This is a genomic window from Rhodoferax sp. U11-2br (assembly GCF_018619435.1).
Lineage (GTDB): Bacteria > Pseudomonadota > Gammaproteobacteria > Burkholderiales > Burkholderiaceae_C > Rhodoferax.
The window spans coordinates 1-57,671 of record NZ_JAHFZF010000006.1 but is presented as its reverse complement, the minus strand read 5'-3'; the positions used below and the strand labels follow the sequence as shown (position 1 = coordinate 57,671).

The 57,671-nt window shown below is 56.0% G+C and carries 48 protein-coding genes (1 of these 48 running past the window's edge); 25 read left to right on the top strand and 23 right to left on the bottom strand.

All coding sequences use genetic code 11. From position 1 onward, the window contains the following. From KKO72_RS05710 to KKO72_RS05700, 3 genes are all read right to left on the bottom strand, one after another. On the bottom strand, positions 1-44 hold the beginning of the coding sequence (locus KKO72_RS05710) for a TAXI family TRAP transporter solute-binding subunit (RefSeq protein ID WP_214936338.1). It extends 910 nt beyond the left edge of the window; 44 of the gene's 954 nt are visible here — the first part of the coding sequence; its start codon is at positions 42-44; the stop codon falls past the left edge of the window. A gap of 133 nt (positions 45-177) precedes the next feature. Continuing rightward, positions 178-1,077 (bottom strand): D-amino acid aminotransferase, encoded by a 900-nt coding sequence (locus KKO72_RS05705; RefSeq protein ID WP_214936336.1) that lies wholly within the window; start codon positions 1,075-1,077, stop codon positions 178-180. Between the two features lie 35 nt (positions 1,078-1,112). Then, positions 1,113-2,048 carry a DMT family transporter gene (locus tag KKO72_RS05700; protein ID WP_214936334.1) on the bottom strand — a complete coding sequence of 312 codons (936 nt, stop codon included), beginning with the start codon at positions 2,046-2,048 and terminating at the stop codon, positions 1,113-1,115. Positions 2,049-2,165: 117 nt separating this feature from the next. On the opposite strand from KKO72_RS05700, the gene KKO72_RS05695 reads away from it, so the two are divergent. From KKO72_RS05695 to KKO72_RS05685, 3 genes are all read left to right on the top strand, one after another. Further along, the gene (locus KKO72_RS05695) at positions 2,166-2,999 is read left to right on the top strand and encodes a helix-turn-helix domain-containing protein (protein WP_214936332.1); all 834 of its coding nucleotides are present in this window, start codon (positions 2,166-2,168) and stop codon (positions 2,997-2,999) included. A gap of 94 nt (positions 3,000-3,093) precedes the next feature. Then, positions 3,094-3,312 carry a glycine zipper 2TM domain-containing protein gene (locus tag KKO72_RS05690; protein ID WP_078365210.1) on the top strand — a complete coding sequence of 73 codons (219 nt, stop codon included), beginning with the start codon at positions 3,094-3,096 and terminating at the stop codon, positions 3,310-3,312. 87 nt (positions 3,313-3,399) lie between these two features. After that, on the top strand, positions 3,400-3,873 hold the full coding sequence (locus tag KKO72_RS05685) for a hypothetical protein (protein WP_371736828.1): 474 nt from the start codon (positions 3,400-3,402) through the stop codon (positions 3,871-3,873). A gap of 57 nt (positions 3,874-3,930) precedes the next feature. On the opposite strand, the gene soxR is transcribed toward KKO72_RS05685, so the two are convergent. After that, positions 3,931-4,386 (bottom strand): redox-sensitive transcriptional activator SoxR, encoded by a 456-nt coding sequence (soxR, locus tag KKO72_RS05680; protein WP_214936330.1) that lies wholly within the window; start codon positions 4,384-4,386, stop codon positions 3,931-3,933. Between the two features lie 164 nt (positions 4,387-4,550). On the opposite strand from soxR, the gene KKO72_RS05675 reads away from it, so the two are divergent. Together KKO72_RS05675 and KKO72_RS05670 are read left to right on the top strand one after the other, a co-directional pair. Further along, complete coding sequence (locus KKO72_RS05675) at positions 4,551-5,144, top strand: NapC/NirT family cytochrome c (protein ID WP_214936328.1); 594 nt, start codon at positions 4,551-4,553, stop codon at positions 5,142-5,144. Between the two features lie 84 nt (positions 5,145-5,228). Next, positions 5,229-6,014: an ethylbenzene dehydrogenase-related protein gene (locus KKO72_RS05670; protein WP_214936326.1), complete on the top strand. Its 786-nt coding sequence runs from the start codon at positions 5,229-5,231 to the stop codon at positions 6,012-6,014. 166 nt (positions 6,015-6,180) lie between these two features. Here the strand turns inward: KKO72_RS05670 and KKO72_RS05665 are convergent, their stop codons facing one another. From KKO72_RS05665 to KKO72_RS05655, 3 genes are all read right to left on the bottom strand, one after another. Next, entirely contained in the window at positions 6,181-7,227 is a 1,047-nt protein-coding gene (locus KKO72_RS05665) for an amino acid ABC transporter substrate-binding protein (RefSeq protein WP_214936324.1), read from the bottom strand. A gap of 715 nt (positions 7,228-7,942) precedes the next feature. Further along, positions 7,943-8,836 (bottom strand): hypothetical protein, encoded by an 894-nt coding sequence (locus tag KKO72_RS05660; protein WP_214936322.1) that lies wholly within the window; start codon positions 8,834-8,836, stop codon positions 7,943-7,945. 315 nt (positions 8,837-9,151) lie between these two features. Next, positions 9,152-12,625, bottom strand: coding sequence for a DEAD/DEAH box helicase (locus KKO72_RS05655; RefSeq protein WP_214936320.1), 3,474 nt, complete (start codon positions 12,623-12,625; stop codon positions 9,152-9,154). A 181-nt stretch (positions 12,626-12,806) separates the two neighbouring features. On the opposite strand from KKO72_RS05655, the gene KKO72_RS05650 reads away from it, so the two are divergent. From KKO72_RS05650 to KKO72_RS05610, 9 genes are all read left to right on the top strand, one after another. Then, on the top strand, positions 12,807-13,469 hold the full coding sequence (locus tag KKO72_RS05650) for a TnsA endonuclease N-terminal domain-containing protein (RefSeq protein ID WP_214936318.1): 663 nt from the start codon (positions 12,807-12,809) through the stop codon (positions 13,467-13,469). Continuing rightward, positions 13,466-15,376, top strand: a complete 1,911-nt coding sequence (locus KKO72_RS05645) for a helix-turn-helix domain-containing protein (protein ID WP_214936316.1) — start codon at positions 13,466-13,468, stop codon at positions 15,374-15,376. Before KKO72_RS05650 ends, KKO72_RS05645 begins: the two co-directional genes overlap by 4 nt. Then, positions 15,376-16,275: a TniB family NTP-binding protein gene (locus KKO72_RS05640; RefSeq protein WP_251140475.1), complete on the top strand. Its 900-nt coding sequence runs from the start codon at positions 15,376-15,378 to the stop codon at positions 16,273-16,275. The genes KKO72_RS05645 and KKO72_RS05640 overlap by 1 nt, the downstream gene beginning before the upstream one ends. After that, positions 16,275-17,297, top strand: a complete 1,023-nt coding sequence (locus KKO72_RS05635) for a TniQ family protein (protein WP_371736827.1) — start codon at positions 16,275-16,277, stop codon at positions 17,295-17,297. The genes KKO72_RS05640 and KKO72_RS05635 overlap by 1 nt, the downstream gene beginning before the upstream one ends. Before the next feature lie 172 nt (positions 17,298-17,469). Beyond that, positions 17,470-18,954 (top strand): TM0106 family RecB-like putative nuclease, encoded by a 1,485-nt coding sequence (locus KKO72_RS05630; protein ID WP_214936310.1) that lies wholly within the window; start codon positions 17,470-17,472, stop codon positions 18,952-18,954. A 74-nt stretch (positions 18,955-19,028) separates the two neighbouring features. Next, positions 19,029-20,321, top strand: a complete 1,293-nt coding sequence (locus tag KKO72_RS05625) for a hypothetical protein (RefSeq protein WP_214936308.1) — start codon at positions 19,029-19,031, stop codon at positions 20,319-20,321. Beyond that, positions 20,318-23,779 carry a hypothetical protein gene (locus KKO72_RS05620; RefSeq protein WP_256445069.1) on the top strand — a complete coding sequence of 1,154 codons (3,462 nt, stop codon included), beginning with the start codon at positions 20,318-20,320 and terminating at the stop codon, positions 23,777-23,779. Before KKO72_RS05625 ends, KKO72_RS05620 begins: the two co-directional genes overlap by 4 nt. A 4-nt stretch (positions 23,780-23,783) precedes the next feature. Further along, a complete protein-coding gene (locus KKO72_RS05615; RefSeq protein WP_214936304.1) occupies positions 23,784-26,468 on the top strand; it encodes an RNaseH domain-containing protein in 2,685 nt (894 codons plus the stop codon). A gap of 245 nt (positions 26,469-26,713) precedes the next feature. Next, positions 26,714-27,844, top strand: a complete 1,131-nt coding sequence (locus KKO72_RS05610; RefSeq protein ID WP_214936303.1) for a hypothetical protein — start codon at positions 26,714-26,716, stop codon at positions 27,842-27,844. A 595-nt stretch (positions 27,845-28,439) separates the two neighbouring features. Here the strand turns inward: KKO72_RS05610 and KKO72_RS05605 are convergent. The 7 genes from KKO72_RS05605 to KKO72_RS05575 all read right to left on the bottom strand — a co-directional run bounded on the left by KKO72_RS05605 (position 28,440) and on the right by KKO72_RS05575 (position 41,747). Further along, positions 28,440-29,834, bottom strand: a complete 1,395-nt coding sequence (locus KKO72_RS05605) for a hypothetical protein (protein WP_214936301.1) — start codon at positions 29,832-29,834, stop codon at positions 28,440-28,442. Positions 29,835-31,535: 1,701 nt separating this feature from the next. After that, positions 31,536-34,553: an ATP-binding cassette domain-containing protein gene (locus KKO72_RS05600; RefSeq protein WP_214936299.1), complete on the bottom strand. Its 3,018-nt coding sequence runs from the start codon at positions 34,551-34,553 to the stop codon at positions 31,536-31,538. After that, the gene (locus tag KKO72_RS05595; RefSeq protein ID WP_214936297.1) at positions 34,534-35,178 is read right to left on the bottom strand and encodes a chromosome partition protein MukE; all 645 of its coding nucleotides are present in this window, start codon (positions 35,176-35,178) and stop codon (positions 34,534-34,536) included. The genes KKO72_RS05600 and KKO72_RS05595 overlap by 20 nt, the downstream gene beginning before the upstream one ends. Continuing rightward, positions 35,175-36,482, bottom strand: a complete 1,308-nt coding sequence (locus KKO72_RS05590; RefSeq protein ID WP_214936295.1) for a hypothetical protein — start codon at positions 36,480-36,482, stop codon at positions 35,175-35,177. The genes KKO72_RS05595 and KKO72_RS05590 overlap by 4 nt, the downstream gene beginning before the upstream one ends. Before the next feature lie 785 nt (positions 36,483-37,267). Continuing rightward, the gene (locus KKO72_RS05585) at positions 37,268-40,378 is read right to left on the bottom strand and encodes an N-6 DNA methylase (RefSeq protein ID WP_214936293.1); all 3,111 of its coding nucleotides are present in this window, start codon (positions 40,376-40,378) and stop codon (positions 37,268-37,270) included. A 44-nt stretch (positions 40,379-40,422) separates the two neighbouring features. Further along, positions 40,423-41,517 carry a DNA cytosine methyltransferase gene (locus KKO72_RS05580; protein ID WP_214936291.1) on the bottom strand — a complete coding sequence of 365 codons (1,095 nt, stop codon included), beginning with the start codon at positions 41,515-41,517 and terminating at the stop codon, positions 40,423-40,425. Positions 41,518-41,531: 14 nt separating this feature from the next. Then, positions 41,532-41,747: a ribbon-helix-helix protein, CopG family gene (locus KKO72_RS05575; protein WP_214936289.1), complete on the bottom strand. Its 216-nt coding sequence runs from the start codon at positions 41,745-41,747 to the stop codon at positions 41,532-41,534. A gap of 462 nt (positions 41,748-42,209) precedes the next feature. Here KKO72_RS05575 and KKO72_RS05570 point away from each other — a divergent pair, with 462 nt between their 5' ends. Both KKO72_RS05570 and KKO72_RS05565 read left to right on the top strand, forming a co-directional pair. Next, positions 42,210-43,229: a metallophosphoesterase gene (locus KKO72_RS05570; protein WP_214936287.1), complete on the top strand. Its 1,020-nt coding sequence runs from the start codon at positions 42,210-42,212 to the stop codon at positions 43,227-43,229. Positions 43,230-43,690: 461 nt separating this feature from the next. Next, a complete protein-coding gene (locus KKO72_RS05565) occupies positions 43,691-44,233 on the top strand; it encodes an RNA 2'-phosphotransferase (RefSeq protein ID WP_214936285.1) in 543 nt (180 codons plus the stop codon). A gap of 39 nt (positions 44,234-44,272) precedes the next feature. Here KKO72_RS05565 and KKO72_RS05560 read toward each other — a convergent pair whose 3' ends face one another. The 8 genes from KKO72_RS05560 to KKO72_RS05525 form a co-directional block, all read right to left on the bottom strand. Then, complete coding sequence (locus KKO72_RS05560) at positions 44,273-44,560, bottom strand: HAD domain-containing protein (protein WP_214936283.1); 288 nt, start codon at positions 44,558-44,560, stop codon at positions 44,273-44,275. Beyond that, on the bottom strand, positions 44,557-45,069 hold the full coding sequence (locus tag KKO72_RS05555; protein ID WP_214936282.1) for a 3'-5' exoribonuclease: 513 nt from the start codon (positions 45,067-45,069) through the stop codon (positions 44,557-44,559). The genes KKO72_RS05560 and KKO72_RS05555 overlap by 4 nt, the downstream gene beginning before the upstream one ends. 27 nt (positions 45,070-45,096) lie before the next feature. After that, positions 45,097-45,264, bottom strand: coding sequence for a hypothetical protein (locus KKO72_RS05550; protein WP_214936280.1), 168 nt, complete (start codon positions 45,262-45,264; stop codon positions 45,097-45,099). 5 nt (positions 45,265-45,269) lie between these two features. Then, positions 45,270-45,659 (bottom strand): hypothetical protein, encoded by a 390-nt coding sequence (locus tag KKO72_RS05545; protein WP_214936278.1) that lies wholly within the window; start codon positions 45,657-45,659, stop codon positions 45,270-45,272. A gap of 187 nt (positions 45,660-45,846) precedes the next feature. Further along, a complete protein-coding gene (locus KKO72_RS05540; RefSeq protein WP_214936276.1) occupies positions 45,847-47,574 on the bottom strand; it encodes a hypothetical protein in 1,728 nt (575 codons plus the stop codon). A 91-nt stretch (positions 47,575-47,665) separates the two neighbouring features. Next, complete coding sequence (gene lipA / locus KKO72_RS05535; RefSeq protein ID WP_214936274.1) at positions 47,666-48,661, bottom strand: lipoyl synthase; 996 nt, start codon at positions 48,659-48,661, stop codon at positions 47,666-47,668. 57 nt (positions 48,662-48,718) lie between these two features. After that, on the bottom strand, positions 48,719-49,405 hold the full coding sequence (lipB, locus tag KKO72_RS05530) for a lipoyl(octanoyl) transferase LipB (protein WP_371736830.1): 687 nt from the start codon (positions 49,403-49,405) through the stop codon (positions 48,719-48,721). 2 nt (positions 49,406-49,407) lie between these two features. Continuing rightward, on the bottom strand, positions 49,408-49,704 hold the full coding sequence (locus KKO72_RS05525) for a YbeD family protein (protein ID WP_214936273.1): 297 nt from the start codon (positions 49,702-49,704) through the stop codon (positions 49,408-49,410). A gap of 107 nt (positions 49,705-49,811) precedes the next feature. On the opposite strand from KKO72_RS05525, the gene KKO72_RS05520 reads away from it, so the two are divergent. The 9 genes from KKO72_RS05520 (at position 49,812) to KKO72_RS05480 (ending at position 57,010) form a co-directional block, all read left to right on the top strand. Beyond that, complete coding sequence (locus tag KKO72_RS05520; protein WP_214936271.1) at positions 49,812-50,321, top strand: ATP synthase subunit I; 510 nt, start codon at positions 49,812-49,814, stop codon at positions 50,319-50,321. Positions 50,322-50,335: 14 nt separating this feature from the next. Further along, entirely contained in the window at positions 50,336-51,223 is an 888-nt protein-coding gene (atpB, locus tag KKO72_RS05515) for a F0F1 ATP synthase subunit A (protein ID WP_214936269.1), read from the top strand. 61 nt (positions 51,224-51,284) lie between these two features. Then, a complete protein-coding gene (atpE, locus tag KKO72_RS05510; RefSeq protein WP_078365220.1) occupies positions 51,285-51,533 on the top strand; it encodes a F0F1 ATP synthase subunit C in 249 nt (82 codons plus the stop codon). A gap of 37 nt (positions 51,534-51,570) precedes the next feature. After that, on the top strand, positions 51,571-52,041 hold the full coding sequence (locus KKO72_RS05505; RefSeq protein ID WP_078365221.1) for a F0F1 ATP synthase subunit B: 471 nt from the start codon (positions 51,571-51,573) through the stop codon (positions 52,039-52,041). 9 nt (positions 52,042-52,050) lie between these two features. Continuing rightward, a complete protein-coding gene (locus KKO72_RS05500; RefSeq protein ID WP_214936267.1) occupies positions 52,051-52,581 on the top strand; it encodes a F0F1 ATP synthase subunit delta in 531 nt (176 codons plus the stop codon). A gap of 47 nt (positions 52,582-52,628) precedes the next feature. Next, positions 52,629-54,182: a F0F1 ATP synthase subunit alpha gene (gene atpA, locus KKO72_RS05495; protein WP_078365223.1), complete on the top strand. Its 1,554-nt coding sequence runs from the start codon at positions 52,629-52,631 to the stop codon at positions 54,180-54,182. Positions 54,183-54,213: 31 nt separating this feature from the next. Then, the gene (atpG, locus tag KKO72_RS05490) at positions 54,214-55,110 is read left to right on the top strand and encodes a F0F1 ATP synthase subunit gamma (protein ID WP_078365224.1); all 897 of its coding nucleotides are present in this window, start codon (positions 54,214-54,216) and stop codon (positions 55,108-55,110) included. 43 nt (positions 55,111-55,153) lie between these two features. Beyond that, positions 55,154-56,581 carry a F0F1 ATP synthase subunit beta gene (gene atpD / locus KKO72_RS05485; RefSeq protein ID WP_214936265.1) on the top strand — a complete coding sequence of 476 codons (1,428 nt, stop codon included), beginning with the start codon at positions 55,154-55,156 and terminating at the stop codon, positions 56,579-56,581. Positions 56,582-56,593: 12 nt separating this feature from the next. Further along, entirely contained in the window at positions 56,594-57,010 is a 417-nt protein-coding gene (locus tag KKO72_RS05480; protein WP_180128578.1) for a F0F1 ATP synthase subunit epsilon, read from the top strand. Between the two features lie 56 nt (positions 57,011-57,066). Here KKO72_RS05480 and KKO72_RS05475 read toward each other — a convergent pair whose 3' ends face one another. After that, positions 57,067-57,588, bottom strand: a complete 522-nt coding sequence (locus KKO72_RS05475; RefSeq protein ID WP_214936262.1) for a TPM domain-containing protein — start codon at positions 57,586-57,588, stop codon at positions 57,067-57,069. Positions 57,589-57,671 lie beyond the last annotated feature (83 nt).

Sequence of the window (57,671 nt, the reverse complement as noted above, 5' to 3'; positions counted from 1 at the left end):
GCGGCAGAAGCCAGGACGGCGGCGGCAAGGAATTTCAGTTTCATGCGTGTGAGCTCCTAAAGATTAGAAAACCGCGTCAGGCCGAAAATTCCGCTGGCCCAACGACGTAACAAGTTTACGCTGTGCACAACCGTTGAAACGGCGTCCACTGCTATAGAACTTGTACTGAAGCAGTTTTTATGCCAGAGACGTCGCCAGCGCGGCTGCCTTGGCCTGCTGGTAGCCTGCAAACAGCTGTGCATAGACCGGCCCGGGCTGGCCATTGCCCACCGGTTGACCGTCGAGTAGGGTCACCGGCAGCACCTCTTTGGTGGCAGACGACAGCAACACTTCGTCGGCAGCCAGCACCTCGGCGCGGGTGATGCGACGCAGCTCAAACGGGATACCCTGCTGTGCACAGAGCTCTTCAATCAGCCCGTAGCGGATGCCTTCGAGCACCAGGTTGTCCTTGGGGGTGCCCAGCAGCTGGCCGTTTTTCACCACCCAGACGTTGCAGGCGGCGGCTTCGCTCAGATAACCGTCGCGGAACATCACGGTCTCAATCGCGCCCACGTCGTAACTGATCTGGCGCGCAAACACCGCACCGAGCAGGCTGGTGGCCTTGATGTGGGCCTTTTCCCAGCGGAAGTCGTCGGCAGTGACACAGGCCACGCCCTGGCTGCGCTGCTCCTCTGTGGCGGGTTTCATCACATTGGTCATCACAAACACCGTGGGCGTGATGTTGTTTGGCATCACATGGTCACGCATGGCCACGCCCCGGGTGATCTGGATGTAGATCAGTTGATCGACTTTTTCGGTGCTAGCCCCGATGGAATGCGCGTAGTCAGCTATCAATTTATGGGCAATCTCGGCCCACTGTGCCCGTGTGGACGGGTTCGGGATGCGCAACTCCTTGAGGCTGCGCTCCAGCCGCGCCATGTGTTGCTCAAAGCGGAACAGGTTACCGCTGTAGACCGGAACCACCTCGTAGACACCGTCGCCAAAAATGAAGCCTCGGTCCATCACACTGATCTTGGCGTGGGGCAGGGTGGTGAATTCACCGTTGAGGTAACAGGGCAGCGCGGGCAAACTTGTCATGGCAGTGGTGTGGGTTGGAGGAAGGAGTCAGCAGTTTAAGCCCTGCTTTGCAGCCGACTTGGCCAGCGGATGGCACCACGCAGGCTCACCAGCATCACCCCGGCCATCACCAGCGCCGCACCGGCCACAAAACTGGCTTCCAGCGGCTCGTTCAACAGCCAAACACCAAAGGCCATGCCAAACAGCGGCGTCATGAACGAGAACACCCCCAGCCGCGTCGCCAGGTAATGCCGCAGCAACCAGAACCAGGCCAGATAACTGGCAAACGACACAATGACTGAGTGGAACACCAGGCTGGCCCAGACCACCGGTGTGAAGTGGATGCCGGTTTGCCCTGTCGCCAGCGCCGCCAGCATCAGCAACACAAACGCCCCCACCAGCTGGTACAGCAGGGTTTGGGAAGCGGATGCCGAGGCCAGGCGCGAGCAGCGCACCACCACGGTGGTCGCCGCCCAGGACATACCGGCCAGCAGCGAGAGGGCATCCCCCAGCAGTATGTTGCTGCTCAGGGCCGCGCTGCTGCCTGGCTGGCTGCGGCCAAAAAAGGTCAGCACAATGCCAGCAAACGCCAGGCTGATGCCCAACCATTGCAGCGCACTCAGGCGCTCGGCGGGTAACCTCAGGTGCAGGCCCAGCGCCGCAAAAATCGGCGCGGTGTACAAAAACACCACCGCGTGGGAGGCCGAGGTGTAGCGCAGGCCCTCACCCACCAGCAAAAACTCCAGCGCAAACAAGGCCCCCACCACCAGACCGGCGGGCAGGGTGCCGTTGGTGAGCGACATGGGTTCCTTGCGCCACCACATCAGCCCCGCCACCAGCAGCGCCGCCACGCCCGAGCGCAGGGCAATCTGCATGATCGGCGCAATCTCGTGGGCGGTGGCTTTGAGCACCACCTGCTGCAGGCCCCACAACAGGCACAACAGCAGCATCAGGGACGAGGCGCGCGTATCAAGCGCATGGCGGGTGGTCATCAATCGGTCCAGACAAAAACGAGGAACTGCATGATAGGTGCGACGGATTTGATGGATATAGTGCCAATCAGACAAGTCATAGCACCCAGCAGCCAATCCACCAACCTCACGTCTGCCATGCCACCACCCACCCAGCGCCTGCATCTGCCACCGTTTGCCTACGCCTTGCCCGCGCCGATTTACTTTCGCAGCGCGGTGATGCCAGCGCAAGCCATCTATCCCAAACACCGCCATGCCTGGGGCGAGTTTGTGTATGCGTACAGCGGTGTGATGGAGGTCAAGCTGGCCGATCACCACTACCTGGCGCCGCCGCAGTACGGCATCTGGCTGCCGCCTGATGTGGAACACGTCGGCCTGAACCGCTGCGAGGCCTGCCATTGCTCCCTTTATGTGGCCAGGGAGCTGACCACGGCGCTGCCTGCCACCACCTGCGCCCTCACGGTCAGCCCGTTGGTGCGTGCACTGCTGGACGAACTGCGCCAGAACCCACCTGCGTTACCACGCACCCCCGCGCAAGAGCGGCTGCTGCAGGTGCTGGTGGACCAGCTCGCGCAGGCACCGGTGGCGGGCAGTTATTTGCCCACCTCGGACGACCCGGTGCTGGCGCCGGTGTTACGCGCGCTGATGGCGCAACCGGGTGACAACCGCAGCCTGCCTGAGCTGGCCAGTGCTTTTTTCACCACCGAACGCACGCTGCTGCGACGTTTTCAGCGTGAGCTGGGTTTGAGTTTTGCCGAGTGGCGCCAGCGCTTGCGGGTGGTCAGCGCCATGCCGTTGTTACAAGCCGGTCACACCGTGGAGTCCATCGCACTGGACCTGGGTTATGGCAGTGCGTCGGCGTTCATTGGCATGTTTCGCAGGCTGATGGGCATGACGCCTGACGAATACCGCAAGGTTGGCCCCCACACCCCAGCGCGTGGGCGCGCTGCTGCGGGTAAGCCAGGTGTGTAACTTGTGTCCAAATGCAAATGCACGCCCAGGCGCAGATACGCGTTGATACATATCGGGCGCGGAGCCGGTGTCGTTTGCATGAACATCGGCCCCTATGAAAAACCAACTCAAACTCTTCTCTCTAAGCTTGGTTCTGGCCTCAACCCTGGCCCTGGGTGGCTGTGCCAACCTCTCACACCGTGACCGCAACGTGATCACTGGCGCGGGCATCGGCGCGGTGGCCGGTGCGGTGCTCACCGGCGGCAGCTCGGTCGGCACCGTGGGGGGCGCGGCAGTCGGTGGGGTCATCGGCAATACCATCCGACACAAGTAACCCAGGCGGGCATCACCCGCAACCCGGTTAGCATCCTGGCATCAACGCTGGCTGTGGCCAGCGTTTTCATTTGACAACGGCCTGCCAGTGACTGACTTACCCCTCAAAACCCAAGAACCCCGTCTGTGGCGCAGCGATGGCTGGACCGCCCAGGTCATCAAAAACGAAGACGACGACGGCTGGGCCGTGGCCATGACCCAAGACGGCCAGTCCGAACCGGCCCTGGTTGGCCCCTGGACCATGGGGCGCGACAAAAAGAATCCCAAACCGCTGGACGGCAGCGCCTTCATCACCCTGGTCAAAACCGCCCGCGAATTTGTGCGCCGCAGCGAACAGCAGCTGCACGCCACACTGCACCAGAGCATCACCGTGGCGCATGACGCCGGGCGCATCACCGTGTGCCTGGACATCACGCCCGATGACGACAACCCCTCGGCACTGTTGAGTGCCAAAGACGAGTTGGATGAACTGCTGGCTGAGGTGCGGGTGCCACCCGCGTTCAAGCTCAACCGGGCCAGTGCGCTGCGCTGGGTGGAAGGTGGATTCGCCAAGCCGGTGTAGCGGCTGCTTGGTCCAGGCCACTTTCCAGATGGTTTGGCCACATGCCATCACCCATGGTTAGGGACGTTCAAGAATCCGCGCCCCCGGCCCTTTTGCACCGAGCATGTCGCCCGGGTTGCGCATGGGACAGTCTTTGAGTGACAAGCAGCCGCAGCCAATGCACTGATTGAGTTCGTCGCGCAGGCGCACCAGCTTCTTGATCCGATCATCCAGGTCGTCTCGCCATCCAGATGCCAGTGTTTTCCATTGGGTCGCACTCAGTCTGCTGCCGGGTGGGTAGCGGCTCAACGCGTCGCGGATGACTTCGAGCGGAATGCCGGTGCGCTGTGCCACCTTGATGACGGCGATGTGGCGCAGCACGACCGGCGCATAACGCCGCTGGTTGCCCTCGTTTCGCACGCTGGTGATCAGCCCCTTGGCCTCGTAGAAGTGGATGGTGGAGATCGCCACGCCGCTGCGTTTTGCCACGATTCCGACTGATAGCAGGGGCGTGCTGGAAGTTTCTTTTGTCACACCTATTGACCTCAAGTTAAGTTGAGGTTTTACAGTCTATCTCGTCATCATCAGACGACACAGAAGCAGCCAGTATCTTGAGCCATATCAAAGTGCATAACTGCTAAATTAACACGTTGATAAACACCCATCCAATCGGCCTTTGAAGGCCCTGAAAGCACGCCATGTCGTCCCGCTTTTTGCATTCCCTGAAGACCTTTGTGACCACCTTGACGCGCCTATCTGCGCGTTATTCATTGCTGGCGCTGCTCGGTGTGGGTTGCCTCGCTGGCATTGTTCTTTTAGGTGGCACTTACTATGCCTTTGAGGTGACCAGCTCGCCGCAATTTTGCGCCAACGCCTGCCACGAAATGCACACGGCTACGGCCGAATACCAGCAGAGTCCACACTACAACAACCGCAGCGGCGTGCGTGCGCAGTGCGCCGATTGCCACATCCCCAAACCCCTCTTGCCAAAGCTTGAAAAGAAGCTGCTCTCTGTTGGGGAGCTGTGGGGCAAAGTCAGCGGCTCGATTGCCACTCCCGAGAAGTTTGCCGCCAAGCGCCTGGAACTCGCGCAGCTTGAATGGGCACGCATGAAGGCAACCGACTCGCGCGAGTGCCGCAGTTGCCACCAGGTGGCTGGCATGGCGACTGCCAAGCAGACGCCGCGCGCCGTCGCCATGCATACCTTGATCGGCGAGAACGGCCGCACTTGCATCGATTGCCACAAAGGCATCGCCCACCAGTTGCCAGCGGACATGCCGGAAGAGGAATGAGTCTGCTGAGGCAGATCACGCCAGATGGCTGGCAGACCTGCTCACCCCATTGCGCATCACACACATCTCATGAAAGGAGTTCATATGCTGCCATCGACTCGCCTCGCCATCTGTCTGCCCCTTGTGCTCATCGGCAGCGCCGCATGTGCTGAACCCGACTGGAGCAAGGTTGCGGTGCGCGACATCACGGTTTTCCATGCAGGCGCCACACCCATCGAATGGATCAGCAGCCAGCATCCTGGCGCCAGCATCGTCAAGGCCGGACAGCCGTGCATCATCTGCCATGAAACGAAGAAGGGGCTCGACTACACCGCCAAACGCTTGGCGCCGCGCGAACCTGAAGCGCAGGCCATGCCAACGACCGTGAGTTTCCCGGTCAGTGTGCAGGCCGCTGTTGACAAAGGGACGCTCAACGTGCGCCTGTCCTTCAAACCGCCCGCCGACACCAAACCCGGCAGCGATGCCGAAAACGACCTGAAGGCCGCGATCATGTTGCTGGATGACAAGGTGCCCCAGGCCGCGCTGGTTGGCTGCTGGGCGAGCTGCCACCAAGACATGCGTGGCATGCCCGGTGGCGACGCAAAAAAGGGCAAATACGTGAACGCGGGCAGTTTTGAACTGCTGCAATGGAAAAGCGGCAAATCACCCGCCACATTGCCTGCTGGTGTTCAGGTGAAGAGTGGCAAGGAGGGCGACAAAACCACCGTCACCTTCTCACGCAAGCTGGGTGGCAATGTGGTCGAGGGGCGCAGCGTGCCCTTTGGCATCGCCATCCACGTCAACCGCGCTGCGGGTCGCATGCACTACATCTCGCTGGGCTACCGGCTTGGCATCGGCGGTGCGGCGGGCGAAGTGCAGGCCGCCAAATAAGGCAGCCAGCGCCCATGGCAGCATGTCATGTATTTCGCCTGCAGCCCTCAAAAATAAAGGGCTGAATGCTATTTTATAAGTAGCATTCAGTCCAGTGTCTCACCAGCCTGATGGCATCAGGCCGGGGGTGCGTTTTCAGACGCCCGCTGTGCAAGCGTCTGGCGTTTTAGCGCACCGGGTAGCCGTAGATCAGGCCACCCTGGTTCCACTGCTTGTTGAGCCCACGCGGCAGGTTCACTGCCGACTTGCTGCCCAGGTTGCGCTCAAAACTCTCGCCGTAGTTGCCGGTGGCCTTGATCGCGCGGGCCAGCCAGTCCTTGTCCAGGCCCAGCACCTTGCCCGAATCTTCCTTGCCACCGCCGAGCAGGCGCTGCACCTGCGGGTCGGTGCTGCTGGTCTTGAGTTCGTCCACATTGGCCTGGGTGATGCCAAACTCCTCGGCCTCAAAGCTGCCGTAGATCACCCATTTGACGATGGTGAACCACTCGGCATCGTCGCGTCGCACCAGCGGGCCCAGGGGTTCCTTGGAGATCAGGTCCGCCAGGATCACATGGTCTTTGGGGTCCTTGGCTTCCTTGCTGCGGATCGAGGCCAGGCCCGAGGCATCGGTGGTGTAGCCCAGGCAACGGCCTGAGAAATAGGCGGCGTTGGCGGCGTCAAATTGCTCAAACACGATCGGTTTGATGTTCAGGCCATTGGCCTTGGAGTAGCTTGCCAGATTTTTCTCGGAGGTGGTGCCGGACTGCACACACACGGTTTGGCCCTTGAGCTGTTTGGCGCTTTTGATCTTGCTCTTGACCGGCACCATGAAACCCTGTCCGTCGTAGTAGTTGGTCACGGTGGCAAAAAAGCCGAGTGAGGCGTCGCGTGTCTGCGTCAGTGTGGTGTTGCGTGCCAGGATGTCGACCTCACCCGACTGCAGGGCGGTAAAACGTTGCTGCGAGTTCAGCGGCACAAACTTGACCTTGTCGGCGTCTCCCAGCACCGCTGCCGCCAGGCCGCGGCACACATCCACATCCAGGCCGGTCCATTTGCCGGTGGAGTCCGCCGCCGAGAAACCATTGACCCCGCTGCTCACCCCGCAGACCACTTGGCCGCGCGACTTGATCGTGTCCAGGGTTTTGCCGGCATACGCGGGGGTTGCCAAAACGGCGCCCAACAGGGCCATCGTGGCCACGGCAGTCAGCTGGGGCGTGAAGCGATTTTTCTTCATAAGTGCGTTCCGAGAGTTAAAAATTGAGAGTAAGTGTTGTTGTTATCGCGCCCTGGCAGGGCCGGGCGTTTGGCTTAACCACTGACTGTAAGCGGGCCAGTTGGAAACACCAAATACGGATTGATTGCTTGGTTATGCCAAAAAGATCTGAGGGCCTGCTGTGCCAACACGCGGCCAGCGGTTTTGGCGCGCAGGTGGTAGCCGAGTGTCTTGTGATTGCCCAACTGACTCAAAAGGTGATTCTTTGAGAATTGGGTATGAAATTGGCCTCTAGCCCTTTTGTAATTTGGGCTGGTAGCTATGAATGGGAGAGTGTGGTTCAGGTTCTCTGAGCAGGTGGCGCCAGGCGGGCGGCGGGGTTGCCGTTCTCCGGCCCCCTCGCGGGACACGGCTTGGGTGGGCTGCTTGTTCGGGTGTTGCCACCGGGACAGTTTGCTGACGGTTTCATCACGCGAATGGGTTCTGCGCCCGGCAACCCCACCACCCGCCTTCAGTAGGTTGGGATGCAACGCAGGGCAGCTTCAGGTTGGGTGCAGCCACTCAACTTTCGCAGCTGAATGACTGCAGTTGCCCACAAAGCGTTCGCTAGTCAGCGCAGCAACGACCAGGACGGCTAGAGCTGTGGAGGCGATCAACATGGCCAAATTGCAAAAACTACCGAGCACTCTCACCTCTGCGACGATCTTGAATCACAGGCCGACAAGCGTCTGGTGATTCAGGTCCCTCGCAGCACCATCGCTATCGGCAGGCTAATTCGAGAAACTGGGGCTGGCCCTAAGTCCTGGCCTTCAATTTGTTTGACGAGGGACTCGCTTAGCCCGTTAAGCACAACCGAGGCACCTTCCAGTTGTCCGACCAACGGAACGTGCAGCCTTATACGGGTCGGACTCTCGAATCGGAAGAACTCGTGCAGTGGTAGCCGGCGGAGGCAGTCCATCAATTCATCACCCGTTTCGACAATCTCTGTGACTAATGCCGGCTCCAGAGCGTCCCAGAGCCCCTCGATTGCATCCCACCCGAGCGATTCCCCGCGCGACGGTGCAGCGGCGCCGACCAGAAGCGGCTGGCTCATGTGTGCGCCGACGTTGTTGCGGAGTCTATTGAGTTGCCCAAAGATAGCCTCTCGCGCGACGTTGAATGCTTTGGTGGCCGAGCGGAACTCCGCCTGTTCATCATCGAGCAGGCACATGTATGCGCGGGGCATGCTTCCGTCGTGCTGAGGCAACTGGGAAACCAGTCGAACGTAACGAGGCAAGGTGTCCATGAAGGAGCGCAGCTCAACGGCTGCGCCCTTCATCATCACTTTGCTCACCAGCGCGTCAGACTCGGATTTGGCTCGATTGAGCAGCAGTCCGAATGTCTCCCACTGAGCCTTCAACGCGGCATACTCGCTTGCGAATTCGTTGCCGGGACGGTAGGCCGACTCGTCTTTTCGACCAGGGTGTAGTACAGGGCCAACGACGTCTCGCTCATCGATATCCGGTCGATAGTTTGGCCCTCTAGCTGGAGCACATTGCGGTGGCCCAAGTACGAATGTCAGGTATTTCACCTGAACCAGCTTCCTGCGAATCGCTTGACGCTCAATCTCGTCGGTGGAATCCTCGTCCATTCTTTGCCCTTTATCTCGATCCGCTATTCTCAGCGTTGCCGGTTGCACTTCGGCGGCTTCTATCGGATTTGGATTACTCAGTGACGTTGCGCAACGAGTTCCGCAACGTCGACAGCCTACGGTAGACGACTGCTTTGCAGTGGAAGCCGGCGACAGACGCGACAAGCTTGGTGACCGCTCCCGCTGCAATCCCGCCGTCCACAACCGCTGCCAGCGCGGCGTTTCAAGTCGCTGCATGTCAATAACAGCTGCTACACACCAAATAAGCTCCTAGCCCTTATCTAAAAACGGCAGATAGCTATCAAAATAGAAGAATCACCCCGCCAACGGCTTGAGCAACTCCGCCAGATCACTCTCGCTGAACAGCGGTTCCTTGCGCCCAACCGAGCCGCTGTACATGCTGTCGGCCAGTGAGGCTTTGCGTTCCTGCAGTGCCAGGATGCGTTCCTCGATGGTGCCTTGGGCCACCAGTTTGACCACCCACACACTTTGCGTCTGGCCGATGCGGTGGGCGCGGTCGGTGGCTTGGGCTTCCACCGCCGGGTTCCACCAGGGGTCAAAATGGATCACGGTGTCGGCTTGCGGCAGGTTCAGGCCGGTGCCACCGGCTTTCAGGCTGATTAAAAACAGCGGCACCGCGCCGCTGGTGAACTGGTGGATGATCTCGTCGCGCTTCTGGCTTTGGCCGGTGAGTTTGACCCACTTCAGGCCGCGTTGTTTGAGTTCGGCTTCGATCAGGGTCAGCATGCTGGTGAACTGCGAAAACAGCAAAATGCGCCGCCCCTCGGCCAGCATCTCGGGCAGCAGCTCCATCAGTTGGTCGAGCTTGGCCGAGGTTTTGACTTTTTTGGCAGCGTCGAGCTTGAGCAAATGCGGGTCGCAGCAGACCTGGCGCAATTTCAGCAACGCGTCCAGGATGGTGATTTGTGACTTGGCCAAACCTTTTGTGCTCAGCGCCTCTCGCACGGTTTTTTCCATCCCTAAGCGGATGGTTTCGTACAGGTCGGCTTGTTTGCCTGAGAGCTCGACCCGCATCACGGTTTCCACCTTGGGCGGCAACTCATGTGCCACCAGCGCCTTGGTGCGGCGCAGCATGAACGGGGTGACACGGGCGCGTAACTGTTGCAGTGCTTCGGGGTCACCCTGTTTTTCGATCGGGTTGCGAAACAGTTCGGTAAAACGTTTCTGGCTGCCCAGAAACCCCGGCATCAAGAAGTGGAACAGGCTCCATAACTCACCCAGGTTGTTTTCCATCGGCGTGCCAGAGAGGCACAGCCGGTGCCGGGTGTTGAGTTCGGCCACCACCTGGGCAGCCTGGGTGGCGGCGTTTTTGATGTTTTGCGCCTCGTCCAGTACCACCAGATGCCACTGGCCCTGCAACCAGCCTTCGCGGTCACGCGGCAGCAGCGAATAGGGTGCGATGACGATGTCGTGGTCATGGGTGCTGCCACTGACCTCGTGGCGGTCCGCGCCGTGGATCACCAGGCAGCGCAGGCCGGGGCAAAAACGCTCGGCTTCGCGGCGCCAGTTGCCCATCAGGCTCACCGGCGCAATGATGAGGGCGGGTGAGGTCAAGCGACCAGCGTCTTTTTCGATCTGGATGTGGGCCAGGGTTTGCAATGTTTTGCCAAGGCCCATGTCGTCGGCCAGGATGCCAGCCAGGCCGTATTCGCGCAAAAACTGCAACCAGTTCACGCCCTGTTGCTGGTAGGGGCGCAGCGTGGCCTGCACGCTGGCTGGTATGGCCACCTGCGGCAACTCGGTGCGGCCACTCAAGCGTTGTACCAGCTCGCGCAGCTGTTGGGCGCCGTCCCACACCGCGCCTTCGCCGAGTGCGGCGGTGGTGCGCATGGCGTCCAGGCGCGAGAGTTTGAGGCTCTCGCCCGTGAAGTCGTGCTCGTGGTCACCTACCAACTCCAGCAGCGCACCGAGCCAGGGTTTGAGGTTGTCGGTCGGCAGGCGGATGAAGCCGCCTTCGGGCTTGGGCAGGTAGACAAAGGGTGGTAGATCGGGCAGGTCGGTGAGCGCATCACGTGGACTCATCGCGGCGGTGCTGATCAGTGTGGGCAGCAGCGGCAGGATGTTGTGGCGCTGGCCGTTGATCTCCATGCCCAAACTCAGGTTAAACCAGGGTGAGGTGGCCTCATCGTCACCCTGCGCTTGTATGTTCACGTCCAACGCGTTGGCGTGGCTGATCCAGTGAGTCAGGCTGTCGTCGAGTTTGAGTTCAAACCCGGCCTCGCGCAGCGGGGCGTAGTCGCTGTCGACCAATTGCAGCCAGCGCTGTTGTGATGTGTTGCCGGGGATGCCAAACCCACCGTGGCCCTGGCTGGCAAAACCCCAGTCGCGCAGGCGCACGATGGCTTCGAGCTCAGTTTGGGGGTCGCGCTGCAGCATGACGCGGCCTTGCGGGCCGTCCACCAGCACGGTGTTGCCCTGGCCCACCCACCAGCCACGGTAACCGGCGTAGTCAAAACTCAGGTGCATCAGCATCAGGCCCTCAATACGCACCAGGTCTGGCGGCACCGCGTGCAGGTACAGGCAGGCTTTTGGGGTGATGTTTTTCAGCGTAGGCAGTTGCTCCAGCACCGGCGGCGGTGGCACCGGGCCCAGCTGGGCCATCAACTCAGGCTGGTACTTTTTGAGTGACTCGGCTTTGAGTGGCGGGGTTTTGAGCAGCACCGCAATCTGGCCCAGGCTCATGCCCTGCAGGTCCACCAGACCGCAGCGGCCGTTGACGCTGTCGAGGTAGAGCGGCGGGTTGTTCAGGCACAGCTTGGCCTGGCCGTCGCCGAGTTTGGCGCGCAAGGCCCAACCGGCGCGGTGGTTGATGCTTTGGCCCACCTCATACCACTCCCAGCTCAGGGTGAGAGGTTCACCCCAAACCACGGGCGCGCCGGGTTGGCTCGGTGGCACCAGCACATACAGGCGGCCGGTGCTGGCGGCTTTTTCCAGGATCTGCACACCGTATTTGCCCTCGGGCGTGATTTTGTTGCGGGCGCTGTAGCTGTAGTAGTACTGGACCGAGCTGCCCGGCATGGCACGCATGAGCTGCAGCACGTCGTGGTCGGTGTCGCTGGCCTGGTCGTAGATCGGCTGGCCGCGCTCGGGCTGGAACTTCATTGCCTTGGCGCGTGACCAGCCGCCCACCACCTTGGGGTAGGCGGTGACCACTTCCAGGCTCAGTTGTGGGCTGGGGCCTTGCGGGTTGAGGACGGACAGCAGGTACAAAAACTGCTCGGGCCGGTCTGCCGGGGCGCCGGAGCGGCTGGGTTTGGGCGGTGTGGGCAGCGCACTGGTGGTATGGCTGGCGGTGCGGGCCAGTTCACCCAGCCAGCGGATCAACTGGTTGTCGGACTCCAGTTGTTCGGCCGCCTGTTGGCGCGCCACCTCAGCCTGGCGTTGGGCTTCGCGTTGTTCCGGGGTGCTGGCGGCATCGGCGCTGTTGCTGTTCTCCAGCAGCAGTTTGCCCCGGTAGGCGGCCTTGATCATCAGCGCCACCGCGTGTTTGCACTGGTAACCCACCGGGCAGGTGCAGTCGCTGTCCCAGGTGCGCAGCTGGCCACCTGTGCCCAGGCTGAGTTCGACCTCCACCTGGTAGGGCTCGTGCTGCGTGCCCTGCACCTCACCTTCCAGCAGCCAATGTTTCTGGACGGGGGTGATGCTCAGGCTTTGCACCTTCTGGTTGCGGTACAGGTCCAGCGCCCGGCCATACACCGCGGCACCCGCACGCTGCGCCAGCGAGGCGAGGTCGAGCCAGAGTCCCTGCGGTGCGCCGGTGTGAGGCATAAAATTGGCCTCTAGCCCTTGTTTATAAAGGGTGGTTAGCTATAAAAATTGGTGTGAACAGTCAGCATGAAATGAGAAAATTAGGCATTTTGGCGGTCTTTCATTTAGAAGTTGTTGAGACAAAATGCAGAAGTTAGTGAGACTACGTTCTTAAACGACTATTCTACGAATGGGGTTCTGCATGCCAGTCCGAAAAATCCCAAAAAACTACCTGTTCGTCACAGGCGGCTACTCCAGCCGAAAGAACGAAGAGATGGATGCTTTCGAGTCGTTGCTTGAGAAAGATTATCTGTTGCTTCTGGACTTTGATGACGGCGTAGAGGCGTTTGAAGTTCAGCCGGTTCGTATTCCGGTTGCTGGTGTCCCCAAAGGCTATGTGCCTGACGTCCTCGTCAAATATCTGCCAGACGCCGAAACCGGCGCGGTTCGCAAGCCCAGTTTGGTGGAGGTCAAAACCTCTGAAGACCTGGAGCGCCATGCCGAAAAATATGCGCCCAAGTTCGCTGCCGCACGCCAATACGCAGAAGAAAGGGGTTGGGAATTCATAACGGTGGACCAGCATGCCATTCGAACACCAAGGCTGGCCAACCTCAAGTTTCTGCGCGAATATCGAAATGTCACGCCGTCCGCTGCCGATGTCCAGGCGGTGCTGGATGCAATGGCGGACGCTGGCGGCGAAACCTCATCGCAATCACTTTTGCTCGCCCTGTCCTCAACGGACGAAGATATGTTGTATTGGCTGCCCATCATCTGGTCCATGGTGCTGACCCGGCATCTGGCGACGAATCTGGATCTGCCGTTCACAAACGATGTTCCGTTAACCTCAATTGGAGCCCAATCATGAAGAGGCAGGCCCCACCCCAACTCTGGATCAACAAAGGTGCCACGGTCACGAACGAGGGCAGAGACTATGTCATCCTCAGTCTGGCAGACATCAACTTGGTGTTGGCCAGGGACACTGAATCTGGAGAGCGGGTACTGCTAAAGATCGGTGACATTGGTCCGCCTCGGGTGATCGGTGAATCGGAACCCGCACCCAGGACTGAGTCCGAGCTGTTGGATGTGCCTGATGACCTATGGGAGATTGCGAAAACCCGACGTCAATGGATCGATCCACTGCTTGGCAGCCACTACCGGCATGCTCAAGCACTGGCTGATCAGATTGCGGTCAAGGCCGGTGTGAGCCGGGCGACGGTTTATCGTTGGGTGGCGGCTTTTCGGCAAACCGGGCTGTTGTCTTCCCTGTTGCCCAACACGCGACAACGCGGCGGCAAGGCGGGCAGCAGGATTTCTCCAGAGGTGGAAGCACTCATACAGGATGCGCTGGAGAACTTTCACGACACGCAGCAGAAGCAATCTCTCACTGAGACGGTGACCGAAATTCGAAGACGCTGTTCCAACGCCGGTTTGCCATTGCCGGCTGTCAACACTATCCGGGCGCGGCTAGATCGAACTGACGGACGGGAGCGAACCCATCGGCGCGAGGGTGCCGCTGTGGCGCATGACCGGCATGATCCGATCAAGGGTGTGATCCCCGATGCTGATTGGCCGCTGTCGATTGTGCAAATCGATCACACCCTGTTGCCCGTCATCATCGTGGACGATGTGCATCGCAAGTCCATCAACCGGGCCTGGGTGACTTTGGCCATCGACGTGAATAGTCGGGTGTGCCTGGGAATGTTCTTGACGCTTGAGGCCCCTTCGGCCATGTCTGCAGGCATGTGCATTGCGCATTCCATCCTGCCAAAGGAGGCTTGGATCCGTCGGCACGATCTAGCCAATGTCGAATGGCCCTTTTGGGGCGTCATGGGTGCGCTGCACATGGACAACGCCCGCGAGTTTCGCGGCGACATGCTCAAAGCCGCTTGCAATGAATACGACATCGACATACATCTGCGACCGGTCAAGACGCCTCGTTATGGCGCCCATATTGAGCGTCTGATGGGCACGGTCACCCAAGGACTCAAAACCGTCAAGGGCGCAACGTTTTCCGGGCCCGATGAAAAGGGGCAATACGACGCTGAAGGCAATGCGTGCATGACCTTCAGCGAGATCGAGAAGTGGCTCATTCTTTTCTTTGCCAGGTACCACATCAGCAAACATGATGGGATTGGCACCTCACCGCTGAAAAAGTGGCGTGAAGGCTTGCTCGGAACCAAAAGCAAGCCGGGGCGCGGTCTTCCTGCACGCCGTCTGGATGAGGAAGTGTTGCGTATCAACTTCACGCCCTACATCGAGCGCACGATCCAAGCTTACGGCGTGGTGATCGATGACGTGCACTATTACCATGATGTGTTGCGGCCCTGGATCAATGCACCGCACCCGGAGTTTCCCAAGCACAAGCGGAAATTCCGGTTCCACCGGGATCCACGTGATATCAGTCAACTGTACTTTTTCGATGAACTTTCTCGGCGCTACGTTCACATTCCTTATCGGGACACCAGCTTGCCTCCAGTGAGCATTTGGGAACTCCGTGAGGCACATCGCCGGGGGGCCGAGCGCGGCATACCACCAGAAAACGAAAAAGCCATCTTTGCCATCATCAACGAACAGCGTGCCATTGAGGCCGATGCCGCTGCCAAAACGAAGACCGCCCGGCGCGAGCAGCAACGACGCACCGAACATGACAAGCAGCGTGGCGACAAGATGAAAACAATGCCGACCGTTTCACGTGCACCTGGTCCCGGCACGCCGCCTCCTGCGGTGCGGGGCTACGATCCAGACATCGTCCAACCCCTGGATGATGAATGATGGACACACCAGTTGACTATCCGCATCTCAATGAAGCGGCCGCGGCACTGGTCAATGCGCCTGATGCAGCGCGCATTCATTCGATTCGTTCCGGAACTTGGCTCGGTTATCCCCGCGCCAAAGAAATCCTGAGCCGCATGGAAGACTTGCTGGACTACCCGCGTATTACGCGCATGCCCAATATGTTGCTGGTGGCGCCATCATTCAACGGCAAGACGTCCATCCTGGAGCGATTTTTGGCACAGCATCCGCCCGATCTGGATCCGGAAGGTGAAACCACGATTTGTCCTGTCTTGATGGTGGAGTCGCCGCCAACACCCGATGTGTCGGCTTTCTATTCACGGATCCTTGACGCTTTGATGTCACCCTACAAACCGGCAGCGGCTGTGCAAGATAAGAACTCCCAGGTCAAGCTGCTGTTTAAGCAACTGGGTGTCAAGATGTTGATCGTCGACGAGATCCACCATCTCATTGCCGGTAGCCTGAATCGTCAGAAGGATTTCAGGAATGCGCTCAAGAGCCTGGGCAATGAAACCAAGGTGGTGATCGTGGCCGCCGGTATCGAAGACGCCTTCAACGCCTTCAATACCGATCCACAAATGTCCAGCCGGTTTTCGCCGGAAGTACTGCCACTTTGGCGGGCCGACAACCAGTTCGGCGCGTTGCTGGCGACCCTTGAGTTGCGCACGCCTCTCAAGAAGCCTTCAAAGCTGAAAGACCCAGCCATGATGCTGGAAATGCACACGCGTAGCGAGGGTACGCTGGGTGACATGTGCGACCTGTTCAAGGAACTGGCCGTGGATGCCATCCGCAGTAAGACGGAACAAATTACTTTTGAGAAAATCCGATCTCTGCGCTGGGTGCCGCCGTCCAAACGGAAACAATACCAACGGCTTTGATGCCAATGAAAGGGTTCACGTCACCGTTGTGGCCCATTCGGTACAAACCCCTCCCCGATGAGCTACTGACTTCCTGGCTGGTGCGTTTGGCCTACGGCCATGGGTTGAAGGTTCAGACCTTTTGCAACCTGGCATTTGGCAATCGGCACCAGGTGTGGAACCGGGATGTGGATCGCTTGGCGCCGGAATGGTTGTTGGATGAATTGAGTAGACGTACCGGTACGCCCTTGGAAGTCGCATATGGCACGACTTTGCGGTCCTATGAAGGTCGTGTTTTCCCCAAGTTCAAGTCATCTGGGGCTTTGTTTTGGCTGCAGACCTTGAAGATGTACCACCGCAAGCGTGAAGGATATGGCGTGCAGTTCTGTGGCGCATGTTTGGCGGATGACCCTCTGCCGTATTTCCGAAAGGCGTGGAGGGTATCGTTCAACACCATTTGCATTAAGCACAACCGCATGCTTCATGATCGCTGCCCCCAATGTGGTTCGGCGGTGGTGTTCCACCGAATGGAAATGGGGCGTGGCAGTGCCTTCGAGATAGGTTCCATGGCGACATGTCATGCATGTGGCTGTGACCTGAGGGAGTCGCCGCTTTCACCGATCATGTCCTATGACGAAGGAGCCACGGCCTGGCATGTGCGTTTGTGCCGCTCTATAGTGGATGGGTTTGATCTGCGCGATACAGACGTCAACGTGGGGGTGATGCGTGTTATGCATCAACTGTCAACGCTGCTGACCACGAGATTTCAGAACCGAGGGCTGTGCCAGTACATCTGCCATCAGTTGGGGGTGGAGGATATTGAGCTGCTCCCCGGTCGTATGCCGATTGAGACTCGGCCGCTTTTGGAGCGTCACCACATGATGCAGTTGGTGGCGTGGTTGATGGACGATCTGGAGCCTAGGCTGAGGGGGGCTTGGCGCGCCAAGGCGGTTCGCTATAACCGCATGATCAAGGATTTTGATGATGTGCCACAGTTCTATGCGGAGATTGTGGAGGGGTTTTCTGACTGGAGACGCCAATGAAGCTGTTGACATCTCATGTTGGGATGAGAGGCATCAGGAATAGTTTGGTTTCGACAAGCTTCGCGCTGCCGTCACGTCGCAGTTATGAATTGCGTATGTGTTCATATCCCCCAAACGGGGGATAGGGTTTTTCCCTTCAAAAGCTTACTATATTCCCGTCAGGGAGATGCTTATGAAGTTGATTTCCGGAAGTATGCTGTATGACGCGGTCCATTGTCCGCATCGTGTTTCCATGGACGTTTTTGAAGATCCTGGTCTTCGCGATGACCCTTCGCCATTTCTTGAGATGTTATGGGAGCAGGGTTGGAATCACGAGTTCAAGGTTATCGAGAGAATGGGCGAAGGTGTACTGAATCTCTTTGCGCTGGAGACTGCCGAAAAAGAGACCCGCACTCTGGAAGCCATCAGAAACCGAGTGCCGCTGATATATGCGGGCAGGATTCAGCATGGTGACTTGGTCGGCGAGCCAGACCTCTTGTTCCTGCGTGGCGATGCATATGTCGCTGGTGACATCAAATCGGGTTCGGGCTTTGACGGAGAGGAATCTTCCGGAAAACTAAAAAAGCACTACGCAGTTCAGGTCGCGCATTACACGAACATTCTGGAGCTGCTCAGTTTTTCTGACGGTACCAAGAGCGCTGTAATCTTGGATGGTGGGTACAAGCAAGTTCCCTATGCTCTTGCCGCCCCCCAGGGGATGCGTAATAAGACAACCTGGTGGGAGCTGTATCTTGAGACGCTTCAATACATACGACAACTGCTGGACCGAAGCGAAACGTCCCGTGCTGCCTTGTCTGCGCAATGCGGCCACTGCCATTGGCGTCGACGATGTGACGAGGTTTTGCGCGAGGTCGACGATCTCACCTTAATTGCTGAATTGGGACGTGCAAAACGTGATGCGATGTTCGCCACTTTCCCGAACGTTGCTTCTCTTGCCGCTTGCGACCCTGCGAGTTACATCAGCGGCGCCAAAACGTCATTTGCTGGAATTGGCCCGGACACGCTGCAAAAGTACCGGGCTAGGGCGATTTTGTTGACGCAACCCGACGCCAAGCCCTATTTTCGTGAACCGGTTGAGCTCCCTTTGTCCGAGATAGAGGTCTTCTTTGATATTGAGGATGATCCCATGCGAGGGATTTGCTACCTGCACGGATTTGTGGAGCGCAGGGGCGGCGCGAATGGAACGGAGCGCTACATAGCATGCATTGCCTCAGAACCCACTCCTGCTGCGGAGGCGGTCGCCTTTCGGAGCGCTTGGGAATATCTAATGGGGTTTGGTGGCGCGGCGCGAGTCTATTACTACTCTAAGTACGAACGTACGGCTTGGAAAAAATTGGCTGAGCGGTACCCAGAAGTCTGCAGCATAGACGACGTGGATGCGCTATTTCTAAAAGAGTGGATGGTCGATCTGCTCTACGACGTGGTTTCAAAGACAGAGTGGCCGGTCAATAACCGCTCCATAAAAACACTGGCCAAATACTTGGGATTCCGGTGGCGCGATTCCAATCCGTCTGGTGCGGCCTCTATCGAGTGGTATGACCAGTGGGTGCAGACTGGAAGCGCAGAGGTGCGCCAGCGCATCCTTGATTACAACGAAGACGATTGCCGAGCAACGCGAGTTCTGCTGGATGGTTTGCGCAAAATAGCAGGCTATTGAATATTTATCGAAAACGCTTTACACTTTACAAATAATGCATTTATTGCGAATTTGTAAAGACTGTAAAGGCGCCTATGACGGAGTTTGAAGCTCAGCTTGTCGAAAAGTCAGGAGCACCCGCTGTACGCTGGAAATCACATGCCGCAGCGTGGATGGGGGTATCGCGCCCGACGCTAGATGCGTACTTGGCACATGCATCAGTTGGAAACTTGGAGCAAATCCCGAAAGCCGTCCTGGAAATGCTGGGCCTCCTTCCTGAGCAAACAGCATCACAGCCCAAGCCCCCCTCAGTTGAAGAGATGGTTTTGAGTTTTGCCGTGGGATTGGTGGCGTTGCAGGATGAAATTGATACCCACGGGTATCCGCGAGTACCCTATCCAACTCACTTGCAGCGAGGCTTGGATGTCGCCTCAATTCTGAAATGTTTGGATGGGAGCGAATATCCGGTCACGTTAGCTGATCTTTTGGGGGTTGCAGGGAAACCGCTGTACGAGTGGTGCCCAAAACTAGATGGACCGGTGTCGGACGAGTTCTATGCGGCAAGGTTGTTGGAGAACTTCGAAATCACTCGTGACTGTCTGGCTCTTGCAGAGCGTGGGCAGCAGGATAGTGAGCACGTCTTCTACCAAGCCGTAATGGATTGCTGCGAAGAGCTTGGCTCGGCGGGTCAAGAACTCTATGAGGCTTGGCGGCGTACCGTGGTGGAGGTCCCGGTTGCGTCTGGCTATACGCAACTATTGGGTCGCCACCCGATATTCATGCGTCAAATAGGAGTCGCTCAAAGGCTGATTGACACTTTTTACGTACGTATGCCACCAGTGCATGCCGAAGCAGGGAAAGTCTTGCTTTGCCCATCCACGGGGACGCGGTTGCGCAGAGTGGGTGGGAAGCTGATTACAGAGCTCCGTGACGATTCCGCACAGCGCGCGCTTGATATGCAAGGGCCAAAAGCCATCGACTACACGCCGGACGTATTAGAACTGCGGAGACCGGCAAGACTCTTCTGGTCCTTGCCGGGCTGGCACGAAATCAAACTCATGGAAAGTGCACAGCAACTCGGTTGGGAAGTTGATCTCTGGCCAAAGCTTGATACGGTCGATCTCGTTATTCGGAAAAAAGGCAATGCCAAGCGGTTTGCTGTTGATGTCAAAGACCACATCTCCGCACAAGGCCTGGCGCGATCATTCAAGCGCTTTAGGGACTACAAGACACACGTCCGATTCGTTGTCATTCCCGACTACTTGAAGGTTCTAAATCCAGACTACATAAAGGTATTTACGAGGGCGCGCGCATCGCTAGGCAAGGAAAAAGTGGATTTGCTCACGGTGAGTGAGTTGCTGAAGCTATTGAAAAAGGCAGAAAAATGAGGCAGTCCAAGTCATTCGTTGCGCTCTACGCCGACTCAGTACTTTTGCTCGAAAGCAAGCGTGGACCCACTCAGGAATCTAGAGATACTGCGCTGGCAGACTTGTGCCTCCACTTCTTGGGAAGGTATTTGCCTGGTGAGACCACCGACATCATCCCATCTCTACTGCAAGGGCATCTTTCGGGGCTCACACCAGATGATGCAAGTGCGCCGCTCGCCACGCTGCGGCATATGGCGAGTTCCTATTGCAGCCGCTTGGCATGGCGCAATGCACTAAGCAACCACAAGACCAATGCAGGCCGCACTCTGTACGCGGTTTCCGCGCAGGTTCCTGAAAGACAAAGATCGGCGGACGATGCTGGATATACGCTCTTATCAGATGCACTAAGTAACGTTGCTCCCTACGAACTAAGGACGATTCACTATGCGACGGCAGGGCACTGGATGTCCACCGTGCGATGGGACAAAGCAACCATCGGTTATGAGGTTCCAGCAATTTGCCCACCTGATGCGCCGATGATTGCGCTCAAACGACGGGCAATCAATCCAGCAATCGCAATCAAGTGGTCTGACTTGCTGTCTACCGCGGCCGAAGTAGATGAACGCGAGGCATTGGCGACATTCCCCAAATGGCTGCCCACGCTTCATTTGCGCAAGCGTCTTGAACGAGTATCTATTGAGGCAGTGGGCTCCGAAATGTGGCGAGATGGCGTGCTGACCTTATCGGAGACACAGCATTTGGTTGGCATGTTGTCCAGCGGGAAAAGTACGCTGCTGCTTGCGCTGCTGTTTCTGCTGATTCGTCCGGGATATGACAAAAGGGTCGTCGTCATTGCGAGTGACACAGCCGCCGCATCACTATTGGTGGCGCGTCTCCGAGCGCACGGTGTGCTTAAGGCTACCGTGATCAGCTCAATCCCCAATCGTGCTGAACACCTAAGTGCCGCCCATTGGGCGGCCGGAGGAATGGAGTCAGATAGCAAGTTGCTTGCAGCTGCCGCGATGACCGAGTCACTTGGAATTGCATGCCCGCTGGAAGGATACCAATCGGCAGAACGTGAACTGATCAGTCGGGGTGAAATGGATGGAGAGACAACATTCGTGCCAACCCTGCGCGAGAAGCCTTGTCACAGATTGGTTGCACCACAGAAATCAAAGCGTTCGAAAACAGAAACGTTGGACACGAGAGATCTCCGGTCGTGTCCATTGATTTCCATGTGCCCTGTGCACGCTCAACAAATGTCTCTTTCTGATGCGAGCGTCATAGTGATGACTTCACAAGCTTTGCTATCCATGTCACCAGACAAGAGCGTGGTGGCAGAACACATGTCCTTTCCGGAGCTATTTCAGTACACGGCCGACGTTGTATTGATTGACGAAGCGGATAGCGTTCAACAAACATTTGATGATCACTGCTTGCAGGACGCAAGTTTGCTAGCCGCTGACAGTGGTGCTTTCTTGCCCGAGCATCAGAGGCTAATGGCAAATTCGTTGCAAGATCGATTGGGGGGGCAGTACGCCAAGGCGGTTACTGTGCGCTGGCAAGCTGCCTTCTCACGGCTGCAGGGAGCGGTGGCCTTGGCTTACCACTTCATTCTTCGTTTTGAGAAGGACCTTCTATGGACTACACGCGGGCAGCCTTTTACGGCGGCAAGCATTCTGTGCGACCTGTGGTCCACGGCAAACCCCGGGGAAAACGAGGAACGCAGAGCCTATTTCGAACAGGTTGCCATTCTTGCGAGTTCTTTGTACAGCGAGGTAGCTGATGAGCAAGACACTCAAGATACTCCTCAGGGACTTACCGACGATAGGTTGCTAGCGGCGCATGCATTTCTCAAACCTATACAGCGAGAGTTGTTGGAGCGAGGAACTGATTCTGGGGAAGGAAGCCCTCTGGACAAAATTGCGAAAGCAATGAATGGAGGGCCACTTTCAATGTTCTCAACGAGCGCGCAGACGGGGCAAAGTAAGCTGCGTCGCAAGTCTATTCCTAATGACGACACAGCGCGGTCAAGAGCGCTCGGACTGGCGTTGCTAACCAATGTTGTGTTGTCTACTTTCGGCTACCTGGTGAGAAATCAGCCAGCTGTTGAAGATGACTTCAAGCTAGCGCCAGATAGTATCTTCAACACAGCACGACGCTTCATGATGCACTACGGTGCGATCATTCCTCGGCCTCTTTATGGCACGGTATTCGGGCTGCTGTTTGAACAAGGGGCAGACGAAAATGCGGGTGGGGCGCTGAAACTAGTAAACCACCTAGGCGTTGGTCGATACCTACTCACGAACTTTCACAGACTTATCCAAAAGGAAGGACAAGCTGGGCCGCATGTATTGCTCATGTCTGGTACAAGTTGGGCGGGCGGAGAGGCTGCTGATGCCTCGCCTAGATACGACGTCCAATCCCCTGTTGTAGGTATCTTGCGCCAGCCTACCGCTGAACTTCAAGCTCTAGAAAATAGTATTTACGAATTCGTCTCCCTAAGTGATACACCAATCTCTGTTTCCGGCTGCCCTTCCGATGTGCGGCGTGACAACCTTCGGCGAATAGCCCGCTTGCTAGGGCAAAGCAATCCAGCGGGAACGAGGCTGGAGCAAAAGTGGAAGGTCTTAGAGCAATCGTGGGGCGCCGGCTCTCTCACCAATAGGCGCAAAGCGTTGTTGGTTGTCAGCAACTACCGAGATGCGCGGGTTGTGGCCAATGCACTGATGACGGCTGCGGGTGTAAAGCACACGGTCTACTGCCTCGTTGCCGATTCAGTCGCCAAGGCAGACGGCTTTGCCCATGAACAGGCGAAAGAAGCTGAGGCGTACGGCCAGAATCTCGTTTTGCTCCCGCGTTCACGGGTTGAGACTTTCGGGGATGCTCCAGACGGAGCAATCTTGATTGCGCCCATCGGGCCAATTTCACGAGGTCACAACATTGTGCGAAGTGACGGGTGTGCCGCTATCAGCACCATCTATTTTTTGCATAGGCCACATCCTCGTCCCGACGATATCCAAAGCATTGTTGGTTGTGTGAACCGCTTCACCATGGAATGGATCAATAAATCGCGCCCAGGACAGGACTCGATTTCAACGGCGGGGAAGACCTTTGAACGAAAGGCCAGGTTCGCCCTGGATGATGGGTTTGCGCTGCGGCGTTCATTCAGCATCATGCCGGCTCGTGCCCGCACCCAATACAGTTGGGACCTTGTTACGCAACTCTGGCAAACCATTGGGCGGGGTATTCGCGGGGGAGTGCCCGTGTATGTCGGTTTTGTCGATGAGCGGTTTGCTCCACAAACCTTTGCCGGCAATCCGAACGCAGAAACTCAAGCTTCCAGTTGTCTGATGGCATGCATGAGAACCCTTGATACGGCAATGCACTCGCAAGAAGTACGCGATCTGGCATCTCGGCTCTATCAGCCGTTTTTACAAGGACTTCAGCAACTCTTTCCGTTGGCAAAACGAGGGTAACTTCATGGCAGACATCATCACCCCATACTTATTCGAACTGAACATGGAACAGCTGCGCGAAAAGCAGCTAGTCTCATACGTCATGCCCGTAAGGGCGTACGAGGCAATTAAATCTGCTCAAAGCAAACTGGCACATCAGAATATTGACCTCCGTGGTTTAGAAGCCGTGCTGGCGTGGGTCGCTCCATGTGTCGATATGTTTGAAATTCGCAGGATTGACATCAGCAATCCTGGTCGTTCATTGCACCTGTGGATTTACGCTCCTGAGTCTCCTCTGGATGAGGTCAAAGTGGAAGTTTTGAATGCCTTGAGCATTTGGTTAGGACTTACGCTTAGCGTGGAGCGCTCGGAAGAGGTTCTTGAAATTCTGAAGGATGAGCGATCGACCAAATCTGCCTGGCACGATCTGTCAATCGATCTAAGCTTGGTGCAAGGGGCGGCGTGCCCAGTGCCCAAAGACCGCCGTCTCTACGACTTGATTGCGGTATTGGCAAGTCGTGGACTGGAGGGAAAGGTGCTTGACGATAGTCGGGACTCGTCACGGATCCTATTGCCAGCTGGTCCGGGAGAGTCTCTGTACGGAGGGAAAACACTTTTAGGCTACAGGCCGCATCCTGTCGAGTCACGCAAGACAGGTGATGTCCGTGGGTACTGGACGGAAGCGCTCAAAGTTTCGGCGCTTTCCACGCCGGAGCAGCAACGGCTCCGCGTGGCGGTCAGCGTATCCATTCGCAATTACCTTCCAATTCACCCCGCATCATTTAAGCGAGATGGGTCAAGGTATCTCGATGTGTTCCTAACCCCAGACGCTTTTTTTACGAGAGGCTCTGAACGAGTGCGCGCATTACAAGTGTCGCTTAAGCAGAGCGAAGTTAATGTGCTGTTGGGGGAAAGCGATGCACAAGGGGGGCGATCGCTACCTGTACTGCGCAAAATCCTGTCACTAACCGGTGTAAATGAGGCATCTCTCGCCACGGAAAAAGGTCTTTTGGGCGCAGTGATTGACCGGAAGGTCTCCATTTATCCACGAGCAGGTGCGTACCATGGTGATAAGAATCTGCCCGGAGAAACAGGAATAGGAATACCTGAGCGAAAAACGTACTTTAAGTTTCTTGAGGAGCATCTCAGTGGCATTGGATTTTCCCCCGTTTCGTTAGAGCGAAAGACTCCTCCACGCGCGTCACACTACGCAAATATCAGCAAATCCGAAAATCTAACAGAGTCGCTGTCCCGACAAATTCTTAAAGAAGTTGTGGCCTTGAATAGCGAAGAGACGCTTCATGTAGCACTCTTTTCTACTCGGCCCTCGGCCTTGTCAGAAACGAATGCTGCTCTGGACTTGCTTTTGGGGAAAGCCTCGTCAATTGTGGAGAATGAGCGCACTTATGCATGTGGTTTGAAAGTGGCAATTCACCCCATGCCTGCCGGCCCGCTTATATCGTGGCTAGATGATCCTAAAGAGGCATCCGCGAAATTTGCGGCTGGGCTGCCCAAGGCCAAGCGCGTGCAGATTGAGCGAGATGCCATTCGCAAGGCAACGCTAAAGCGCCAGTCGGAATTGGACGGGCACTTAAGTGCACATATGGCCAACAAACAAGGCGTTTGGTTGGCGCTTGTGGAGATGGATGAAAAGCTCCGTGACGAGCCGGAACGGGATCCATATGTTTTGGTGTACCAAGCGTTGGCGCGGCGTGATGTGCTGGCTCAAGTTGTTCTTTTCGACCCAGAAGAGCGGGAAAAGTTTAGGCTGGCGCCCTCAGAAGAAGATGACCCGCATCCTTACAAGTTACGTAGCGCTTTACGTGATTTGCTTCGCGCATTGGGTGTTGTATATGTGGACAGTGAGTCGGTGCCGGCAAATACATCCCTGCAGGCATGGTGGATAGTCAATCTCAATTCCAAAAGATTCGAGCGTCAACCGGGGGCTCGGAAAGATGGAGCAGTGCTGCCGGTAGTGGTTAAATTCGTTAATGGCCGCCTGATGGCGCTGTTTCCTGACCGTATGGGCGCTCAGAATTGGAAGCCCTATGCCCGCGCGATGCTGGCGTTGTATTCGGAGGACTATGAGAACACGAGTGATATGCGCGATGACCAGTTAAAGGCGTATATCGGTCAGTTCTTCGGTTCGTTAGCTGCTCAGACAGCCAAAACTCTAAGCTTCTGCGACGCTTCCAATATTCGCAGGTATGTACCTCAGCTTGGGAATGGCGCTATGCAGTTTGGCGAACTAAAAATGGGCGGTGTAGGTGCCGCAGCCTCCACTGCGGTTCTGCGCGATGGTGGGTCTGGTACTGTTGTTAGGCTGCTCACGGATACCGATAAATCGCCGACTTACCTTGTCGCTGACAATAAAACCGGCATTGCTACTGGAATTTTTGCGGAGCCCAATTCCAATCGCACGTTCTGGCTGAGTCGGGGACTTCCGATACCTTTGCAAAAAAGCGGCGCTATTCGAATAGCCAATCAACAATCTCGTTTTGCAGAAGAGGACGTACCTGCAAACTTGAAGGCACGTCGTTTTCCTTCACTCAGTGAAATTTGCGTCGTAGTAATTGGCAGGGATGAAGATGCCCGCAATGTCGCTGGTCTTACAAGAAAGGCCATGGAGCTTCATGCCTCTACTGATGAGGCGACTATCTTGCCATTCCCATTGCATGAGGCGAGTTTGCTTGGCGAAACATTACGATAAATTGGCTTGTTGGCGGCAGCTAGTCGTTGCACTGCAGGAAAACGCCACGCGGCAGCGAAGTTTTTCCGGCCTCACAGATTAACTGGGATGCGGCACCGCTCGTCACAGTACTTTCGACCTCTGACATGACAGTAATAAAGCCACTCACGGCCCCGCGGCTCCCGACGATCAAGCGCCTGTTCACGTTCTGCAGGAACCAGTGTGCATACCCTGGTTGTACCGACGAAATCGTTAGGGATGGAACGGTGGTCGGAGACATCTGCCACATCGAAGGCTCCAAGGAGGGCTCAGCGCGCTACCGAAGTGAGCAAGATCCAGAGGAGCGCCACGGGTACGATAACTTAGTGCTTCTGTGCAAACTGCACCATTCCAAGATCGACGGCGACGAACAAACATACACGGCCGCTCGCCTCAAGGAAATCAAGCAGGCACACGAGGATGAGGCAACACCGCTCCCCGTGGCCCTGGTCAACGCCGCGGTGGGCCTCTTCGTGGCACTCATCGATACGAACTCGGTTACCGCCCAAACGATTCATGTCGGGACGATGAATGTCGCGGCTCCCCCGAGGACCAGCTCCGATGCCTTTGAGCCAGGTCGGGGGCCACTGGGTTTGCTTGCGCAAGAGCTCGGGCGAGTTCTCGCCCATCAAATCTATATGCTGGATCGCGCGGTCGTGAATTTCTCTTCAGCGTCTGCCTCCAATGCTCCGCCACGGGATCCTTGGACGACCTTTCGACCGTTCAAGCCTTCGCTCTATCCGAGCGCTCCCGCGTGCCTGGATCTCTCCCACAGCGACGCTACGCTGCTCGCTGAGTTCTACGGCGGCACGCAAGAAATAGACGACCACGTTTGCCTTTGGCGCGAGCAGAAGCCAGACTGGGACATGAACACCTGGAACGTCCTGATGCAGACAATCGGTCACAACGTAGAGGCCGGTCTTCAGGCCGCCGCTCGGTTCTGCCCCACTCGTCTGTATGACAACAAGGTTCCGATGCTAGGTACATTCAGTGACCGCGGCAGCAAGGCCCTGGAGAGCATGCGCGGCATCATGGCGGTGCATTTGGAACGATTCGCGCGGACACACGCTGCCATCAAGGTGGTAAGAGCGCGCTACAAGGGTGGCTGCCTGGCCGGCGACTTCGCGTCGGAACTGACTCAACTCGCAGGCGGCAGCCGTTCGGACTGGACGGCCGCAGTAGAGGCCGGAGTCCGATGTGCTGCGTTGCCCTTAGATGTGACCGACGTGTTCTACAACCATCGATTGCATACCCTCTCTCGCGACGAGATAGCGATGCTATGGATCGAACTCGCACGACAGAAGAAGCTCAGTCTAGACCAACGGTCACGTCCGTGCCCTGTGGCCATCTCACACTAGGTAGCAGGTGCTCATTCGATGCACGCGATGCATCGGCACAGGTCATTCTCGCCGTCGCTTCGATGGTCGGCAATCGCTGCGAAGCGGCAGTCAGCGTCAGGCTGTGAGCAGCCAGTCGCGCATGCAATGGCGAACGACTGCTCTCGACGCGAGCGGCCGCTCGACCAGCTTGCCAGCATTTGATGCGTTCGTGACAGGGCGTGCAGCCGAATCGTGCCCAAAGCGGAACGCGCCTCCGCTCTAGCGCTGACCTTCCGGAATGAACTACGCGATCGCTGTACGATCAACCAATCGCTCTTCCTTGCTCGGTAGATTCACGAATGCGGCAGCGAGAGCCAGAGCGGTGTCAGCCCGCCGCATCCATTCATAGCTACCGGTGTTCACGACGGTGAAGCCACTCAGCCATCCTCAACAGATTCACCGGCTTGGGTACGCCCGAAACGGTGCGCGTGGGTTAGCTGCGTCCGGGGTAAGGGGAAGCTCGTCCTCAGGACGGGTTACGCAACAGCGCCGTTCGAGGACATCCGAAGTAGCGCGAGCACCTATCAGGCACGCATCGATCAACGAACCGGCAAAAGTCGGACCTGGGCGAACATCACTCGCCAGGTCTCGACTTGAGCTCGCCAGGCTGGAAGTGCAGCACGCCTCGGGCATAGTTGCAGGGGTTTGTAGGCCCAGTATGGACGGACTTCCAAGGCTGGGTTGCGCAGTCCGTTGCATGGTCGCGTCGGGTTGACTCCCCACATGAACTGAAGAACGGGCACTCGCGATTCTGTAGGTCGGCCGTCGCCCTAAAGCTGCCGTCAGCCTGCAGGTGACGAACTAGGAAGTCCACAGATGCGAGCATGGCCAGCCGCGCTTCGGTCAACCTGTCGTCACTGGCGGCGACGGCGAAGTTGAAAAGATCATCCCTTTCGATCTCATCGTCGAATCCGGCCCGCACTTGGCGGCAACTGCAAATGCCGTGGGTTTGCATCAGGTGGTTCATGACCTGATCGAAGTTGCTGGGCCCGGCCTCACAGAACTGGTCGACGAAGTCGAGCTCAAAGAACGGGTTGTCCAACCGCAAGTCGAGGTTTTTCTCCATGAAGGCGATGGTCTCCTTCACGGCCCTCTCCACGCCGCCTGGAACGGGAAACATGTCGTGAATTTCCTTCAAGCCAGCGCGCAATCCCGGTTCGTTATGGCTCAACTGGTTGACGGTCTCGGCAGTCAGCCATGCGATGGCGTCCTTTTGTTTCTTACCGCACTCGTGGCATACCTTGAGGAATTGGATCACTGCGTCGGTCGGGAACGTGCTCTGGAGGCTGGCCAAGCCGCACAACAAGACAGTCTTGTCGTCTAGGTCCGGCGCGATGTATCGCGCCAACAAGGTTAGCGTGTGGTAGGGGAAGACGGGTGCAGATGTCGGCGGATGGTTAAATCCGCAAACCAGAAAACGACTTTCGAGCAGATAGGCGACAGACTCGATGATCTCGGTGGGGCCAATCACCTTCGGGTGGATCACCACATCACCCAGCTCGTTGGTTACCTCGACGAGCACGTCGAGGTGGTCCGGGGTACCGTTGAAACTCCCTGCCGGCTTGCACGAGACTATGCGGCACATGTCCACCGACAACGTTCCGAGCAGCGGCTTATCCGCCGGACGGCGCGTGCTCCAGATGACGTCCAAGTAGGTGCGCGTCTTCAACTCCTCGGCCGACGAGGTGGCGAAGCTGCCTTGACCCAACCCCAACTCACCCGTCGTGTGCCGGAAGGCGTTCCACAAGCCGATGAAGCTCGAATACGCGGAAATGCCGTGAACTGTCGACACGTTGTGGAGGTAGTGAATCCACTCATGGAAGAAGTAGCTAATCTGCACGACGGTCTTGAAGTTCCCGCGCGCTCCATCGCGAGGCAGGACCAGCATCGCCGGGCTGAAGGTGATGATCTGCCTGTCTGGTGCGTACGATGCAACCGCCGCTTGCAGGTCCGTGATGTGTTCGGACATTTGCGCAATCCTTTTAGATTTTGTGGCACCTTCTGCCGTCCGACCAAGTGGATGGACGCACCTCCTATTGGGCCTTAGCTTTGAGGCTCGAAGGTGTCTATCGAAGCAGGGGCGATTAACGCACAGAGAATAGATGCCAGCAAGATGAGCCTGCATTATTGGCGGGTGACCGTTTCCGGCCGGATTTCACCGGTAGTCGTGAGGATCCGGTTGTGGCTGATAGCTGCAGCACGGCCTCCATAGCCCGAGTGACTGCTATCGCTGCATAGCGGGTGCTTCCCCGCTCAATTATCAGTTGACGCATCGACTGGCTTCGTTGGATCGGAACAGATGGCCTTTTTGCGCCGGATAGAGTAGCTTCTTTGGTCGGAATACGCATCCAGCCGCAAGCCGTAGGAATGATAGACCTGCTGATGTCCTCCACTAAATAGCCGTTCCCAATAAGACGTTTATAACCTGGTCGTGATGCGTGGCTTCCAGAATACGCAGCAGTAGACTTCTCCGGGATTTGAATGGTGAAGTCTAAGGGGAGAAATTGGCGCTTACACGTCAGCAGCCATCTCCTTTTGGCTGATTGCGGGTGCTCGCCACGGTCCGCTGTCCATCGATCCAGTTCAACCCCGGTTTGCAGCCAACATGGCTTTCGGCATCGTCCAACTAATCAATCGCCGCAGAGACCGGCTTGCTGGAGCTCCATATTATTAACTTACAGATTAATATTTAACTACAGATTAATAATTTGGGCACGCGCACGCCTCAAGTTCGATAGGCAAGCGAGGGTCGAGGAGGAAGGCTTCTTGCTCAAGCCAAGTACCTGCAGCCACCAACGCCGCTAGGATTGGATGATCCAGTGGCAACAGGGGCCACTTGCGCTTCACTGGAAGCGCGCCATTGAGATACTCATTCGCAAAACTGGGAATGAATAGCTGGGGTGTACGGCCGCTATCGCTAGCTATACGGCAGCATGCCGCAACTCCGGCAGGATCGAGATCACCGAAGTGCACCCATGCACTACTCGCCAACTCACGCACGATTTTCGCGGCGCCCGCAGTCACAGTACCTGGTGCGAAAACGACCATCCCACAGGGCGGTATAGGCAAGTCAACGAGGGCACCAACGTTTTCGACCGTGATAACCAGGTTTGGCGCTTCGCCGCCCAGGCCACTTGACCGCAACCAGGATCTCTCTGAAACAGTGAACTCCATGTTCAGCTCAGTCTCGCGCCTCCAATCTATTCGCGATTCAGGGGTGACAAGATGGACATCTGCATTGGTGCGTCCGCGTACCACCCAGTCATCCGTCAGAACAGCGCCCGGAAGCACTTGGCTGCGGCGCTTTGATCCAGCCGCAGAGGCCGCATTCCAGGTCTTGCGATGGATGAAACCGGTAGCCTGTTGGCGCCTGCGCAACGCTGGCAAGGCTTGGATGTGTGTCACCAGCCATGGGTTGAGACCCAGTTCTCTCAACAGGACCGAATCCTGCTCCCACGCAGGCCAGAGGAGGCGCAACCTCTCTAAGACTGCATGTCTTTGATCGTCCACGAGTTCCCAGCCTTGGCCGCGGACGGCTGGCCTGATCCATCGGGCGACTATTAGCCGCCGGGCAATTGGTTGCGCATCTGCGGAGAACGGCGACTGTCCTGACTCAACGAGCCGCAATAACAGCACCGTTTCTCTTGCGCGAGCGCTGCCTTCAGGGAGATTAACTTTTGCCATTTCCAGTAACACGCACCTGACGGGAAACAACGGTCTCCTCCGGCGCACTGTAGCGGTCCATAACATGAAGCGTGCAGGGAAACCGCGCCTGAATGTCAAGCGCCGTGACCAACACCTGAAAACCTTGTCGTCGACCGAATTCCACGAGCAGGCCTTGTCCATCGGCATTCATTCGCTGAACTTCATCGACGATGAAAATCGGTGTAAATGGTTTCGGCCGGCCTTCTCCTGAGCGGTGTGCCAACGATCGCATTAACATCAAAGAGACCGCCAAACCACCGCCAATCGATTCTGCGCCTGACAAGCCCGATGCTGCCTTCCATTCGCCCTGACGCTGTGCTTCAATCGTCAAGTCCACATAGGTTCGGTAATCCAGCAAGGCCATGCCATCGAGTTTGACGTTCAGGGCTTTCTCAAATAGTGCGGCAAGCTTTTGATCAAGCGGTTGATCGTCGGACGTGGCGAACATGTCGATTTGGTCTGCCGCCCGTTGCAAGTGCTCTAGCCAGTCCTTACGCACATCCATCGTGATGCGCATTCCCGTAACTTTTCCGAACTGCAAAGCCTCCCCGAATGCGCTGAGTCGCTTGATGCGATTGTCTTGCTTGCGAATTTCCGTAGAGATCACCGAATACAGCGATTTTGCTTCAGCACGCATCTGGGCACGGTCTATTGCAAGCTGTGCGTCCAAATTGCGCCTGCGCTCGCGCATCGAGGAAATTAGATTGGACGAATCATCTTCCAGAACCTCTACGCTGACCCGATCTGACACGATCGAGCGCAGTGGCATCCAGATCGAGGCGCATGACACGACATCGGCAGGTTGAACATTGCCCAGCCATTCGAGCGACGCCAGTTCCTCCCCCTGAAGCGCATGACCAAGATCTGTGATCGCACGCGTCTGTACAGTGAGATAGTCATCGTGCGTAATCAACGGCAGACGCTCTGCTTCGGCATGCAACCAAGAGGCTGAACCGCTAAGTGAATCCAGCGCCTCTCGCTGGAATGCTTGCAACTCACCATCGCGCGCCTGTGCTTCCTCAATGGCATTGCGACTTGCCTCCAGTGTTTTTTCAGCTGTATCGCGACGCCCCTCGGTATCCCGCTTCTGTTTATCGAGTCCTGCCAACTGCTCTTCAAGTTGCCGGGTGCGTTCTGTACGCGCGGCATTGAGCTCCCCGAGTACCGCGATACCGGCGTTGACTTTCACATCAGCGGCCTCGCTCTCACGCGTGGCCCGATCCAACTCCTGCTCTAGCCGATGCTCGTCCAAACGAAAATCCAAGTAGACCTGGATGATCTGCCGATTCGACAAAAGGTTATTCTGACAATCTTGGAGCAGTGAGCGCGCCTTACTCGCGTCTTTGATGCTCTTCCGTGCCGCCTCACAAGCGCCCTCCAGACGGGCAATCTCGCGCTCACGCGCGTGGCGTCCCAACGCAAGTCGCCGACGTTTACTGGTAACGATGTAGCCACCAGGCTTAGCCATGGCATACCAATCGCCGACTTGGCGCAATGGCTCGACATCTGGCAAGTTTGTACGCAGCCAGAAAGTATCTGGAAATGTTTCATCGTCCTTGAGTTGAGTCAACGCATCAAGATCCACTCCGATCACGCCTTCGACTATGCCACCCAAAGCGATCTCGAGAGCGCGGGCATCTTCTGCGGGAACCTCGTCAAGCGCTTCTGCAAGCGACTGCACCCCCAGGATATCGGCCAGTGCACCGGAAGCTGACTGTCCAAAACCCGCCAGAAGCTGTTGTAGCGTTTGTGAATCGGCCTCCAGTTGAAGTTCCGCTCGCGTCTGCGACTTCATGAGACTCTGTCCGGCCTGCACCATGGCAGCATGAGCGCGATCAATGTCGAAATCGACCGCAAGGACACCAGCAAATTTCATCCACTGGCTACGTCCGTCGTTAAATTCACCGACGCGTCGACGAGCATCGCTAAGTTCACCGCTACGTTCGATTGCCACCGCCCGGATGGCACGCTGTTCTAGCTCATGCGTCTCCAGTTTCGCTTTGAATTCGTCTTCCAGGAGAGACTTGCTCTGAGCCGTAGTCTCAATCGTACCGGCGATATGATTTAGTTCGCGGTTTGCACCATCGATTGTCGCTTGAGCTTCTGAGGCAGTTCGGCTTTTATTGACCGTGATATGAGCCAAGCTCACGCGCTCACCAGCACACTGGCGAAGTGCCCGCGTAACGATGGCCTTACCGAGTCCATAGGTAGCTTCAAGCAGTGCCAGTTGCTGCTCCGCCGCCGCCAAGGAGTTTTTGGTTCTCAAAACAGTGTCTGCACATTGCTGCAAGCGGCTGACCGATTCCGGAACACGCGTAGCAGCAGGAAGCATGTAGCTTTTGATTCGACTCGCAACTTCCTGACTAACTCCACCGCGAAACGTCGACTCAAGAAGTTTTCCGAAAAGGAATCGCTCCGTGTTATCACTGTAATCACAAGGAAGAATGCCAGCGTTATTCAGCAATTCCCCATACTCGCGCACGGTACGACAAATCCTCATGCTCACGCCTTGGCGTGCCAGATGCGCCATCAGCTCGCCATGGTCAGGGTAATACTCTTGATCGCCCTCCACCGCGCGCAAGAAGTCTTGAAGCGGCCACTGCAGTGGAGCATCCTCGATTACCAGTCGAGTGAATTCGGCCTTCCCATCCACGACTGCGGCATGAAATCCAGCGACCAACCGAGCATCGTGTGGTAAACGTACATCCATCAAAATGTAGGCATAGCCCGATGTCGGCTCGATTCTGCCAGCCAGTGTATCTACGCCCACCTTATGAACATCTTCAATTGACGACAGTGGCCGTATATCCACGTAGCGGCGGTCGGGTAGCAAGGCATTGCACAGGATCATGGCGACTGTGGATTTGCCGGCTCCCGGTTCACCCACGAGACCGGTGAACGGTCCCTCGTCGAGCGTGAACTCGAGGTAGCGCATGCCACGCCACCCCGCCAAAGCGATTCGCTCAATTCGTCCTTCCGCCATCGTCTGCCTCCTCTTCCGCCCCTTCTTCTTCCTCGTTCCCGGCACCAAAGATGACACCACGGTTCACTTGAAGTGCAAGCCGTTCAGCATCTGTGGGTTCATTGCCATGCCGCGCTATGTCGGCGAAGCGCTGGATCGCTTCCAGCGGCATGATGTCCTGCCCCTGCCTGTGCACGAAATTCATATCTTCCAGCGTGCGCAGCGACCGCAGAATCTCGTCATGCACTCTGTCTCCAACCAGAACCTCCTTTCTTTTAGGCGCGTAGACCTTTGACAACGTCTCTTTAGGCACTGAAGCTTCCAAATCAGCTAGTAGCACGTAGAGGTTTATTCGGCCATTGGTTCGCGTTATGTCTGGATCACGTGTCTTCAGAGCGATGAATTGGCCCAGGTGCATGGCCCCCTTGGAAAGCATCCGCGTTGGAAGAAGGCTGCCCCTCGCCAGTAGAAAGAAAAAACCTTCTGGGTGCTGAATGAGGCGAGCCCCGTAGCCACGGTAAAAGCGTTCTAGCTCCTCAAAGTTGTGCATGACAAACTCATAACGCTGGTATGTACTGCGTGATACATGTACCCCCGCCCGCAACTCAACATCGAGTGCTGCAAATTCCCGCGTCAACAAGATCATGTGTTCCTCCTGATCTCGAACTCCTCCAGTGCGATCGCATCTATCGACACGATCTGACGGTGATTGTTAGGCCTGCCCGAACGCAACATGTAGTTCATGATTTCAGGTAGCCTTCCGACAACGCGACCGGCTTCCTGATCGGCAAGCAATTTGGCAACAACGACACTCCATGCAGCGGATCCTGTTGCCGCCAGTTGTGCATCTACAGCGGCGCGCAGCATGGCTGAAAGCCGCTCTGGCTCAATTGTTTCAATCCGAGGATCGAAATCTGCACGTTGGAATCGGCGTGGCTGCTTAAGCGTGGGCACCACATGTGCTTCTCGCAGTATCAACATAGAAGGTGTCGAAGCAATCTCCATGGACCAGACAGGCTCTGCAGCTACCGCTCGCTTCAACGCATCCGTGACCTTGCGCGAGCGATCGATCATCGACACGAACCGTAAGTACGAGTGCACTGTGTCGAAATGAACACCCCAGTCATGATGGCGCTGGTTGGTCCACTCCACAACCGTGTCCAGCCGACCGCGCACGTCGTCGCAAACGGCAACTGCTTCAGCCTGTCCTCGTTGTGCCGCTTGTTCATCAATAGCGTCGAGCATTCCGTAGGCGGCGCTGGAAACGTCAACGGTGGTATGAACAAGATCGCGGATCGTGTTCATGATCTGGTCAATCACGCGCTTGCATTCATCAATCGACGTTTCGCTAGACTGCTTGAGCAGCGACGGAATGAAGTTGCGCACACTTTCATGGGCATGATCCATGGCTCGCTGATGGCGCTGCACTGCCGACAGCAACTCGCGCGCGACGTACTGCATCGGCCCAGTTACGTGGGCACGCCACTCCTCGGATGTCGAAGCTTGTTCGGCGCGATCCCTAATTCCAGCCAGTTGAATGTTGAAGGCCTTAAGAACAACAGCAAGCGGAGCACCATCAAAGCGAGTTTGAGCAACGTGCCACTCAGCCAGGCTCTCACCTAGCACGGTAAGCTGGTATGTAGCTTCCTCGCTTGATCGAACTCGAGCCATATCGGCGCGGCTGAGGCAATCAGCCTCTACCAGTCGATGCAGAGATTCGGTTAACCGTTTCTCCGCCGCATATGGGTAGCCGCCCTCGAAAAGATCAATCTTTCCAGACAGGGATCGAAGCGATTCCATGTCCACGGCATAACCGGGAACAGCTCGGGTGCGTACATCTTCATAGATCAGGACAAGCAATGCGATGTCTCTCGCAGCGACATGAAAGTCTCGCCGTCTTAGCGTAATGTCCTGCGCAATTTGAAGTGCCGAACCCTGGCTATTGGACATCACAGCAAATGAAAGTAGGCCGTATTTAGGCTGTAGTGGTAGTGCAGACCATCCTTGGGGCCACGCACGATGAAGCCGGTTTCGAGTAGGGTGCGAATCGATTTCGAAGCATGGACGACGCTAATCCCCAACTCTGTGGCCAAGGCTGACATATTCACGTGCGCACCACTGACCGGGAGTGCACGCACGAAGTGCCACAGCATAAGACTCGGCGCTGCGTGTAAACCCGGTGGCCGCGCCAGCGCCGCGATTGCGGAATCCGTAAGCACTACAGCGCGTGACTTTGAATTACTAACTACAGGCATATTTTTAACTGTACTTAATAAATCGGTTGTCTGCAACTCTGGCAGAACGATTTTTCGATCACGCCAAATCTCACTAGAAATGCAGATATTCCGACTGAGGTTTCATCCTCCAGTCCGGTGCATCGTGAAAATCCTTCTCCATGTGGTTGCACCGAAGTGCCCCTCGCTCGCCATGCCAACTCCAACCTGGCAACCAAATCCACCATCAGCCAAGCCACTAGCTGAACCAGTTGATGCCGCTCTGCCAATGGCAGCGTCTCAATAGACGTCCGTCCGATTATCTCAACCAGATCATCCACACTCAACTCCTTGCACACGTGCTGACGAAGGACTACAGTTTTGTGGCGAGACATCATCAGTCTGTCACCGATTTGACCCAGACTATCGGTTCGGACACCAGCTCGGAGCAATAGTTCCGGCCTCTTTGCCCTGGGGCAGTCAAAGTCGGCAGCCTGGATCAAAAGGTCGTCGACCACAAAACTATATTTTTAGGATATCTCTAACGCGTAAGTCAAGGGTTTTAGTTTCATCAACACCATGGTTCCCTCTATTTGCAGTTATCGTGCGCGCGATCGCTGAAATCTCAATCATGCGGTCATCAGACGCGTCGAAGACTGGAATTTTGAGGTACTCGGCAATGCTGACACCCAGGCTCAGCTGCGCCGCATAAGCAGACACAGCCTTTGTGATAACGGGCGCATTGAGAAAACCTGTCAGGTAGGCCGCTTCGGGTTCTGAGTCAACGGGAATAAAGTAAAGTTTGTGGTCAGGTATGACGACTTTTTCCCCCGCAAAGTCGATAGTCGTACTGCCGATATATGCAGCCGCAAATACACTTCCGATTTCTCGCCACAACACTTTGAAGGGAGAAAATGTGTACGGTCCTGTGCTCCACAAAGAGTAAAACGCCTGCCCCTTTTGGAAGCGTTTCAGGCTGGAACGCTGCTCTAAATGAGATTTAAACCGGCTAAGAAACTTGTAGGTCAGAGGATATGAAGCCGGAAGATCCGGGTCTCCGTGCATCTCCCGCTGGGGCATAACGATACGTAACTGATCTTCCGGAACAGCGTGAAAGGGGGCAACACCACGTCCTCGCAAGAGTGGAAACAGATGCTCGGCTTCAATTGCAGCTGTAATTTCCGGAATGCCTTTCGTCTTTCCAATACCAGCAACATTGCGCACGGTCACACTACCAGACGCAGCTTGACCCAAGGCATGCACCCAGTAAATTCCATTTCGGTCTGTAGTAACCCCTTTACGAGCTTTGTATTGCGGCTGTGCCCCGTCAGCAAAAACCTTGGCAAAGACAGCCTGATCTAGGGATGAGCCTACGAGCCATGGTCGGCTTCCATCCCCACCCGGAACTGGCAACGCTTGGCCCTCAACTCGTGTCGCCCGCCGACGAAAATCTTCAGCAGACGCGAACGTTCTTAGTTTTGATGTGGCACCGCCTCCGGTCTGCCATGTGATGTGTGAGATTGGAAAACTTGTAGGCAAGTCTCTTTGTAGCATTAGAAAAGTCGCGTGGTTGCTAACGCCGTCGAACGGTCGTATGTCCTTGTAATCCTCAACCAAGAGTACCTTGCAAACTAATCGACCGGCATCGATAGAAAACTTACGAAAGCCAGCGCTTGATTCAGTTGTAAACACTGAGCCTGGTAGGAAAAATCCAATACGCCCCTTGCGTGCAAGATAGTGCTTAACGGCCTGATATGTGATGACGGTGGAGATGTCCGACTCAATGCCTCCAACCCATTTATCTGTGCTAAATACTCCCAGATCACGACAATGCTGTTGTATCGATAATGCATATTCCTTCGGTAGATTGCTCCACTTAACCCATGGCGGATTTCCGCAAACATGGGAGGACGGCGGTATGGCACCCGCAGCGAAACGGTCAGCCAAGATTGAGCACCAGATGCCGTTCCAACCTTGATTGTGAAGATCAACCAGGTTAACAACTGTCGCAGCAACAATGGCTATGTCCGAAACATCTAGTCCCATTGCCTCAAGAGTTTCTTGAATAGAACTAGATATTTTGGTCGCTGAGTAATCTGCATCGATCAAGGTGCGGATTTTGGCGAACACCTTAAAGAAATCTGGGTGATTGATCATCCGCTTAGGAGCTGAAAACTCTTTGGGACCAACCTCAGTTTGAAGGATATGACTGTAGTTGGAAAAGAGGTCTTCGGTTGCCGGATTAATAGCATCTGCCAAGTAGACCGGTAGCCTAATCGGATCGGCTGGATCAAGATGCGGAGAGAGAAAAACTGCCAACGAACCTTTCGCAGCAAGCACAGCGAGAGGGTTTAAGTCAATGCCGTGCAATCCGTTCAGGAGGGTCCGCGCCGTCGCACCGCTGTCAACCTTGCGGCGACGTCGAATTGCTTCGAGAAGAAAAGTCCCTGACCCGCATGTTGGATCCGTCAAGTCACAGTCAGTTTCCCATTGCAACAGATCCATTCCATGTTCAGCAAGCCAATCCGGTGTATAGAACTCACCGAGTGCATGCCGAACTTCTCGTGGGATGAAGCGCTCGTAGATTCCCTTAAACAGATCCCGAGTCGTGTCTGCATGCTTCTTTGTGACTTCGTAATCAACGCCTGAGAGTCTTGCCAGCAACGTCTCCAGATGAGGCTTGAACTTATCCCAGTGACAGTCATCCAGATACCACGAGAAAAAATCACCACTTAGCATGTTCAATATGCCAGCGTTTTCGAATAGCTCACCAGACTCGATGGCCCGTAGCCGCTCAGCAACCGGGACTCCCGCCTCCAAAATGTCTTGACTCGCACGGGGTAAAGCGCATGCAGCCACGACCTTTGCAATGATCGCGATATAGGTGTTCAGCGCAAAAAGGTATGCCGCTGGATTTTCCTGATACGGCTGATTATGAGAAAGCTCTTGTCGCGAGAGCAATGTCTTCATCTGTGCGGGCTGGAATCCGACAACTTGGCTAAATAGCCTCCGCCACTCCGAAAACAGCATCTTCGTCTTCGATGTATTGGCTGATGCCATTGCTTCGCAAACGCTGGCGAAAAGCTCAGGGATCAGCGAAATTCCGTACTTAGAGTCCGGGCCAACCAGTGCTTGCAAAAGCTGAGGATGCACAAGTGGCATGCCATCCTGCTTAAGAACTGTGAGTAGTCTGTAAGCACAATTTGCATCAAAAAGTACAACGTCCTCCCACACAGGGCCCGTTTCCCCGAAACGCCCATAACAAATGTGGGAACCGTCCCAAGCAACCAGCACGTACTTGCTTAAGTGACGGCCTTCTTCCGCCGAAATCAGCACAGCGTACTCTTCGGCTTGCTTGCGCGCATGTACAGCCTTGCTCCCAGCTCGACCTGAAAATGACTTTGGTGGCTCGTACTCGATAATGACCGCGCCATGCGCAACGTCAGCAAATTTGGTTGGCTTTCCTGCTTCTTTTAGTGCTCGTTCGAGTTGGAATGGCGTCCAAGGTATGGATTCCGCCATGCACGCAGCCTCCAAAGCGTTTTCAAGTTCATGTCTGAGTTGAGCCTCGTTTTTTGATGCTTCTGTGGCAGAAAGCACCACACTGACAAGCGCCGTAGAACTATTGATCACAAGCCTTGACCCTGAGTTTGAGAAATTTTGCACATCAGTGGTGGCTACTTGGTTTTTGGCAGATATGTGTCCGCAGCTATCAGGCCTGCACCAGTAAATAGGTGTGTGAATATCGCCTCAGCAAGTTTTGGCGGAACTGCGTTTCCAATTTGAGTGAATTTTGATGCAGTGTCACCCACAGGTTCGAAATCGTTGGAAAAGGTCTGAATGCGGGCGCATTCGCGCCAAGATAACCGACGTGCCTTTTCGAGTTTTGGCCGCCTAGGGTCGGCTTCGAGATGCTCGTATTGGTCAGAAAAGTCCCATCTCTGTTTCCAGCCATTGGCTAAATCCGACCACGTCAACGTCATCACAGGACTTGCAGGATGCAATGTGATGTGACGAAAGTTCGCCACCACCGTGTAAGCAGGCTCCGCCCATTTCGCCTTACGGTTGCGAGACATGTAATACCAGGAGAAATGTCCTTCAGGATCATGGAGGCGCTCGTAGAACTCCCCCTCTGGCCATAGGGGCAGATCTTTTATGGCTTCTCCATGTGATGCGTAGGGCTGAAGCTGGCCCGATGATTTGGTTGTCTTTCCATGCGTAGGTGCAGGAAAATTGAAGACTTGATTCAGGTCTTTTCGCACACCAACAATCAAAAGTCGCTTCCTAGATTGAGGCACGCCGTAGTCTTTGGCATTCAGGACTTGATAGTTGACAACGTAGCCTGCCTGCCCATAAGCATCAATTTGTTCTTTTAGAAAAGTCCCGCTGCTCAGTTGCTTCAGTCCTGACACATTTTCAGCAACAAAATACTTTGGGCGAACGATGGTGATAGCGCGCAAAAATTGCTTGTAGAGGTTTGTGCGCTCATCTTTTTCAGGATCCCTGTTACCGGCCATAGAAAAGGACTGGCATGGGTAGCCACCAACAACGATGTCTGCCTCCGGAAATGTCAAGATATTGGAAACATCTTCAGTTCTTATATCTGCGCCTGGAAAATAGTTCTCAAGTGTCTTACACGCATCAACAAGAATGTCATTGGAGAATATGACATGCCCACCTGCTGCTTCAACTCCAAAATCCATCCCTCCACACCCCGAAAACAGGGACAGAACGCGGGGTTTGCTTCCATTTTTTTCAAAATTCTTACTCACGTTATCTTGTCACTCTATTTGTCATCTTTGGTGTGGGTATCAGGTGCAAGAAGTGGCCACTTGGATTTCAAGTAGCCATCTATCGCATCCCGAACAACCCAAGCGAGGGACACCTTGTTTTCGGCCGCTATCTTTTCCAATACCTGGTACTGATCTTCAGGGAAGCTGATCGACGCGCGAACTGAACGCTCATGCGCTGCACCGTCATTACGTTTGGAAAGAGCGTGCATAGGTTTTTTGCCAGTGTAAGATGATGTGCACCATCTTACACCAATGTGGTGAATTGATTTTGGAGCTTCATTCAATGGCCGAAAGCCGAAACTCGTGTTGCTGATCTGGCCGCCTGATAGGGCCCTTAAGAGACATGGGTCGCCGCAGTTGCTGACCGGATCACGCCAAATTTCTCTGTGAAATCGCCGTCCACCAAAAGGCCGTTTAGTTGACACGGAAACTGAGGGTTGCTCCACTCCTGCCATTCAAAGAGGTTGGGAAACGTCAGACTACTACATATCCGAAGCCGACAGCCAAATGTCCAGACTCCAGACAACGATTATCCAAATCATTGGAACTGCTAGAAGTTGGTCATCCTGCTACCGGAAACCAGTGGGCCAAGCAGGCCAAACGCATGTAGCATGTCACTTCAGCAGAGAGCAATAAGAAAACCGTCACGATTGTTAAGGAGCGAGCGCCTGATGAAGCTGCTAGTGCTGTCCGACTTGCATTTGGGCTTCAAGCCCATGGCGCTGGAACATGAGGGCCAGCACATCGGTTCCGACGCTGACCTGGTTATCTTGGCAGGCGACATCGCTGAAGGCCACAAAGGACTGCGCTGGGCCCGGGAGTCCTTTCGAGACAAGCCGATCCTCTATGTTGCTGGCAACCATGAGTACTATGGCCGCCACTGGAGTGGCCATCTTCGCGAGATGCGCGAGAAAGCTGCAGCACTGAACATTGCCTTTCTGGAAGACGGCATCTTCGAATTCGGCGGTATGCGTTTTCTGGGCTGCAGCCTTTGGACAGACTTCGAACTGCATGGGTCTGAATCCAAGCGTCAAGCCATGCGTGCAGCCCAAGAGCATTTGAACGACTATGCACGCATCAAGATATCCAGACCCAAATGGCTTGGCCCTGATATCGATGGCAGTCACCCCAGCCTGTTGTCGCCTGAGTTCACCGTGCGACGGTTTCAGCAAAGTGTGACATGGTTGGAGCGAGAACTGAACAATGGTGATCCTGAGAACACTGTGGTGGTGACGCACCACGCACCTCACCCGAATTCGGTCCCCGCCCAGTACGTGGGTGACGTGTTGACGCCAGCATTTGTTTCCGACTTGGAACGGCTGATGGGTAAAGCCTGCCTATGGGTACATGGCCATGTCCATGACAACTTTGACTACCAGGTCAAGGGCACGCGGGTGATTTGTAATCCAAGGGGGTATGCACGCCGGGATGGGGGAATGGAGAACGAGAAGTTCAATCCAGCACTGACTATTGAGATAGACCGTCGGCGTGGCCTACCGATGCTCAAAGAGCGTCAGCGCAAAGATGCCGAAGAGGTGGCCGCAGGTAAACGATCTCCCAGCAGTCTCCTGGCGGTAGGCAAAGGGGATCTGGATGGCGCCACCTTCACGTTCAACCCAGAATCTGAGTTTGCAGGGCCAGGCTGGACTGAAAGGACCGTTAGACCACAGCGGACGGGTGAAGATCGATGATCATCTTGCATAGCTCCTCCGTCTGCCGTGGCGAGGGTGTCCCGGCTTTTGTGTAAACGGACAATTCAACGCAGGTACGAGCCTGCCAGTCCGTAAGTACCATGAACATCAAGAAACACGAGGTACCCGAAGAACTACTGGCCAGCCTGCTGGCAGATTACAAGCAGCCGGAAGACAACAACTTTTTGTCTTGTACCGCAAGCAGCTGTGGTGCCTGCTGTGGGCCAGTTGTGGTAGTTGACCAAGGTTAGCTTTAGAGTCTAGTCTCTCGGATTCCTGTTTCTAGAAAATATTCACTTCAGTGAGTTCACCCGGTATTGGTGCGAGGAGTCAATGACTCGCCAGTTTTGACCGAAAGTAACCGGCCTAAGATTGACTATAGTTTTGCAGCGAGAACGGTAATCCGCCAGGGTTTGGGAGCACCTGCCTTGTGCCAGCACCTGACATCTAAAATTGTCTGGATGAGCAAACACCACGCTGGAACCAGCAAGTTCTTGAGTTTCGTCCTACGCCACCAGCCAGACGCAATAGGCATCACGCTTGACGTTGAAGGGTGGGCTAGTATCCCGGAACTAATCGCCGCCGCCGCAAACAACGGCAAACTGCTTGACCGTGATTTGATTCAGGCCGTGGTGACAATAAGCGACAAGAAACGGTTTGCAATCTCAGAGGACGGGCTGCGTATTCGAGCAGTGCAGGGCCACTCCATAGAGACCGTAGATATCAGTTACGCCGAGAAGGTGCCGCCAGAATTTCTGTACCATGGCACTGCTACACGCTTTATGCAGTCGATCAGGAACGGCGGACTGCTACCAGGATCGCGCCAATATGTTCATCTATCGCATGACGAACAGACAGCGCTTACCGTTGGACAGCGACATGGCAAGCCAATCGTCTTAAAAATCAAGGCCCGGCACATGTATGAACAGGGCTTTAAGTTTTTCCAAGCGGAGAACGGGGTTTGGTTGGTGGAACTTGTCCCCGCCGCCTTCATGATTGAGTAGCAAGCTCTAGTTGGGTTTTGGCGTGAAAACTGCCACCGATTAGCAACCTAATTCCACCAGACATTCCTGCTCCCGTATATAAGCTTGCGATAGCACCTGGTCCCACATGTTGGGAGTGACTCCGACCACACGTGGTCGGATATCCGGAGCGAATGACACGCGCAGTTCATCCAGCGAGTGTGTTTCACGCCAGCCTCTGCTCACCACAATGTCAATGCTGGCCATTCCGCACACAACGGACTCAATCAAAGGCAGTTGATTGAATGCCGATTCCTGGGCATAGGGCTCAGGGTGAGTGACACCATCAAAGTCCAGAAAGAGGATCATGTTTGAATCCTCTTGATCGGCTCCATGAAGGCCTTCCAGGCGTGGTACCCACTCATCAACGCCCTGGCGTCGGCCAGGGCGTGGTGAGGTGGCCACTGCGGGGTATAGGTGACATTCTTGGCCTGGTCAAACACAGGATGCGCGATGGTGCGCCTGTCCAGATGAAGTTTGTCCCCCACATTTGGCGGCAGCTTTTTGTGGACTGCATCCAGCAAAGCCGACACCAAAAGCAACCAGTCCCCTTCAAAGTCAAAGATGAGCGTGGCAGGTTCCGGCAATTCTCCAAACCACTCGTGCAGCCGCCTGGTGAGTTGTCGTCGGTCACAGGGCGCACCTGAGACACGGTGCAGCACTGGCAAAACTTCTTTGCGCACAAAGTCGCTGCACTCGTCCTGTTTGAAGTCCGTTCGCTCGGCGTAAAACTCCCTCCCGTCTTCGGCCACCAGCGCGATGCTAATCAGATCGTGTTTAATAAAATCGGTGAACTCCGTATCCAGAAAAACCAGCATGGCACCCGCAGTCTCAAATCATGGTCATCACCGACCGTTGCGGTCAACTGTCTCAACGTTAACCGGGCCCAACTTTCGCAGCAAATGCAACCCTGTTGCGTCCAGGCGGTAGATGTACGTAGTCGAAGTCCAAGGGTTGAACAGCACCAATTCGCGCACGCGGCGTTCCATCGGTTTAATGTCGGGTTTGTTCATTTCTGTTACCAGGTAAAGGCCGCTTGGTGTCTGCGCAAGGTGGTTTCGATGACCATCTGTTCTTCCGTGCGTGATCCTTGATAGGTCACAAACAGTGGCAGCGGCCAGATCGCATTGTCATCAAGGAACGTGACGTTGCTTTGTTTTGTTAGCTGCCAGATCGGTGGCTCTTGTGTGAGGGACTGGAGATCCACAGCACCGGCACGCGCCTCTAATTCCCGTTCGATCTGGGCATCCAAGTTGACCAGGTAGATACGGGCCTCAATCAGGGACTTGACACGCTCTGGCCAGCCTTGTTGCCAGCGGTTGGCAATTGACACAGCAAGGGCCCCCATTGCCTCGATTTGCTGAGCGCCTTGTGAGCCATAGATCTCACGATTCAGAAGTTCTTCCATCTGGATTCCTTGGGATTGGATGCAACTTTATCGCATCCCCCTTTGGTTGACAGACGAAGGCGAATCGTCTAGTTAAATGCGACCCTCTATCTATTGATCTGCCTATGGGTAGGGTTGCATCCTAAGTCAACTCGCAGACCGGTACAACACGAAACGCAGCGATGCCTCGGCAGTACGACACGTAGGGTTAGGGGGCATTGCCAGCCACTTCAGCGCCTATCTGCCTAAGTGCCAGTGTAAGCAAGTCATGAATTGATCCTGGGTTTGGTTTTTTGGGGATCAAAAAATCCATAGCTGCACGACGCAAGACCGAGGCCACCTCTTCGTGCATAGTTCCAATAGCCGGGTGGCATGTGAAGTACGTGGGTGTTGATTCGATGGCTACTAAACATGTTTTCTCTTCGTAGTGTCGAAGCAAGAATGCGCTGGTGCGCCGAAGCCGGGCGCCTTCGCTGCCGGCCTGGACAAACTGCTTGGAGTGAATCTCCCCGTCCTCATTGGCGATGATGGACATTGGCACAGTCCACCCATCTTCATTGCTTTCTGTTAATAGCTCGACAGTGACGTCTTGAAGCGCGCATAGTTCTTGCACGATCGGGCGCAAAAAAGCTGGGGCAATTTCAAAATAGGATGGGTTGATTTTGCTCAATAGAGCAAAATCAACTGAGCGGATTCGCCGTTCCGATCCAGGATCACCCACGGCGCCATTTGACACTGATGAGTTGTTTCGCCGTCGATCTAGCTTCTCCCGCCATTCGGTATGCGATAGCGTGCGACATCTCCAAATGGGTTTGGGAACGAGATCTGGAAATCTTGGCTCAATTCGGTAGTTTCGTGTTCTTGGAGCAAGATTATTGGATGCATCGCTCTCAATCAATGGTTGGTTTTGCGCGTCTCGAGCGGTGGCCCTCATTGGCTGTGTACGCAATTGATCCAAGTTTCCATCTGACTGCTGAGACTTAATGAGGCTAGCTGTGATCTTGTAGCTGAGAGACCTGAATGGAAATGGATGGTTGCAAGAGCGAAGGTTGTAGGCCAGAAACGTAGAACGAGGTTGTCCAGCGAAGGACAACCATTTGCCAGCGGCTACCAATGTTGTCTCGCCCTCGAACGGGAAAAGGGCTTGCGGGTAAATCGGTTGTTGGGCCACCGACGCCTTGAGGATTGAGGTGCCTACCAGTGCCGCAGCGCGCCAAGCAAGTGGACTGAGATGCAGGCGGCCAATGTCGGCGGCTGATGCGCCAGATATTTTCTCGGAGAGTTGAAGAAATAGGTACTTCGAACGTGCATCAAATGAAGCGTGGCTGTACAGGGTCGCCCGTTTCAGGGGTGGAAGAAATAGCTTGGAGAGAAGGTTGCTGGAAGAGCCAAAGTAGAAACGGATCAACTCCATGCAAGGGATGATCAATCGCTTTCCATCGGGCAGATTCACCATGATGCAGTAGGACTGCGTGCATTGCATATGCCAAGGGTGCTCAGCCAAGGGAAGCAAGAATCCCGCATCGTCGATATTCAGCCCCGCTTTGATCAGCGTGGTGGTTTTTGCGTCGATCTGGATGTTCTTGAACTCTTCCATCTCGTAGTCTGGTCGAGCATCAAGCTGGCCATCACGCCAGATGTCGCCTACCCGCAGCAGTGGCAAGGTTCCGATGGAAATCCAGGCGCGTTTCTGGAATTGGGCGTGGGTGGTGCTTTCTGGCGAAAGTAGAACGGATGGATCGCTTCGGAAACGCTCGTCTGCGACTTTGGATAGATGGACAAAAACAGAAGGCTGTTTTCGGCGGTCAAATCGGTTTGGATATGCGATGTCACCGAGCCAATCAATTCGCCAGGAATCTGGCCCTTTTGGTAAGGCCAAAATTCGTGGCTCTTCATTGGGAAATTCCGAAAATTTAGGATTATTTTCGGAACCCATTTCGCCAAAATGTCGCGTTAACTTCTGATATTTGTCGCAACAACTTCTGGATTGTCGCAATAACTTCTAATCATTCACAATTGGTGACGCCTCAGAGGCTGGCCATAGCGTGCCCGGCCTGCTGGTCGGCATGGTAGCTGGAACGCACCATGGCGCCCACCGCCGCGTGGCTGAAGCCCATCTCGTACGCTTTGGTTTCGAACATCTTGAACACGTCCGGGTGCACATAACGTTTGACCGTCAGGTGGCTGGTACTGGGCGCCAGGTACTGGCCGATGGTCAGCATGTTGATGCCGTGGTCACGCATGTCCTGCATGGTCTGCAGGATTTCTTCGTCGGTTTCGCCCAGGCCGACCATGATGCCGCTCTTGGTGGGCACGTCGGGGAACAGCGCCTTGAACTTCTTGAGCAGATTCAGGCTGAACTGGTAGTCCGAGCCGGGGCGGGCCTCGCGGTACAGGCGCGGGATGGTTTCCAGGTTGTGGTTCATCACATCGGGCGGCGCGGCCTTCAAAATCTCCAGTGCGCGGTCGTCGCGACCCCGGAAGTCGGGCACCAGCACCTCGATCTGGGTATGTGGTGATTTGGCGCGAATCTGCTCGATACAGGCCACAAAGTGCCCGGCGCCACCGTCGCGCAAGTCGTCGCGGTCCACGCTGGTGATCACCACGTACTTGAGCTTGAGCTGGGCAATGGTGTTGGCCAGGTTGACCGGTTCGTTCACATCCAGCGGGTCGGGGCGGCCATGGCCCACGTCACAAAACGGGCAACGCCGGGTGCATTTGTCACCCATGATCATGAAGGTGGCAGTGCCTTTGCCAAAACACTCACCGATGTTGGGGCAACTGGCTTCTTCACACACGGTGACGAGTTTGTTGCTGCGCAAGACGTCCTTGATTTCGTAGAAACGGGTGCTGGGGCTGCCAGCCTTGACGCGAATCCACTCGGGTTTGCGCAAGATTTCGCCTTGCACCACCTTGACCGGGATGCGCGACAGCTTGGCTGCGGCCTTCTGTTTGGCGGTGGGGTCGTAGTTCTCGGCGGATTGGGCCACGCGCACGGTGGTGTCGTCAGTGGAGGTGCTCATGGTGTTTATTGGGTGTGTGGTGGCAGGGCGTCGGGTGGTCTGGCCGTTTGCGAGAGCTCAGGGGGCCAGGTAGCGGGCCAGCTGCTGTGCCAGCACGTCTGCCGCCTCTTGCCAGGGGACAAAAACGTCAATTGTAGAAAGGTCAACGGTTTGCAGTGCCTGGTAGCCGCAGGGGTTGATACGCAAGTAGGGTTCGAGGTCCATCGCCACATTGAGTGCCACGCCGTGGTAGGTGCAGTTGTGGCTGACCTTGATGCCCAGGGCGCCGATCTTGCCCAGGCCGGTGAAATCTGGTGTGTGGCTGGCGCCTTTTTGGGGCCGCTGGGGCAGCAGCGCGTGGGAGCGCGGGTCGTCCAGGCGCACATAAATCCCCGGCGCGCCCGCCACCCGGTGCCCGGTCACACCAAAGTGCATCAGTGTGCGGATCACAGCCTCTTCGATGCGGTAGACATACTCCTTGACGAAGTAGCCCGCACGTTTGAGGTCCAGCAAGGGGTAGGCCACCACCTGCCCCGGGCCGTGGTAGGTCACCTGTCCGCCCCGGTTGGTCTGGATGACGGGAATGTCGCCCGGGTTAAAGATATGCTCTTTTTTGCCAGCCAGCCCTTGTGTATAAACGGGAGGGTGCTCACAAATCCATAACTCATCCGGGGTGGTCGCCGTGCGGGTTGCAGTGAAGGCCTGCATCGCTTCATAGGTGGGCAGGTAGTCCACACGCCCGAGAAACTGTGCGCTGGGAGCCACGGTCAAAGCACCACCTTGACCATGGGGTGGGTAGAGAGTGTGCGGTACAACTCGTCGAGCTGCTCACGGCTGGTGGCGGTGATGGTGATGGTCACGCCCAGGTACTTGCCACCCTTGCTGGGGCGCAGCTCGATGGTGCTGGCATCGAAGGCAGGGTCAAAGGAATGGGCGATGTGGGTGATGGCGGCCACCAGGCCGTCGGTCTTGACACCCATCACCTTGATCGGGAACTGGCTGGGGTAGGTGATCAGTGAGGTTTGTTGTGCGTCGGGAGGGGTTGGTTCTGCGGCTTGGGTCATGGGTGTTTGGCGGTTCTGGCTTTTTGGGCTGAGTAGGTTTCTACCTATAATCAAAGGCTTGTCTGACAAAAGTCAAAAGTCAAGCTTGTAAACTAACCGTAATGTAAATGGCGACAATAGCACCTTCGGGAGCACAGGGCTCTGAGTTCGATGATGGGCCCGAAGTTTTTGTTCCATTAACGCCTGAACAGGCGGCGGTTATCCGGGCTGCCAATCCCTCGACCTCACCCTGGTGGGTGGTGGTGGGCCAAATTGTGCTGGGTCTGTTGGCAGTTGGTTTGTCTTTGCTTTGGTTTGATGAAAGAGTTGCCAAATCACTTGCATGTGGTGTGTTGGCGGTGGTGGTTCCTGCGGCCTTGTTTGCGCGTGGGGTGACCAGCCGCTTTGCCAGAGCCAATGTGGGTGCGGCGGTGGTCAGCTTCTTTTTGTGGGAGCTGGTCAAGATAGTTGTGACGCTGGGCATTCTTTTTGCTGCCCATCGTCTGGTGGCAGATTTGAGCTGGCCAGCCATGTTGGTTGGTCTGGTGGTTGCCATCAAGGTGTATTGGCTGGCTTTGGCGTTCAGGCGTCCAGGCAAGCCGGTGCAAGTTTTAACGCCTCATGGCAAAAGTAACTGAGTGAAGAGTGACTGATGGCTATTGAAGAACACGCTGCGCAAGGCCCGACGGCTGGTGAGTACATCGGCCACCATTTGACCCACCTGCAGTCCGCCAAACAATCGGGCGTGATTGACATGACTGTGTTCAATCTGGACTCCATTTTTTGGGCGGTCCTGCTGGGTTGTCTGGGTTTGTTTGTGATGTGGCGGGTGGCCAAGTCGGTGACGGCTGGTGTGCCTGGTCGCATGCAGGCGGCTGTTGAGATTCTGTTGGAAATGGTCGATACCCAGGCCAAAGGCATCATCCACAACGCCGAGTCGCGCAAGTTTGTGGGCCCGTTGGCACTCACGGTGTTCATGTGGGTGTTCCTGATGAATTCCATGGACTTTTTGCCAGTGGATCTGATTCCCCTGATCTGGGAAATGATTTACGGCGCAGCTGGCCATGATCCGCACCATGCCTACATGCGTGTGGTGCCTACTGCTGACTTGTCTACTACGCTGGCGATGTCTACCTCGGTGTTGCTGGTTTGTCTGTACTACAACATCAAGATCAAGGGTGCTGGTGGCTGGGCGCATGAGTTGGTGACAGCCCCGTTTGGCACCAGCAAAAATCCTCTGTATGCCATTCCGCTGGGTGTGTTGAATCTGGCGATGCAGCTGATCGAATTCACTGCCAAGACCGTGTCGCATGGCATGCGGTTGTTTGGCAATATGTATGCGGGCGAGCTGGTGTTCATGCTGATTGCGCTGATGGGTGCGGTTGGTTTTGGCTCGGCCACAGGTATTGTTCTCTGGTTCGGTCATGTGCTGGCAGGCACCGGTTGGGCAATATTCCACATTTTGATCGTGGCGCTGCAAGCGTTCATTTTCATGATGTTGACTTTGGTGTATGTGGGCCAAGCGCACGACCATCACTAAAAAAGTGTCAGTAGTTTTGTTACCTTTTTTCTTTTCAACTTGAATCCATAGGAGCTCTTAAATGGAAAACGTTCTCGGTTTTGTGGCACTGGCCGCTGGTTTGATCATTGGTCTGGGTGCTATCGGCGCTTGTATCGGTATTGGCATCATGGGTAGCAAATACCTTGAAGCCGCCGCACGCCAACCCGAGCTGATGAACGAACTGCAAACCAAAATGTTCCTGCTGGCTGGTTTGATCGACGCTGCGTTCCTGATTGGTGTGGGTATTGCCATGATGTTTGCCTTCGCCAACCCGTTTGTGCTGAAGTAATCCCTTTCGCCTTTCATTGATCTAGAGAGGTGTTGTTGTGAGTATTAACGCAACATTCTTCGCGCAGATGGTGGTGTTTTTCCTGTTGGTGATGTTCACGATGAAACTCGTGTGGCCACCGATAGCCAAGGCACTGGACGAACGCGCCCAGAAAATCGCAGAAGGCCTGGCTGCTGCCGACAAAGCCAAAGCCGAACTTTCATCTGCCAACCGGCGTGTGGAAGAAGAGTTGGTCAAGTCGCGCACCGAGACAGCGGGTCGCTTGGCGGATGCCGAACGCCGTGCTCTGAGCATCATCGAAGAAGCCAAGGCCAAAGCGGCAGAAGAAGGCAGCAAGATTGTTGCCGCTGCCAAAGCCGAGGCTGAGCAGCAGACGGTGAAGGCCCGCGAGGTGCTGCGTGAGCAGGTTGCGGCACTGGCTGTCAAAGGTGCAGAGCAGATCTTGCGCAAGGAAGTCAACGCTGGCGTCCATGCTGACTTGCTGAACCGTTTGAAGACCGAGCTTTAAGAGAACAACATGGCTGAACTTGCCACTATTGCACGTCCTTACGCTGAGGCTTTGTTCGCAGCCTGTGGTGCTGAAGCCGACACGGTACTGGGCTGGCTCGATGAGCTGGCCTGTGTTGCCGCTGAGCCGCAGTTGCTGCAGTTTGCAGACAGCCCGAAAGCGACCTCGGACCAGGTGTACGGCGTGATTTCTGGTGTCATGAAGACGGCTTTGGACGCGCATGCACAGAATTTCCTGCGTACGGTGATCGCAAATAACCGGCTGGCTTTTTTGCCTGAAATTGCATCGCAGTTTCGTGTGCTGGCCAATGCCAAAAGCGGGACCAGTGATGCTGTTGTTTACAGTGCTTTCCCGATCGATGGCGCCGCCCTGGCTGAGACAGCCAAGGTGCTTGAGCAGCGGTTTGGGCGCAAGCTCAATCTGACGGTTGAGTTGCAACCCGATCTGATTGGCGGCATCCGGGTGGTCTTAGGTGACGAAGTTCTTGACACATCGGTCAAGGCGCGTTTGGAACAAATGAAAGTGGCTTTAACGGCTTGAGGCTTTGCCGCAACCGCCAGCCCATTTAATGAAAGAAGGAAAGAGTCATGCAACTCAATCCCGCAGAAATTTCTGAACTGATCAAGAGCCGTATTGAAGGTCTGTCTGCCAGCGCAGACATTCTCAATCAAGGGACGGTGGTGTCCGTGACCGACGGTATCGTCCGTATTCACGGTCTCTCGGATGCCATGCAAGGCGAAATGCTGGAATTCCCGGCCGACGCTGATGGTCAGCCCAGTTATGGCCTGGCGCTGAATCTGGAGCGTGACTCGGTGGGTGCCGTGGTGTTGGGTGCTTACGAGCACATTTCCGAAGGCGACACCGTCAAGTGCACGGGCCGTATTCTGGAAGTGCCGGTGGGTCCCGAACTCAAAGGCCGTGTGGTGAATGCTCTGGGCCAGCCGATTGACGGCAAGGGTCCGATCAACGCCAAGATGACCGACGTGATTGAAAAAGTGGCTCCGGGTGTGATTGCCCGTGAATCCGTTAGCCAACCCATGCAGACCGGCCTGAAGTCGATTGACTCCATGGTCCCTGTGGGTCGTGGTCAGCGCGAGTTGATCATTGGTGACCGTCAGACCGGCAAAACCGCCGTGGCGATTGACGCGATCATCAACCAGAAGGGTCAGAACATGACCTGCGTTTATGTCGCGATTGGCCAAAAGGCCTCCAGCGTCAAGAACGTGGTGCGCTCGCTGGAACAAGCTGGCGCCATGGAGTACACCATTGTGGTGGCTGCGACCGCTTCCGAGTCTGCTGCCATGCAGTATGTGGCCGCTTACTCCGGTTGCACCATGGGTGAGTACTTCCGTGACCGTGGTGAAGATGCGCTGATCGTTTATGACGATCTGTCCAAACAAGCCGTGGCTTACCGTCAGGTGTCCTTGCTGTTGCGCCGCCCACCAGGCCGCGAAGCATACCCTGGCGACGTGTTTTACCTCCACAGCCGTCTGCTCGAGCGCGCTGCCCGTGTGAACGCCGACTATGTCGAAGCGTTCACCAAAGGTGCGGTCAAAGGCAAGACTGGTTCATTGACGGCTTTGCCGATCATTGAAACCCAGGCAGGTGACGTGTCAGCCTTTGTGCCTACCAACGTGATTTCCATCACGGACGGCCAGATCTTCCTGGAAACGTCTCTGTTCAACGCCGGTATCCGTCCTGCGATCAACGCCGGTATTTCGGTGTCCCGCGTGGGTGGTGCTGCACAAACCAAGCTGATCAAGAACCTGTCCGGTGGTATCCGTACCGACTTGGCCCAGTACCGCGAACTGGCTGCTTTTGCCCAGTTTGCCTCGGACCTGGACGAAGCCACCCGCAAGCAGCTGGACCGTGGTGCCCGCGTGACCGAGTTGCTCAAGCAGGCTCAGTACAGCCCGCAACCCATTTCCATCATGGGTGCCACTTTGTTTGCGGTCAACAAGGGTTTCCTGGATGACATCGCGGTGAACAAGGTGTTGGCGTTTGAACATGGCTTGCATGCTTATCTGAAAGACAAACATGCTGCACTGCTGGCCAAGCTGGAAGCAGACCGCGCCATGGACAAGGATGCTGAGGCTGAACTCAACGCTGCCGTTGCTGCTTTCAAGAAGTCGTTTGCCTGAAGTCCCCTCGCAACTAGACTAGGAGACTGATATGGCAACTGGCAAGGAAATACGCGGCAAGATCAAAAACTTCGAAAGCACGAAGAAGATCACCAAGGCCATGGAGATGATTTCCGTCTCCAAGATGCGTAAAGCGCAGGAACGCATGCGTGCTGCCCGCCCCTACACTGAAAAAGTCCGCAATATCGCTGCCCATCTGGGCAGTGCCAACCCGGAGTATGTCCACCCGTTCATGAAGTCCAACAATGCCAAGGCAGTTGGCATGATTGTGGTGACCACAGACAAGGGTTTGTGTGGCGGCCTCAACACCAACGTGTTGCGTGGTGTCACAAACAAGCTGCGCGATGTGCAGAACGCTGGCATGACAACCCAGGCTGTGGCTGTTGGCAACAAGGGGCTGGGTTTTCTCAACCGCATTGGTGCCAAAGTGGTGGCGCATGTCACCCAATTGGGTGACAGGCCGCATTTGGAGCGTTTGATCGGACCGGTCAAGGTGTTGCTGGATGCGTATGAGAGAGGCGAAGTCAGTGCGGTGTACCTGACCTACACCCGTTTCATCAACACGATGAAGCAGGAAGTGGTCATGGAGCAGCTGCTGCCTTTGTCGGCGGTGCAAATGAGTGAAGAGGCCCGCGTCAGCGAAGCCAAGTCGGGCACCAAGCATGGCTGGGACTACATCTATGAACCCGATGCGCAGACGGTCATTGATGAGTTGATCGTGCGTTACGTGGAAGCGCTGGTGTTCCAGGCGGTTGCCGAAAACATGGCGTCTGAGCACGCCGCCCGCATGGTCGCCATGAAGGCGGCTACCGATAACGCTGGCAATGTGATTGGTGAGTTGAAGCTGGTCTACAACAAGACCCGCCAGGCAGCCATCACCAAAGAGTTGTCAGAAATCGTCTCCGGCGCCGCCGCCATTGCTGCCTGATCAGGCAGTCAAGCAAGATTCAAATTTATTGGAGCAAAACCAAATGGCTCAAGAAACTACCAACACGAACGCAGCTGTGCAAGGCAAGATCGTTCAGTGCATCGGCGCCGTGGTCGACGTGGAATTTCCACGCGCTCACATGCCCAACATTTATGACGCGCTCAAGCTTGAAGGCTCCGCGCTGACACTAGAAGTGCAACAGCAACTCGGTGACGGCATCGTGCGGACCATCGCCTTGGGTTCCAGCGACGGTTTGCGCCGTGGTCTGATGGTGTCCAACACCGGCAAGTCGATTCAAGTGCCCGTGGGTACAGCGACGCTGGGCCGCATCATGGACGTGCTCGGCAACCCGATTGACGAACGCGGCCCGGTGAATGCTTCCCTGCACATGTCGATCCACCGCAAAGCGCCGGTCTACGACGAACTGAGCCCATCACAAGAACTGCTGGAAACCGGCATCAAGGTGATTGACCTGGTTTGCCCGTTCGCCAAGGGCGGCAAGGTCGGTTTGTTCGGTGGTGCCGGCGTGGGCAAGACCGTGAACATGATGGAACTCATCAACAACATCGCCAAGGCACACAGCGGTTTGTCGGTGTTTGCTGGTGTGGGTGAACGTACCCGTGAAGGTAATGACTTCTATCACGAAATGGCCGACTCCGGCGTGGTGAACCTCGAGAAGCTCGAGGACTCCAAAGTGTCCATGGTCTACGGTCAGATGAATGAGCCCCCGGGCAACCGTCTGCGCGTGGCCTTGACCGGTCTGACCATCGCCGAGTCCTTCCGTGACGAAGGCCGTGACGTGTTGTTCTTTGTGGACAACATCTACCGCTACACCCTGGCCGGTACCGAAGTGTCCGCGCTCTTGGGCCGTATGCCTTCCGCCGTGGGTTACCAGCCGACACTGGCTGAAGAAATGGGCCGCCTGCAAGAGCGGATCACCTCGACCAAGGTGGGTTCCATCACTTCCATTCAAGCCGTTTACGTGCCTGCGGATGACTTGACCGACCCGTCTCCTGCCACCACCTTTGCCCACTTGGATTCCACCGTGGTGCTGAGCCGTGACATCGCGTCGCTGGGTATTTACCCCGCTGTGGACCCGCTGGACTCCACCAGCCGTCAGCTCGACCCGAACGTGGTGGGCCTGGACCACTACGAAACCGCCCGTGCGGTGCAAGGGACGCTGCAGCGTTACAAAGAGTTGCGCGACATCATCGCCATCTTGGGCATGGACGAATTGGCACCCGAAGACAAGCTGACGGTGGCACGTGCTCGCAAGATCCAGCGTTTCCTGTCACAACCGTTCCATGTGGCTGAAGTGTTTACCGGTTCACCCGGCAAGTACGTCTCCTTGGCGGAAACCATCCGTGGCTTCAAGATGATTGTGGCTGGCGAGTGTGACCACCTGCCGGAACAGGCGTTCTACATGGTCGGTACCATCGACGAAGCGTTTGAAAAAGCCAAGAAGATCTAAGGCAGCTTCACCATGAACACCATCCACGTTGATGTGGTCAGTGCCGAAGAGTCCATCTTCTCGGGTGAAGCACGTTTTGTGGCTTTGCCCGGTGAAGCTGGTGAACTGGGCATTTATCCACGCCACACACCGCTGATCACCCGTGTCAAAGCGGGCTCGGTGCGTATCGAAATGGCTGACGGTTCCGAAGAGTTCGTCTTTGTGGCCGGTGGCATTCTGGAAGTCCAGCCTGACTGCGTGACCGTGCTGTCGGACACCGCCATCCGTGGCAAGGACTTGGACGACGAAAAAGCCAACGAAGCCAAACTGGCTGCAGAGGAAGCCGTCAAAAACGCCAGGACCGATCTGGATCTGGCCAAAGCCTCGTCCGAGCTGGCCGTCATGGCAGCCCAGATCAGCGCTCTGCGCAAGTACCGCAACAAGAAATAAGCGGTATCGCCCCCCGAAAAACCCCGCGAAGCGGGGTTTTTTTATGGCGGCGCGTGTCAGCGCAGCGTGGGCATGTCTGGCAACTCGTTCGGATTGTCAGCGTGGGCGGCGAGCGGGAAATGGGCCCGCAACAAGCCCGAGACCGCAGCCACAGTCTGCGTCAGTCCCGTTTCGAACTCACCCCGCTGGAAGTGAGCACGCATGCCGCTCAGCAGATGCTGCCAAGTGGCGGCAGACACTTCGTCATTGAGTCCTCGATCGGCAACGATCTCGATGGCGTGTTCAGCCAGAAGCAGATAGATCAGCACCCCGTTGTTGTGCTCGGTGTCCCAGACCCGCAGTTTGCCGAACTGGCTCAGCGCACGCTGACGGATGATGTGTGGCAAAGGCGCATCGCGCCAGAGGTAGCTGAGCGGCAAGCCTGCCTCGACAAAAATCCGGATTTCACCGCTGTGTTGTGTTTCGCTGCGACGAACCGCTTGTGCCAGCTGTTCCAGTGCGGCAGGTGGCAGTGCTCGCTTGGCGGCGCCATCAGCCAGCCAGCGGTGTTTGAAAAGTCGTTTGAGTTGAACCCACATCACCAGTCTCCTGAGGCGCCGCCGCCGCCAAAGCCCCCACCGCCACCCGAGCTGAAGCCACCGCCACCGCCGCTGCCAAAACC

Bases quoted from the DNA above. Each gene is read 5' to 3' on its own strand.
- KKO72_RS05590 (WP_214936295.1), bottom strand. From the start codon at position 36,482: ATGTCCAATAGCCAGGGTTCGGCACTTCAAATTGCGCAGGACATTACG.
- KKO72_RS05645 (WP_214936316.1), top strand. From the start codon at position 13,466: ATGAAGAGGCAGGCCCCACCCCAACTCTGGATCAACAAAGGTGCCACG.
- KKO72_RS05635 (WP_371736827.1), top strand. From the start codon at position 16,275: ATGCCAATGAAAGGGTTCACGTCACCGTTGTGGCCCATTCGGTACAAA.
- KKO72_RS05600 (WP_214936299.1), bottom strand. From the start codon at position 34,553: ATGGCGGAAGGACGAATTGAGCGAATCGCTTTGGCGGGGTGGCGTGGC.
- KKO72_RS05570 (WP_214936287.1), top strand. From the start codon at position 42,210: ATGAAGCTGCTAGTGCTGTCCGACTTGCATTTGGGCTTCAAGCCCATG.
- KKO72_RS05620 (WP_256445069.1), top strand. From the start codon at position 20,318: ATGAGGCAGTCCAAGTCATTCGTTGCGCTCTACGCCGACTCAGTACTT.
- KKO72_RS05665 (WP_214936324.1), bottom strand. From the start codon at position 7,227: ATGAAGAAAAATCGCTTCACGCCCCAGCTGACTGCCGTGGCCACGATG.
- KKO72_RS05670 (WP_214936326.1), top strand. From the start codon at position 5,229: ATGCTGCCATCGACTCGCCTCGCCATCTGTCTGCCCCTTGTGCTCATC.
- KKO72_RS05545 (WP_214936278.1), bottom strand. From the start codon at position 45,659: ATGGAAGAACTTCTGAATCGTGAGATCTATGGCTCACAAGGCGCTCAG.
- KKO72_RS05695 (WP_214936332.1), top strand. From the start codon at position 2,166: ATGCCACCACCCACCCAGCGCCTGCATCTGCCACCGTTTGCCTACGCC.
- KKO72_RS05615 (WP_214936304.1), top strand. From the start codon at position 23,784: ATGGCAGACATCATCACCCCATACTTATTCGAACTGAACATGGAACAG.
- KKO72_RS05500 (WP_214936267.1), top strand. From the start codon at position 52,051: ATGGCTGAACTTGCCACTATTGCACGTCCTTACGCTGAGGCTTTGTTC.
- KKO72_RS05595 (WP_214936297.1), bottom strand. From the start codon at position 35,178: ATGATCTTGTTGACGCGGGAATTTGCAGCACTCGATGTTGAGTTGCGG.
- KKO72_RS05675 (WP_214936328.1), top strand. From the start codon at position 4,551: ATGTCGTCCCGCTTTTTGCATTCCCTGAAGACCTTTGTGACCACCTTG.
- KKO72_RS05575 (WP_214936289.1), bottom strand. From the start codon at position 41,747: ATGCACGCTCTTTCCAAACGTAATGACGGTGCAGCGCATGAGCGTTCA.
- KKO72_RS05690 (WP_078365210.1), top strand. From the start codon at position 3,094: ATGAAAAACCAACTCAAACTCTTCTCTCTAAGCTTGGTTCTGGCCTCA.
- KKO72_RS05520 (WP_214936271.1), top strand. From the start codon at position 49,812: ATGGCGACAATAGCACCTTCGGGAGCACAGGGCTCTGAGTTCGATGAT.
- KKO72_RS05650 (WP_214936318.1), top strand. From the start codon at position 12,807: ATGCCAGTCCGAAAAATCCCAAAAAACTACCTGTTCGTCACAGGCGGC.
- KKO72_RS05540 (WP_214936276.1), bottom strand. From the start codon at position 47,574: ATGGGTTCCGAAAATAATCCTAAATTTTCGGAATTTCCCAATGAAGAG.
- KKO72_RS05630 (WP_214936310.1), top strand. From the start codon at position 17,470: ATGAAGTTGATTTCCGGAAGTATGCTGTATGACGCGGTCCATTGTCCG.
- KKO72_RS05475 (WP_214936262.1), bottom strand. From the start codon at position 57,588: ATGTGGGTTCAACTCAAACGACTTTTCAAACACCGCTGGCTGGCTGAT.
- atpG (WP_078365224.1), top strand. From the start codon at position 54,214: ATGGCAACTGGCAAGGAAATACGCGGCAAGATCAAAAACTTCGAAAGC.
- KKO72_RS05655 (WP_214936320.1), bottom strand. From the start codon at position 12,625: ATGCCTCACACCGGCGCACCGCAGGGACTCTGGCTCGACCTCGCCTCG.
- atpD (WP_214936265.1), top strand. From the start codon at position 55,154: ATGGCTCAAGAAACTACCAACACGAACGCAGCTGTGCAAGGCAAGATC.
- KKO72_RS05625 (WP_214936308.1), top strand. From the start codon at position 19,029: ATGACGGAGTTTGAAGCTCAGCTTGTCGAAAAGTCAGGAGCACCCGCT.
- KKO72_RS05700 (WP_214936334.1), bottom strand. From the start codon at position 2,048: ATGACCACCCGCCATGCGCTTGATACGCGCGCCTCGTCCCTGATGCTG.
- KKO72_RS05555 (WP_214936282.1), bottom strand. From the start codon at position 45,069: ATGCTGGTTTTTCTGGATACGGAGTTCACCGATTTTATTAAACACGAT.
- KKO72_RS05480 (WP_180128578.1), top strand. From the start codon at position 56,594: ATGAACACCATCCACGTTGATGTGGTCAGTGCCGAAGAGTCCATCTTC.
- KKO72_RS05550 (WP_214936280.1), bottom strand. From the start codon at position 45,264: ATGAACAAACCCGACATTAAACCGATGGAACGCCGCGTGCGCGAATTG.
- KKO72_RS05705 (WP_214936336.1), bottom strand. From the start codon at position 1,077: ATGACAAGTTTGCCCGCGCTGCCCTGTTACCTCAACGGTGAATTCACC.
- atpA (WP_078365223.1), top strand. From the start codon at position 52,629: ATGCAACTCAATCCCGCAGAAATTTCTGAACTGATCAAGAGCCGTATT.
- KKO72_RS05525 (WP_214936273.1), bottom strand. From the start codon at position 49,704: ATGACCCAAGCCGCAGAACCAACCCCTCCCGACGCACAACAAACCTCA.
- KKO72_RS05660 (WP_214936322.1), bottom strand. From the start codon at position 8,836: ATGGACGAGGATTCCACCGACGAGATTGAGCGTCAAGCGATTCGCAGG.
- KKO72_RS05565 (WP_214936285.1), top strand. From the start codon at position 43,691: ATGAGCAAACACCACGCTGGAACCAGCAAGTTCTTGAGTTTCGTCCTA.
- KKO72_RS05560 (WP_214936283.1), bottom strand. From the start codon at position 44,560: ATGATCCTCTTTCTGGACTTTGATGGTGTCACTCACCCTGAGCCCTAT.
- atpE (WP_078365220.1), top strand. From the start codon at position 51,285: ATGGAAAACGTTCTCGGTTTTGTGGCACTGGCCGCTGGTTTGATCATT.
- KKO72_RS05605 (WP_214936301.1), bottom strand. From the start codon at position 29,834: ATGTCCGAACACATCACGGACCTGCAAGCGGCGGTTGCATCGTACGCA.
- lipA (WP_214936274.1), bottom strand. From the start codon at position 48,661: ATGAGCACCTCCACTGACGACACCACCGTGCGCGTGGCCCAATCCGCC.
- KKO72_RS05640 (WP_251140475.1), top strand. From the start codon at position 15,376: ATGGACACACCAGTTGACTATCCGCATCTCAATGAAGCGGCCGCGGCA.
- atpB (WP_214936269.1), top strand. From the start codon at position 50,336: ATGGCTATTGAAGAACACGCTGCGCAAGGCCCGACGGCTGGTGAGTAC.